Annotated in this window: 51 protein-coding genes, 1 other RNA gene and 2 pseudogenes (1 of these 54 only partly in view); 29 read left to right on the top strand and 25 right to left on the bottom strand. The window is 71.9% G+C overall.

Translation table 11 applies throughout. The features are described from left to right. Together AC07AG_RS15995 and AC07AG_RS15990 are read left to right on the top strand one after the other, a co-directional pair. Positions 1–1,530 carry the 3' portion of an ABC transporter ATP-binding protein gene (locus AC07AG_RS15995; protein ID WP_478755689.1) on the top strand. Its footprint begins 204 nt before the window's first position, so 1,530 of the gene's 1,734 nt are visible here — the last part of the coding sequence; its start codon lies off the left edge, out of view; its stop codon occupies positions 1,528–1,530. Continuing rightward, the gene (locus AC07AG_RS15990; RefSeq protein WP_478755687.1) at positions 1,527–3,605 is read left to right on the top strand and encodes an ABC transporter ATP-binding protein; all 2,079 of its coding nucleotides are present in this window, start codon (positions 1,527–1,529) and stop codon (positions 3,603–3,605) included. Before AC07AG_RS15995 ends, AC07AG_RS15990 begins: the two co-directional genes overlap by 4 nt. Here AC07AG_RS15990 and AC07AG_RS15985 read toward each other — a convergent pair. Both AC07AG_RS15985 and AC07AG_RS15980 read right to left on the bottom strand, forming a co-directional pair. Further along, positions 3,531–3,773 (bottom strand): annotated as a pseudogene (locus AC07AG_RS15985) (LuxR C-terminal-related transcriptional regulator); the annotation flags it as partial. The gene AC07AG_RS15990 and the pseudogene AC07AG_RS15985 sit on opposite strands and share 75 nt — an antisense overlap. Positions 3,774–4,317: 544 nt before the next feature. Beyond that, positions 4,318–4,953 carry a TetR family transcriptional regulator gene (locus tag AC07AG_RS15980; protein ID WP_478755686.1) on the bottom strand — a complete coding sequence of 212 codons (636 nt, stop codon included), beginning with the start codon at positions 4,951–4,953 and terminating at the stop codon, positions 4,318–4,320. Between the two features lie 221 nt (positions 4,954–5,174). Between AC07AG_RS15980 and AC07AG_RS15975 the strand changes: the two genes are divergently transcribed. From AC07AG_RS15975 to AC07AG_RS15965, 3 genes are read left to right on the top strand one after another with little or no spacing between them, the layout of a single operon-like run. Continuing rightward, the gene (locus AC07AG_RS15975) at positions 5,175–6,539 is read left to right on the top strand and encodes a glycosyltransferase family 4 protein (protein ID WP_478755684.1); all 1,365 of its coding nucleotides are present in this window, start codon (positions 5,175–5,177) and stop codon (positions 6,537–6,539) included. Then, on the top strand, positions 6,539–7,282 hold the full coding sequence (locus AC07AG_RS15970) for a class I SAM-dependent methyltransferase (RefSeq protein WP_361046074.1): 744 nt from the start codon (positions 6,539–6,541) through the stop codon (positions 7,280–7,282). Before AC07AG_RS15975 ends, AC07AG_RS15970 begins: the two co-directional genes overlap by 1 nt. Then, positions 7,279–8,370 (top strand): prenyltransferase/squalene oxidase repeat-containing protein, encoded by a 1,092-nt coding sequence (locus AC07AG_RS15965; protein WP_478755682.1) that lies wholly within the window; start codon positions 7,279–7,281, stop codon positions 8,368–8,370. The genes AC07AG_RS15970 and AC07AG_RS15965 overlap by 4 nt, the downstream gene beginning before the upstream one ends. Here AC07AG_RS15965 and AC07AG_RS15960 read toward each other — a convergent pair. Further along, entirely contained in the window at positions 8,364–8,654 is a 291-nt protein-coding gene (locus AC07AG_RS15960; protein ID WP_478755680.1) for a hypothetical protein, read from the bottom strand. The genes AC07AG_RS15965 and AC07AG_RS15960 overlap by 7 nt on opposite strands. Before the next feature lie 118 nt (positions 8,655–8,772). Between AC07AG_RS15960 and AC07AG_RS15955 the strand changes: the two genes are divergently transcribed. Continuing rightward, on the top strand, positions 8,773–9,318 hold the full coding sequence (locus tag AC07AG_RS15955) for a hypothetical protein (protein ID WP_478756285.1): 546 nt from the start codon (positions 8,773–8,775) through the stop codon (positions 9,316–9,318). A gap of 99 nt (positions 9,319–9,417) precedes the next feature. Here AC07AG_RS15955 and AC07AG_RS15950 read toward each other — a convergent pair whose 3' ends face one another. The 5 genes from AC07AG_RS15950 to AC07AG_RS15930 form a co-directional block, all read right to left on the bottom strand. Further along, a complete protein-coding gene (locus AC07AG_RS15950; RefSeq protein WP_478755678.1) occupies positions 9,418–10,428 on the bottom strand; it encodes an LLM class F420-dependent oxidoreductase in 1,011 nt (336 codons plus the stop codon). Positions 10,429–10,545: 117 nt separating this feature from the next. Continuing rightward, positions 10,546–11,409 (bottom strand): hypothetical protein, encoded by an 864-nt coding sequence (locus AC07AG_RS15945; protein ID WP_478755676.1) that lies wholly within the window; start codon positions 11,407–11,409, stop codon positions 10,546–10,548. Between the two features lie 170 nt (positions 11,410–11,579). Beyond that, a complete protein-coding gene (locus AC07AG_RS15940) occupies positions 11,580–12,605 on the bottom strand; it encodes an N-acetylmuramoyl-L-alanine amidase (protein WP_478755674.1) in 1,026 nt (341 codons plus the stop codon). Between the two features lie 91 nt (positions 12,606–12,696). Next, positions 12,697–12,963 (bottom strand): hypothetical protein, encoded by a 267-nt coding sequence (locus AC07AG_RS15935; RefSeq protein WP_478755672.1) that lies wholly within the window; start codon positions 12,961–12,963, stop codon positions 12,697–12,699. Positions 12,964–13,007: 44 nt separating this feature from the next. Further along, on the bottom strand, positions 13,008–13,664 hold the full coding sequence (locus tag AC07AG_RS15930; protein WP_478755670.1) for a class I SAM-dependent methyltransferase: 657 nt from the start codon (positions 13,662–13,664) through the stop codon (positions 13,008–13,010). Between the two features lie 127 nt (positions 13,665–13,791). Here AC07AG_RS15930 and AC07AG_RS15925 point away from each other — a divergent pair, with 127 nt between their 5' ends. Then, entirely contained in the window at positions 13,792–14,436 is a 645-nt protein-coding gene (locus AC07AG_RS15925) for a CatB-related O-acetyltransferase (protein ID WP_478755668.1), read from the top strand. Positions 14,437–14,584: 148 nt separating this feature from the next. On the opposite strand, the gene AC07AG_RS15920 is transcribed toward AC07AG_RS15925, so the two are convergent. Then, entirely contained in the window at positions 14,585–16,318 is a 1,734-nt protein-coding gene (locus tag AC07AG_RS15920) for an MFS transporter (RefSeq protein ID WP_478755666.1), read from the bottom strand. 286 nt (positions 16,319–16,604) lie between these two features. On the opposite strand from AC07AG_RS15920, the gene AC07AG_RS15915 reads away from it, so the two are divergent. The 3 genes from AC07AG_RS15915 to AC07AG_RS15905 all read left to right on the top strand — a co-directional run bounded on the left by AC07AG_RS15915 (position 16,605) and on the right by AC07AG_RS15905 (position 21,549). Further along, positions 16,605–18,788 (top strand): acyl-CoA dehydrogenase, encoded by a 2,184-nt coding sequence (locus AC07AG_RS15915; RefSeq protein ID WP_478755664.1) that lies wholly within the window; start codon positions 16,605–16,607, stop codon positions 18,786–18,788. 41 nt (positions 18,789–18,829) lie between these two features. Further along, positions 18,830–20,020, top strand: a complete 1,191-nt coding sequence (locus AC07AG_RS15910) for a lipid-transfer protein (RefSeq protein WP_478755663.1) — start codon at positions 18,830–18,832, stop codon at positions 20,018–20,020. Between the two features lie 95 nt (positions 20,021–20,115). Next, positions 20,116–21,549 carry an MFS transporter gene (locus AC07AG_RS15905; protein WP_478755661.1) on the top strand — a complete coding sequence of 478 codons (1,434 nt, stop codon included), beginning with the start codon at positions 20,116–20,118 and terminating at the stop codon, positions 21,547–21,549. 52 nt (positions 21,550–21,601) lie between these two features. Here AC07AG_RS15905 and AC07AG_RS15900 read toward each other — a convergent pair whose 3' ends face one another. Genes AC07AG_RS15900 through AC07AG_RS15885 form a run of 4 tightly spaced genes read right to left on the bottom strand, consistent with a single transcriptional unit; the run spans position 21,602 to position 25,165 of the window. Continuing rightward, positions 21,602–22,207, bottom strand: a complete 606-nt coding sequence (locus AC07AG_RS15900; RefSeq protein WP_478755659.1) for a response regulator — start codon at positions 22,205–22,207, stop codon at positions 21,602–21,604. Beyond that, complete coding sequence (locus tag AC07AG_RS15895) at positions 22,204–23,433, bottom strand: sensor histidine kinase (RefSeq protein WP_478755657.1); 1,230 nt, start codon at positions 23,431–23,433, stop codon at positions 22,204–22,206. The genes AC07AG_RS15900 and AC07AG_RS15895 overlap by 4 nt, the downstream gene beginning before the upstream one ends. A 38-nt stretch (positions 23,434–23,471) precedes the next feature. After that, positions 23,472–24,194 carry an ABC transporter permease gene (locus AC07AG_RS15890; RefSeq protein ID WP_478755655.1) on the bottom strand — a complete coding sequence of 241 codons (723 nt, stop codon included), beginning with the start codon at positions 24,192–24,194 and terminating at the stop codon, positions 23,472–23,474. Further along, entirely contained in the window at positions 24,194–25,165 is a 972-nt protein-coding gene (locus AC07AG_RS15885; protein ID WP_478755653.1) for an ABC transporter ATP-binding protein, read from the bottom strand. Before AC07AG_RS15885 ends, AC07AG_RS15890 begins: the two co-directional genes overlap by 1 nt. A 267-nt stretch (positions 25,166–25,432) precedes the next feature. Here AC07AG_RS15885 and AC07AG_RS15880 point away from each other — a divergent pair, with 267 nt between their 5' ends. From AC07AG_RS15880 to AC07AG_RS15870, 3 genes are read left to right on the top strand one after another with little or no spacing between them, the layout of a single operon-like run. Beyond that, complete coding sequence (locus tag AC07AG_RS15880) at positions 25,433–26,296, top strand: MaoC/PaaZ C-terminal domain-containing protein (protein ID WP_478755651.1); 864 nt, start codon at positions 25,433–25,435, stop codon at positions 26,294–26,296. Positions 26,297–26,335: 39 nt separating this feature from the next. Beyond that, positions 26,336–27,412, top strand: a complete 1,077-nt coding sequence (locus AC07AG_RS15875) for a Zn-dependent alcohol dehydrogenase (protein ID WP_478755649.1) — start codon at positions 26,336–26,338, stop codon at positions 27,410–27,412. 17 nt (positions 27,413–27,429) lie between these two features. Continuing rightward, positions 27,430–28,383: a 3-oxoacyl-ACP reductase gene (locus AC07AG_RS15870; RefSeq protein ID WP_478755647.1), complete on the top strand. Its 954-nt coding sequence runs from the start codon at positions 27,430–27,432 to the stop codon at positions 28,381–28,383. Positions 28,384–28,685: 302 nt separating this feature from the next. Here the strand turns inward: AC07AG_RS15870 and AC07AG_RS15865 are convergent, their stop codons facing one another. Further along, entirely contained in the window at positions 28,686–29,786 is a 1,101-nt protein-coding gene (locus AC07AG_RS15865) for a hypothetical protein (RefSeq protein WP_478755645.1), read from the bottom strand. A gap of 221 nt (positions 29,787–30,007) precedes the next feature. Between AC07AG_RS15865 and AC07AG_RS15860 the strand changes: the two genes are divergently transcribed. From AC07AG_RS15860 to AC07AG_RS15845, 4 genes are all read left to right on the top strand, one after another. Continuing rightward, positions 30,008–31,066 carry an ABC transporter substrate-binding protein gene (locus tag AC07AG_RS15860; RefSeq protein ID WP_478755643.1) on the top strand — a complete coding sequence of 353 codons (1,059 nt, stop codon included), beginning with the start codon at positions 30,008–30,010 and terminating at the stop codon, positions 31,064–31,066. 203 nt (positions 31,067–31,269) lie between these two features. Then, entirely contained in the window at positions 31,270–32,121 is an 852-nt protein-coding gene (locus AC07AG_RS15855; protein ID WP_478755641.1) for a Nif3-like dinuclear metal center hexameric protein, read from the top strand. After that, positions 32,118–32,861: a zinc ribbon domain-containing protein gene (locus AC07AG_RS15850; RefSeq protein ID WP_478756284.1), complete on the top strand. Its 744-nt coding sequence runs from the start codon at positions 32,118–32,120 to the stop codon at positions 32,859–32,861. Before AC07AG_RS15855 ends, AC07AG_RS15850 begins: the two co-directional genes overlap by 4 nt. Before the next feature lie 12 nt (positions 32,862–32,873). Beyond that, the gene (locus AC07AG_RS15845) at positions 32,874–34,115 is read left to right on the top strand and encodes a bifunctional RNase H/acid phosphatase (protein ID WP_478755639.1); all 1,242 of its coding nucleotides are present in this window, start codon (positions 32,874–32,876) and stop codon (positions 34,113–34,115) included. 108 nt (positions 34,116–34,223) lie between these two features. Here AC07AG_RS15845 and eda read toward each other — a convergent pair whose 3' ends face one another. Next, a complete protein-coding gene (gene eda / locus AC07AG_RS15840) occupies positions 34,224–34,862 on the bottom strand; it encodes a bifunctional 4-hydroxy-2-oxoglutarate aldolase/2-dehydro-3-deoxy-phosphogluconate aldolase (protein ID WP_361046021.1) in 639 nt (212 codons plus the stop codon). 130 nt (positions 34,863–34,992) lie between these two features. Then, the gene (gene yaaA / locus AC07AG_RS15835; RefSeq protein ID WP_478755637.1) at positions 34,993–35,799 is read right to left on the bottom strand and encodes a peroxide stress protein YaaA; all 807 of its coding nucleotides are present in this window, start codon (positions 35,797–35,799) and stop codon (positions 34,993–34,995) included. A gap of 316 nt (positions 35,800–36,115) precedes the next feature. Here yaaA and AC07AG_RS15830 point away from each other — a divergent pair, with 316 nt between their 5' ends. Then, positions 36,116–37,558: an RNB domain-containing ribonuclease gene (locus AC07AG_RS15830; protein WP_478755635.1), complete on the top strand. Its 1,443-nt coding sequence runs from the start codon at positions 36,116–36,118 to the stop codon at positions 37,556–37,558. On the opposite strand, the gene AC07AG_RS15825 is transcribed toward AC07AG_RS15830, so the two are convergent. Then, positions 37,509–38,318, bottom strand: coding sequence for a hypothetical protein (locus tag AC07AG_RS15825; protein ID WP_478755633.1), 810 nt, complete (start codon positions 38,316–38,318; stop codon positions 37,509–37,511). The genes AC07AG_RS15830 and AC07AG_RS15825 overlap by 50 nt on opposite strands. After that, complete coding sequence (locus AC07AG_RS15820; protein WP_478756283.1) at positions 38,315–39,145, bottom strand: MerR family transcriptional regulator; 831 nt, start codon at positions 39,143–39,145, stop codon at positions 38,315–38,317. Before AC07AG_RS15820 ends, AC07AG_RS15825 begins: the two co-directional genes overlap by 4 nt. A gap of 238 nt (positions 39,146–39,383) precedes the next feature. Here AC07AG_RS15820 and AC07AG_RS15815 point away from each other — a divergent pair, with 238 nt between their 5' ends. The 4 genes and pseudogenes from AC07AG_RS15815 (at position 39,384) to rnpB (ending at position 42,279) form a co-directional block, all read left to right on the top strand. Further along, the gene (locus AC07AG_RS15815; RefSeq protein WP_478756282.1) at positions 39,384–39,953 is read left to right on the top strand and encodes a Uma2 family endonuclease; all 570 of its coding nucleotides are present in this window, start codon (positions 39,384–39,386) and stop codon (positions 39,951–39,953) included. Positions 39,954–40,052: 99 nt separating this feature from the next. Continuing rightward, positions 40,053–40,958, top strand: a complete 906-nt coding sequence (locus AC07AG_RS15810; protein WP_478755631.1) for an AraC family transcriptional regulator — start codon at positions 40,053–40,055, stop codon at positions 40,956–40,958. 10 nt (positions 40,959–40,968) lie between these two features. Beyond that, positions 40,969–41,748 (top strand): annotated as a pseudogene (locus tag AC07AG_RS15805) (DMT family transporter); the annotation flags it as partial. A 121-nt stretch (positions 41,749–41,869) separates the two neighbouring features. Beyond that, an RNA gene (rnpB, locus tag AC07AG_RS15800) (RNase P RNA component class A) lies at positions 41,870–42,279 on the top strand. A gap of 44 nt (positions 42,280–42,323) precedes the next feature. Here the strand turns inward: rnpB and AC07AG_RS15795 are convergent. Next, entirely contained in the window at positions 42,324–43,259 is a 936-nt protein-coding gene (locus tag AC07AG_RS15795; protein WP_478755629.1) for a glutaminase, read from the bottom strand. A gap of 287 nt (positions 43,260–43,546) precedes the next feature. Here AC07AG_RS15795 and AC07AG_RS15790 point away from each other — a divergent pair, with 287 nt between their 5' ends. Beyond that, a complete protein-coding gene (locus tag AC07AG_RS15790; protein ID WP_478755627.1) occupies positions 43,547–44,053 on the top strand; it encodes a hypothetical protein in 507 nt (168 codons plus the stop codon). A 52-nt stretch (positions 44,054–44,105) separates the two neighbouring features. Here the strand turns inward: AC07AG_RS15790 and AC07AG_RS15785 are convergent, their stop codons facing one another. Beyond that, the gene (locus AC07AG_RS15785) at positions 44,106–44,867 is read right to left on the bottom strand and encodes a YqeB family protein (RefSeq protein ID WP_478755625.1); all 762 of its coding nucleotides are present in this window, start codon (positions 44,865–44,867) and stop codon (positions 44,106–44,108) included. Positions 44,868–45,006: 139 nt separating this feature from the next. Here AC07AG_RS15785 and AC07AG_RS15780 point away from each other — a divergent pair, with 139 nt between their 5' ends. Beyond that, positions 45,007–45,945 carry a phosphotransferase family protein gene (locus AC07AG_RS15780; protein WP_478755623.1) on the top strand — a complete coding sequence of 313 codons (939 nt, stop codon included), beginning with the start codon at positions 45,007–45,009 and terminating at the stop codon, positions 45,943–45,945. A 7-nt stretch (positions 45,946–45,952) separates the two neighbouring features. Here the strand turns inward: AC07AG_RS15780 and AC07AG_RS15775 are convergent, their stop codons facing one another. Next, positions 45,953–46,231 (bottom strand): hypothetical protein, encoded by a 279-nt coding sequence (locus AC07AG_RS15775; RefSeq protein WP_478755621.1) that lies wholly within the window; start codon positions 46,229–46,231, stop codon positions 45,953–45,955. 96 nt (positions 46,232–46,327) lie between these two features. Continuing rightward, a complete protein-coding gene (locus tag AC07AG_RS15770) occupies positions 46,328–46,879 on the bottom strand; it encodes a DoxX family protein (protein WP_478755619.1) in 552 nt (183 codons plus the stop codon). A 155-nt stretch (positions 46,880–47,034) separates the two neighbouring features. Here AC07AG_RS15770 and AC07AG_RS15765 point away from each other — a divergent pair, with 155 nt between their 5' ends. Both AC07AG_RS15765 and AC07AG_RS15760 read left to right on the top strand, forming a co-directional pair. Next, entirely contained in the window at positions 47,035–47,358 is a 324-nt protein-coding gene (locus tag AC07AG_RS15765) for a nuclear transport factor 2-like protein (RefSeq protein ID WP_478755617.1), read from the top strand. 171 nt (positions 47,359–47,529) lie between these two features. Beyond that, positions 47,530–48,555, top strand: a complete 1,026-nt coding sequence (locus AC07AG_RS15760) for an aldo/keto reductase (RefSeq protein ID WP_478756281.1) — start codon at positions 47,530–47,532, stop codon at positions 48,553–48,555. 190 nt (positions 48,556–48,745) lie between these two features. On the opposite strand, the gene AC07AG_RS15755 is transcribed toward AC07AG_RS15760, so the two are convergent. Beyond that, a complete protein-coding gene (locus AC07AG_RS15755) occupies positions 48,746–49,210 on the bottom strand; it encodes a lamin tail domain-containing protein (RefSeq protein WP_478755615.1) in 465 nt (154 codons plus the stop codon). Between the two features lie 172 nt (positions 49,211–49,382). Continuing rightward, positions 49,383–50,234: an SDR family oxidoreductase gene (locus AC07AG_RS15750; protein WP_478755613.1), complete on the bottom strand. Its 852-nt coding sequence runs from the start codon at positions 50,232–50,234 to the stop codon at positions 49,383–49,385. Positions 50,235–50,367: 133 nt separating this feature from the next. On the opposite strand from AC07AG_RS15750, the gene AC07AG_RS15745 reads away from it, so the two are divergent. Then, positions 50,368–52,002, top strand: a complete 1,635-nt coding sequence (locus AC07AG_RS15745) for an alkaline phosphatase D family protein (RefSeq protein WP_478755611.1) — start codon at positions 50,368–50,370, stop codon at positions 52,000–52,002. 23 nt (positions 52,003–52,025) lie between these two features. On the opposite strand, the gene AC07AG_RS15740 is transcribed toward AC07AG_RS15745, so the two are convergent. Continuing rightward, positions 52,026–53,006, bottom strand: coding sequence for a Gfo/Idh/MocA family protein (locus AC07AG_RS15740; RefSeq protein WP_478756280.1), 981 nt, complete (start codon positions 53,004–53,006; stop codon positions 52,026–52,028). 127 nt (positions 53,007–53,133) lie between these two features. Between AC07AG_RS15740 and AC07AG_RS15735 the strand changes: the two genes are divergently transcribed. Next, complete coding sequence (locus AC07AG_RS15735) at positions 53,134–54,474, top strand: multidrug effflux MFS transporter (protein ID WP_478755610.1); 1,341 nt, start codon at positions 53,134–53,136, stop codon at positions 54,472–54,474. A 59-nt stretch (positions 54,475–54,533) separates the two neighbouring features. Beyond that, entirely contained in the window at positions 54,534–55,598 is a 1,065-nt protein-coding gene (locus AC07AG_RS15730; protein WP_478756279.1) for a serine hydrolase domain-containing protein, read from the top strand. The last annotated feature ends 133 nt before the right edge of the window (positions 55,599–55,731 follow it).

The raw sequence follows: 55,731 nt of genomic DNA, 5'->3' as shown, positions 1-55,731 counted from the left end.
GGGGGCGGCGCCACCCGCTGGATCCTCGCCTGCGCGGGGCTCATCGGTGCGATGGCCCTGCTCGACGCCCTCGACGGCGTCCTCACCGGGACCACCAACGCCCGCACCACGGCCTGGCTGCGCGGTCACCTGGTGCGCCATGTGCTCGCCGTCGGCCCGCGCACCACCGCGCGCTTCGCCCACGGCGACCTGGTGGCACGCCTCATCGACAACGCGGCACACGCGGGCATCGCGCCCGCCACGTTCGCCGCGCTCCTCTCCGCCCTGGCCGTGCCCGTCGGTGCCGTGGCGGCCCTCGCCCTGATCAACGGCTGGCTCGCCGTGGCGTTCATCGCCGGGGTCCCCGTACTCGTCCTGCTCCTGTGGGCGTTCACCCGTGCCACCTCCGACTGCGTGGCGAGCTACCAGCGGGTCCAGGGCGACATCGCGGGCCGCCTTTCCGAGGCGATCGGAGGCGTCCGCACCATCGCGGCCGCGCACACCGAGGACAAGGAAGCGGCACGCGTCCTCGCGGAGCTGCCCGAACTCTCCCGGCACGGCCACCGGATGTGGCGGGTCCAGGGCCGCTCCCAGGCCCAGGCCGTCGCGGTCGCGCCGCTCCTGCAGCTCGCGGTCATCGCGGTGGCCGGACACCAGCTGCTCCGACACCACATCACCGTGGGGGACTTGCTGGCCGCCTCGCGGTACGCGGTGCTCGCCACCGGCATCGGCATGCTCGTCGGACAACTGGGGGGCATCGCGCGGGCGAGGACGGCGGCACACCGTCTCGGCGAGATCCTCGCGGAACCGGCGACCTCGTACGGGACGAACGAACTTCCCACAGGCGATGGCCTGTTGGAGCTGCGCGGCATCAAGGTGGCCCGCGGCGGGCGCACCGTGCTCGACGGCGTCGATCTGACGGTGCCCGCGGGCGGCACGCTCGCCGTGGTCGGGCGCTCCGGCGCGGGCAAGTCGCTCCTCGCGTCCGTCGCGGGCCGGCTCGCCGACCCCGACGAAGGGGACGTACGCCTCGACGGCGTCCCCCTGCGTTCGCTCAGCCGCGAGGAGCTGCGCCGGGAGGTCGGCTACGCCTTCGAACGGCCCGCGCTGCTCGGCGCCACCCTGGAGGACACGATCGGCTTCGGGGCCCCGCGCCCGGCACCGCCCCGCATCCGCGAGGCCGCCCGCGCCGCCCATGCCGACCCCTTCATCACCCGCCTCCCCGACGGCTACGCCACGCCCTGCGGGCAGGCGCCGCTGTCCGGAGGCGAGGCCCAACGCCTCGGCCTTGCACGGGCGTTCGCGCGGGGAGGGCGGATCCTGATCCTGGACGACGCGATGTCAAGCCTGGACACGGTGACGGAACACCACATAGCCGAGGCCGTGCTCCACCACACCCCGCACCGCAGCCGCCTGATCATCGCCCACCGCGCGGCGACGGCGGCCCGCGCCGACGTGGTGGCGTGGCTGCACGACGGCCGGATCCGGGCGGTGGGTACGCACGCGGAGCTGTGGGAGCGGCCGGAGTACCGGGAGGTGTTCGGCGCGTGAGGCGTGACAGGCGCGTGGCGCCGGTGAGGCGCGGGCAGCCGTCCCCGGCCCCGCAGGGCACCTACTACCGAGGCGTCCGCTTCCTGTGGCGCAGGTGGCCGGTGGTGCTGCGGCTCGCGCTCTGGTCCGTCCTGGAGACCGGGCAGACCTTCCTCACCGGGTACGCCCTCGCGCGCGCCCTGGACGACGGATTCCTCGCGGGGCGTGAGGCGGTCGGCCTCGGGTGGCTCGGCGCGGCCGGGCTCGGCGTGGTCGTGGCCGCGTACGGCACGGGCCGCGTGTACCGCGCCGTCGCCGACCTGGTGGAGCCGCTGCGGGACACCCTGGTGCGGCAGGTCGTCGGCCGGGGGCTGCGGGACGCGGACGGGGCCGCCGTGTCCCGGCTGACCCAACAGGTGGAGATCGCCAGGGACACGTTCGCGGGCCTGGTCCTCGTCTCCCGTTCCTTCGTCTTCACCGCGGCGGGCGCGCTGATCGGCCTGTTCTCGCTGGCGCCGCTCCTGCTCCTGGTGGTCGCGCCGCCGCTCCTGGCCGGTGTCGCCCTGTTCGTGGTGAGCCTGCGCCCGCTGGCCCGGAGGCAGGACAGGTTCCTCGTCGCCGACGAGGGCATCGCGGCTCAACTGGGCGCGGTATCCCCGGGGTTGCGGGACGTCGCGGCCGCGGGCGCGGAGCAGGACGTGGCCGAGGACCTGGACCGGGGTGTCGCCACGGAGTACGCGGCGGCCCGTGCCCTCGCCCGCTGGGGCGTCCTGCGTACGGCCGCCCTCGCGACCGGCGGCCAGCTCCCGCTCGTCCTGCTCCTGGTCACGGCCCCCTGGCTCCTGAACCGCGGGGTGACGCCGGGCGCCCTGGTGGGGGCGATCGCCTACGTCACCCAGGCGCTGCTCCCGGCCCTGCACAACCTGATCCACGGCCTGGGCGCGAGCGGCTCCCGCCTGGCGATCGTCCTGCGCCGCCTGACGTGGACCCCGGGGGCGGCGGAGCCCGAGCCGGGCGACGAGGCCGCGGACGAGCCGGGCGGGCAGGCGACGAACGAGCCGGGCGAGCAGGCGGCGGAAGAAGCGCCCGTTCCCGACGGGGAACCCGCCCTCCAGCTCTCCTCCGTCACCTTCGCCTACGGCCCCCTCGCCGAGCCCGTCGTACGGGATCTGTCGCTCACCGTCCCCCGGGGCGGCCACCTGGCGGTGGTCGGACCCAGCGGGATCGGGAAGTCGACGCTCGCCGGGCTCGTGGCGGGGCTCTTCGAGCCCGGGGATGGTGCCGTCCGCGTGGGCGGGCGGTCCGTGCGGGGGCAAGAGGCCGTCGGGCGGCGGGTGTTGATCCCGCAGGAGGCCTACGTCTTCAGCGGGACCGTGCGGGAGAACCTGGAGTATCTGCGGGCGGACGCCGTCGGGGACGCGGAGTTGCTGGCCGCCGCGCGGGCGGTCGGGCTCGGTGGCGTGATCGAGCGGCTCGGCGGGCTCGGCGCCAGGGTCGACCCCGCCGCGCTCTCCGCGGGCGAGCGTCAGCTCATCGCGCTGACCCGCGCCTACGTCTCGTACGCGCCCCTCGCCCTGCTCGACGAGGCCACCTGCCACCTCGACCCGGTGGCGGAGGCCCGCGCCGAGCGGGCGTTCGCGGCGCGGCCCGGGGGCACCCTCGTGGTGATCGCCCACCGCATCAGCTCGGCCCGCCGCGCCGACCGGATCCTGGTGATGGACGGGACGCACACCCTGTGCGGCAGCCACGAGGAGCTGCTCGAGAGCTCCCCGCTCTACCGTGAGCTCTCCGGCAACTGGGGCCCGGTGAACGAGACGTCTCCCAACGAGACGTCTCCCAACGGGACGTCTCCCAACGGGACTTCACCCAACGGGGCGTCTCCCAAGGGGGCTTCACCCAACGGGACTTCGTCCGACGGAGGGCCACGCAACGGGACGTCACACCCAGCCCTCCCCGCGCGAGATCCGTATGGCGTCGATCCTGTTGCGGGCCCCGGTCTTGCGGGTGATGGCGGCCATGTAGTTGCGCACCGTCCCGTTGGTCAGATGCAGACGGTGCGCGATCTCGGCGACGGGCGCACCGCCGGCGGCGAGTGAGAGCACCAGTAACTCCCGGTGGGTCAGCGGCATCTGAGCCGCCTTCAGGAAGCCGAACCCCAGCGACTCGTCCACGAACCGCTGTCCGCCCGCCACCTGCCTGATGCCGGTGAGCAGCCGGTCCGGCGGGCTCGCCTTGTCCACATAGCCCAGGGCGCCCGCCTCCATGCAGCGCCGGAGCAGCCCTGGCCGGTGCCCGGAGACCAGGACCAGGAGCGGGCTGCCGAGCCCGCCGGTCACCGGATGGGACTGCTCCCCGAACTCGGCGGCCGGATAGGTCGTGTCGCCGTCGGGGTCGACCACGCAGACGTCGGGACGCACCGCGCCGGTGCTGTCGCGGGCGCTGTGCCATGGTGCATGGAACACCTCCAGGTCCGGCTCACGGGCGAGGCGTTCCGCCAGAGCCGACCGCAGCAGACAGGCGTCGTGCACGAGAAGTACCCGGATCACGTTTCGCTCCTCCAGGTCCCCGTATTTTTCGGGCCCAGTCGCTTCATTCAGCACGTAGACCATTCATACGGCGCCGACCGCTGATTCGGACGCGGAGAACTGGCCAAGCGGGACCAGGAGAGGCTCAGGGGCGCAATTGCCAGGCGGGTGTGCGCCCCCTGTGCACCGATTGAGGGGTTGCGAGCGGCGAGATCCCCGGCAATCTGCGACGGGCTGTGAGTGACGTACGGCGAGTGACGGGCCGCGAGCGACGGACGACGCGCTACGAGGGCTCGGGAGTCGTCAGGTCGATCAGGCGGCACACCATCTCGATGTCGATCTTGACCTGTGCGATCGAGGCCCGGCCCGAGAGCCAGGTGATCAGCGCGGAGTGCCAGGTGTGCTCGATGACCCGGACCGCGGAGAGCTGCTCGGGGGTCGGCGCGTCCTCCAGGCCCATCGCGTCCAGGATGATCGCCGTGGTCAGCCGCGAGACCGTGTCCACCTCGGGGCTCACGGAGCGGTCGGCGAAGGTCAGGGCCCTGACCATGGCGTCCGCCAGATGCGGCTCGCGCTGCAGGGCACGGAAGGCCCGCATCAGCGTCTCGGCGCACCGCTCGGCGGGCGTCTCACCGGCGGGCGGACGCTTACGGATCGTCGTGTGCATGTGCTGCAGCTGGTCCTGCATGGTGGCGACCAGGAGATGCACCTTGGAGGGGAAGTAGCGGTACAGCGTGCCGAGGGCGACGCTGGAGGACTCGGCGACCTCGCGCATCTGCACCGCGTCGAACCCGCCCCTGCTCGCGAGTTGGGCGCTTGCGTGCAGGATGCGGCGCCGGCGCGCCTCCTGCCGTTCGGTCAGGGGCGGCGACGCCGGGTCAGCTGCCGCGACTTCCGCTGCCTTGGCTTCCGCTGTCATATGTCCCGTTGTTCCGTCGTGCGGGTCCGGTCATGTGGTGGGCCAGCATGGCAGGGCACCCGTCGTGGCGCGAATCACCTGATCCGGGCCTTACAGCGCGGCTACCTGCCGGTAGATTCAAAGCTCGTTCAGCGATCATTCAGCGATCAAGTCTGAAACTTGTTCTAGATTACCGTCCCGGCGTAACCTCGCGGACAACCGCAGGGAGAAGGGGGCCGAGAGTGACCGCTGAGGCCATGGAGGCGGGCCCCCGGACGGGGTCGGACGCCGATGGTGACCGTCCGTTGCGCATCGCTCTCCTCACGTACAAGGGAAACCCGTTCTGCGGGGGACAGGGCGTCTACGTACGTCATCTCTCACGCGAGCTGGCCCGCCTGGGCCACAGCGTCGAAGTGATCGGCGCACAGCCCTACCCCGTCCTGGACGAGGGTCTCGAAGGCCTCAAGCTCACCGAGCTCCCGAGCCTCGACCTCTACCGCTCGCCCGACCCCTTCCGTACGCCCCGGCGTGACGAGTACCGCGACTGGGTCGACGCGCTCGAAGTGGCGACGATGTGGACCGGCGGCTTCCCCGAGCCCGCGACGTTCAGCCTGCGCGCCCGGCGCCATCTGCGGGCCAGGCGGGGCGAGTTCGACGTCGTGCACGACAACCAGACCCTTGGCTACGGCCTGTTGGGCGACCTCGGCGCGCCGCTGGTCTCGACGATCCACCACCCCATCACCGTGGACCGCCGGTTGGACCTGGAGGCGGCCCCCAGCTGGCGCCGCCGCATGTCCGTGCGCCGCTGGTACGCGTTCACCCGCATGCAAAAGCGCGTGGCCCGCCGTCTGCCCTCCGTGCTCACCGTCTCCGGCACGTCGCGCCAGGAGATCATCGACCACCTCGGCGTACGCGACGACCGCATCAACGTCGTGCACATCGGCGCCGACACCGACCTCTTCTCGCCGGATCCCGCGATCCCCGAGGTGCCGGGCCGGATCGTCACGACGTCCAGCGCCGACGTCCCGCTCAAGGGCCTCATCCACCTCGTCGAGGCGCTGGCCAAGGTCCGCGCCGAGAACCCCGCTGCTCATCTCGTCGTCGTCGGCAAGCGTGCCGAGGACGGGCCGGTGGCGCAGGCGATCGAGAAGTACGGCCTCGCCGACGCCATCGAGTTCGTCAAGGGCATCACCGACGCGGAGCTCGTGGACCTCGTCCGCTCCGCCGAGGTCGCCTGCGTCCCTTCGCTCTACGAGGGCTTCTCGCTCCCCGCGGCCGAGGCGATGGCGACGGGTACGCCGCTGCTCGCGACGACCGGCGGCGCGATCCCGGAGGTCGCGGGCCCGGACGGCGAGACCTGCCTCGCCGTGCCGCCTGCCGACCCCGGCGCGCTCGCCGCGGGCCTGAGCAGGCTGCTCGGCGACCGCGAGCTGCGGGCCCGCCTCGGCGCGGCGGGACGCGAGCGCGTGCTCGCCAAATTCACCTGGGCCCGCGCCGCCCAGGGCACCGCAGAGCTGTACCGCGCGGCGATCGCCGGAAAAAACGCGGCCCCGCAATCCGGCCGCCCCCCGGCCACCACCCCGACGTACTCCGGGAGCCATCGCTGATGCTGACCGTCGACTTCACCCGCTTCCCGCTCGCCGCGGGCGACCGCGTCCTGGACCTGGGCTGCGGCGCGGGCCGGCACGCCTTCGAGTGTTACCGGCGGGGGGCCCAGGTGGTGGCCCTCGACCAGAACGCCGAGGAGATCCGCGAGGTCGCCAAGTGGTTCGCCGCGATGAAGGAGGCGGGCGAGGCACCGGCGGGCGCGACCGCCACCGCGATGGAGGGCGACGCGCTCAACCTGCCGTTCCCCGACGCCTCGTTCGACGTCGTGATCATCTCCGAGGTGATGGAGCACATCCCCGACGACAAGGGTGTGCTCGCCGAGATGGTCCGCGTCCTGAAGCCGGGCGGCCGCATCGCGGTCACCGTCCCGCGCTACGGCCCGGAGAAGATCTGCTGGGCCCTTTCGGACGCCTATCACGAGGTCGAGGGCGGCCACATCCGCATCTACAAGGCGGACGAACTCCTCGGCAGGATGCGGGAAGCGGGCCTGAAGCCGTACGGCACGCACCACGCGCACGCCCTGCACGCGCCGTACTGGTGGCTGAAGTGCGCGTTCGGCGTGGACAACGACAAGGCGCTGCCGGTCAGGGCGTACCACAAGCTCCTGGTCTGGGACATCATGAAGAAACCGCTGGCCACGAAGGTGGCGGAACAGCTGCTCAACCCGGTCGTGGGCAAGAGTTTCGTGGCGTACGCGACGAAGCCGCATCTGCCGAAGACCGACGCGAAGACCGAAGCGTGACGAGCCCGGAGCGGACGGAACACCTGGTCCTGCCGGGCGTTCTGACGGCCGATCAGGCGAATCGCACGGTCCGCGGAATCCTGGCCGTCCAGCGCGAGGACGGCGCGATCCCGTGGTTCCGCGGCCACCATCTCGACCCCTGGGACCACACCGAGGCCGCCATGGCCCTGGACGCGGCGGGCGAGCACGCGGCGGCGGCCCGCGCCTACGACTGGCTGGCACGGCACCAGAACCCGGACGGATCCTGGTACGCGGCGTACGCCGACGGGGATCCGCACGACGTGACGGACCGGGGCCGCGAGACCAACTTCTGCGCGTACATCGCCGTGGGCGTCTGGCACCACTACCTCTCGACCGGCGACGACACCTTCCTGGACCGCCTGTGGCCGACGGTGGTGGCGGCGGTGGAGTTCGTCCTGGCGCTGCAGCAGCCGGGCGGCCAGATCGGCTGGAAGCGCGAGCCGGACGGGACGCCGGTCAACGAGGCGCTCCTGACGGGCAGTTCATCGATCCACCAGGCGCTGCGCTGCGCCCTGGCGATCGCCGAGCAGCGCGAGGAACCGCAGCCGGACTGGGAGCTGTCGACGGGCGCGCTGGCCCATGCGATACGCAGCCATCCCGAGCGCTTCCTGGACAAGGACCGCTACTCGATGGACTGGTACTACCCGGTGCTCGGCGGCGCGCTGACGGGCGCGGAGGCCAAGTCCCGCATGGAGGACGGCTGGGACCGCTTCGTGGTGCCTGACCTCGGCGTGCGCTGCGTCATCCCCAACAACTGGGTGACGGGCGGCGAGAGCGCCGAACTGGCCCTGGCGCTCTGGGTCCTGGGGGAGTCCGACCGAGCCCTGGAGATCCTCCAGTCGATCCAGCACCTGCGCGACCCGGAGTCGGGCCTCTACTGGACGGGCTACGTCTTCGACGACGAGGCGGTCTGGCCCGAGGAACTGACGACGTGGACGGCGGGTTCGCTGCTGCTCGCGGTGGCGGCACTCGGCGGCGACGAGGCCACCTGCGCGGTGTTCTCGGGAGAACGCCTGCCGGTGGGCCTCGCGCCGGAGTGCTGCGGGACGGCTGCGGGGGGTCAGTAGCGCCGGAGGCGTCCGGCGATGGCGTGGCCCACGAAGACGTAGACCAGGGCCGCCAGGCCGTAGCCACAGACGACGCGTGCCCATGCCTCGTCGAACGTGAACAGGTCGTGGGACCAGCCGGCCAGCCAGCGGGCCACGTCGTGAATGAACTGGACGAGGTCGTTGGCGCGGTTCGCGTCCAACAGGTACATGAGGATCCACAGGCCGAGGATGATGGCCATCACGTCAGCGACGATGACTATGACCCTCGCTGCTGTACTGCCACGTGCGCTTCTGGTCGCCATGGCTTCCGTGTACCTGGTTGAGCCTGGCTGAAACCCGTACGGGCTCGTCCAGGTGGCGGGGCGCGCCGTGCGGGGTGAGGCTGCCGGGAGAGCTGTCCACCCCGGGAGGTCCCTCGTGTTGCTCTCCGCCGCGGCCGTACGCCGGTCCCTCGTCGCCCCTGTGCTGTGCGGGGCCCTGCTCGCGGGGCTGACGGGGTGCGGCGGTGACGACGCCGACGCGGCGTCCGCGCCGTCGTCCTCCAGCTCCGCGGAGAAGCAGAAGTTCGCCAAGACGCGGTTCGTGGCGAACGCGGGGATCGCGGCCGGGGCGACCTACCAGTGGATCGTGAAGCCCTTCCGCGCGGGGAAGTTCAAGAAGGGCGCCGACGGGCGGAAGTTCGCCCTGATCAAGGCCGGGCTCGCGGGAACGCTCGCCTACAACCGCCTGAAGGCGGCCACGAAGAACGCTCAGGGCGACCCGACGCTGGCCAAGGCGGTGGCTCCGCTGACCGCCGGGATCGACGCGCTGAAGGACCTCCCCTCGAAGCTCCGCAAGGGGGACTCGACGGACTCGGTCGTGAACTCCTTCGACGACGTCATCAACTCGGTGAAGGACGCGGGCAAGAGTGCGGGCGCGGAGGTCAAGGACAAGGTGCCGTCGGCGGGGGAGCTGGCGAAGGGCTGAGCCTGGCTCCGGAGCCTCGGGCACCGTCAATCACCGGCTCCGCCGAGTTCGTCCTCGAAGGCCGGGCGGGCTGGAACTAGCCAGCCCGGATCGCCCTCCCTATCCGTTCAACTCCGCCAGCACCCGCAACGTCTGGGCGTCCGGGGCCAACACGAGCAGATCCGTCACGGGACCCTTGCGCCACAACTCAAGCCGCTCCGCGATCCGTTCCCGAGGCCCCACCAGTGAGATCTCATCGGCGAACTGGTCCGGCACGGCCAGGACGGCCTCCTCCCGGCGCCCCGCCAGAAACAGCTCCTGGATCCGCCGCGCCTCCTCCTCGAACCCCATCCGCGCCATCAGATCCGCATGAAAGTTTCGCGCGGAGTGCCCCATTCCGCCGATATAGAACCCCAGCATCGCCTTGACCGGAAGCAAGCCCTCCGCCACGTCGTCGCAGATCTTCGCCCGCGCCATGGGTGCGACGATGAATCCGTCCGGCGCATCCGCCAGCGACGCCTCGTACACATCGGACCGCATCGGCGACCAGTACAGCGGCAGCCACCCGTCCGCGATCCGCGCTGTCTGCGCGATGTTCTTCGGCCCCTCCGCGCCCAGAAGCACCGGCAGGTCCGCCCGCAGCGGATGCGTGATCGGCTTCAGGGGCTTGCCCAGACCGCTCCCGTCGTCCCCCCGGTACGGGTGCGAGTGGAAGCGGCCGTCCAGGGCCACCGGCCCCTCGCGCCGCAGCACTTGGCGGATCACGTCGACGTACTCCCGCGTGGCGGTCAGCGGTGACTTGGGGAACGCCCGCCCGTACCACCCCTCCACCACCTGCGGCCCGGACAGCCCGAGCCCCAGCATCATCCGCCCGCCGGACAGGTGGTCCAGGGTCAGCGCGTGCATCGCGGTCGTCACCGGCGAGCGCGCCGCCATCTGCACGACCGCCGTGCCCAGCTTGATCCGTGAGGTCTGCGCCGCGATCCAGGTGAGCGGAGTGAAGGCGTCGGAGCCCCATGCCTCCGCCGTCCACACGGAGTCGTATCCGAGCCGCTCGGCCTCCTGGGCGAGTGCCACGTGCCCGGGGTCGGGGCCGCGCCCCCAGTAGCCGAGTGCGAGTCCCAGGCGCATGCGCAACCCCTCGATCCGTTCTGACGCCCCGTCAGTTCAGTGCAGGGTGGCGACTGTACGACAACGGCCCCCCGCCCGGAAGGGCGAGGGGCCGCGAGGTGCGTCATGCGTCGGAGATCAGCCTCGCTGGATCCCCGTGGTGTCCTGCAGCACGCCACGACGGCCGTCCTGCGTCTGGGCCACCAGGCCGGGGCCACGCTGCTCGACCGCCAAGTACCAGGTGCCGGGCGCCAGTTCGGCGATCGGCGTCGGCGAACCGTCCTCCGCGTACAGCGGACGCGGCACCGGCACGGCGAACCAGAACGGTGAGAAGTCACCGGTGGCCTGCGCCTGTCCGGGAGGCGGCGTCTGCTGCCCCGGCTGCGGCTGACCCGGCTGGGCGCCGTAGGGCTGACCCTGCTGGGGCTGACCGGGCTGGGCGCCGTACGGCTGCGGCTGGCCCTGCGCACCGGGGTACCCGTACCCACCCTGCGGCTGGCCGCCGTAGGGCTGGGGGGCGGCGGGGCGCGGGGCGCCCATGAGGGGCGCCTTCAGGGCCGGGACCAGCGCGGTCGCAACCGCCGCGGCGGCCAGAATCAGGGCGGCGATCAGGCCGAGGATGAGGCCGATACCGGCCTCGGGACCGCCGGAGCCGCCGCCCAGGCTGCTGTCGAAGAAGAAGCCGTAGGACTGGTCGGCGTCGAAGATCGCACCGAGCGAGCTCCAAGCGGCGGCAATGGTGAAGGCGACACCGAGCTGACCGAGGTCGAGGCCCGCGACCTTGCGCGGCTGCGGGAGCGAACGGCCCACGACGATGAGCGCGGCACCGATGATCCCGAGCAGGTACACGCTCAGCAGCAGGTTGCCGTTCTCCCAGGCGTTGGGAAGCTTGTCGCTGTCGCCGCCGTCGGCGTCAAGGGTGTCGAGGAACGATGCGATGAAGAGCAACACCGCTGCCCCGATCACCACGCCGTCGCCTCGAGTGAGAGAGCGGATATTCACTTCAGGTCCTTCGTAAGTCGTCTCGTCGGTGGAGGCGTCGCTCGCCCCAGGTCGCGGCGCAAAGCGCGGGGATGGCCCCCCATCGTACGGAGGACATTATCGTTCACACGGGTGGGGTGTCTGCTCGGGATAAAGACGTACCGACCCGTTATCCCCGGCCGACCAACCCGTTATCCGCGCAGAAAGCTCACGATTCCGTCAGAGATCCCCTGTGCCGCCTTCTGCCGCCAGGCGCCGCTGGTGACCAACGCCTCGTCCTTCGTGTCCCGCATGTTGCCGCACTCGATGAAGACCTTGGGGACGGTGGAGAGGTTGAGGCCGCCCAGATCCTTGCGTACGTCGAGTCCCGTGCCGTCACCGATGTAGTTGGACGGGGCGCTGCCCGTCGCGCTCAGGAACTTGCCCGCGATGCGCTCGCCCAAGTCGCGCGACGGGACGACGATCTTGGAGGTGTCCGCACTGCCTGACTTCACCGACGCGGGCAGGATCACGTGGAAGCCGCGGTTGCCCGCCGCCGAGCCGTCCGCGTGCACGGAGACGACGGCGTCCGCGTGGGCGTTGTTGCCGATGCGGGCGCGCTCGTCGACGCAGGGGCCCCAGGGGCGGTCGCCGTCCTGGGTGAACTTGACCGTGGCGCCCTGCTTCTCCAGCAGCGTGCGCAGGCGGCGCGAGACGTCGAGGGTGAACTGGGCCTCGCTGTAACCGTTGTTGGTGGAGGTGCCGGTGGTGTCGCACTCCTTGCGGTGCGTGCCGACGTTCACCAGGCGGTTGATCTCGGCCGTGTGCTTGCCGTTGCCCAGGTTGTGGCCGGGGTCGACGACGACGACCTTGCCCTTGAGGGGCCCGGAGGCGGCGGGGCGGCTCGACGACTTCGGCGGCTTCGTCGTGCTCGGCTTGCTGTCGGCTTCCTCTCCCTTGCCCTTGTCGTCCTTGTCGTCCTTGTCGTCCTTGCCGTCCTTGCCGTCCTTCTCGGGCCTCGAGGGGGACGGCGCGGCGGACGCCGAGCCCTGCGCGGACTGGCTCGTGGAGGGGAGCGTTCTCGGGGGCTCGCTCCCCCCGGGACCGCTCGTCGCCTCGTAAATGAGCCACCCCGCAAGGCACGTCGGCACCAACGCGGCGAGCGTCACGGTGAGGGGGCCGCCGCTGAAACGGCGGGGCGGGCGAGGGGGCTGGCTGTCCGGGCCTACGTACGACACGACAGCCACCTTACGGGCCGTTCATGTACGCCGCAGGGTCCCTGGGGGTGGATCGCGGACGCCGGGCGGCGCGAGACGGCCGCGCGAGACGTCAGCCGGGTGAGCCGATACGGCCGCGCACCACGTTCGTGCTGGTGATGGCACCCGCCATCCAGAAGCATGCCCCCGGGACGGCGACCTGGGCCGGTGCGCCGAGGAGCAGGGCAAGTGCGCAGACGACCGCGAAGGTGATGACGCCGCAGGCCATCGACGCCGTGTCACGCCAGGCAGGTGTCACCGGTCTGCCCATCAACATCATGAGGACCGCGGACAGGAGCACAACCAGGGCTCCGCTGTAGATGAGCCATGCGCTGCTCAACGCCGTTCTCCGCTCGTGTAGCCGTTGTCGTGGGTGATGCGAGGTCAGATACCCGGTCCCGTTCGCCGCAGGACGCGCAGCGAGTCGGTTGCCGAGATCTCGGTGAACGCGCCGGACTCCAGTGCCCTGAGGTAGACGCGGTACGGGGCCTGGCCCGTCATGATGTCGGCGGGGTCGGGGAAGACGTCGTGGATCAGGAGCAGGCCGCCTTCGGCGATGTGCGGCGCCCAGCCCTCGTAGTCGCCCGTGGCGTGCTCGTCCGTGTGGCCGCCGTCGATGAAGACGAGACCGAGCGGTCCGCCCCACGCCTTCGCGACCTGCGGCGAGCGCCCGACGATCGCGATCACGTGCTCCTCAAGGCCCGCGTGGTGCAGCGTGCGGCGGAAGGTCGGGAGGGTGTCCATCCGGCCGACCTCCGGGTCGACCGTCGCCGGGTCGTGGTACTCCCAGCCCGGCTGCTGCTCCTCGCTGCCGCGGTGGTGGTCCACGGTGATCGCGGTGACGCCTGCCTCGCGGGCGGCGTCGGCGAGCAGGATCGTGGAGCGGCCGCAGTACGTCCCGACCTCCAGGAGCGGGAGCCCCAGCGCCGCCGCGTCAGCCGCCGCCGCGTACAGGGCGAGGCCCTCACCGGCCGGCATGAAGCCCTTGGCCGCTTCGAAGGCGGCGAGAATTTCCGGCTTGGGCTGGGGGGCGGCCGTCATGGGTTTCTCCAGGTCGGAAAGGGGTGGGTTCGTTCTGCGGGCCGCCCTATGCTGCCGCATGGCCTGGCCGTTGACCGAGGCGGGGCCGTGAATGAGGACGTGAATGAGGAGTGGAAGGCGCTTGTCCATGCAACGTGTACCGGCCGATCCGACAGTGCTGCATCCCTTTCCGGACCAGCCTCGTGTCGTGCTTCTGAAGCCGCTGGTGAAGTCTCCGCTGATCGAGGTGGGGGAGTACTCGTACTACGACGATCCGGATGACGCGACGGCCTTCGAGACGCGGAATGTCCTCTACCACTACGGGCCCGAGAAGCTTCGTATCGGGAAGTTCTGTGCGTTCGGGACGGGGGTGCGGTTCATCATGAACGGTGCGAATCACCGGATGGACGGGCCCTCGACTTTCCCGTTCCCCATCATGGGCGGCTCATGGAGCGAGCACTTCGATCTGATCAGTGGGCTGCCGGGGCGGGGGGACACCGTTGTCGGCAACGATGTCTGGTTCGGGTACGGGGTGATGGTGATGCCCGGGGTGCGGATCGGGCACGGTGCCGTCATCGCTTCGGGGTCGGTCGTCGTGGACGACGTGCCCGACTACGGGGTGGTCGGGGGGAATCCGGCGAAGCTGATTCGTACGCGGTACAGCGAGGACGAGGTTGCGCGGCTGTTGGCCGTGGCCTGGTGGGACTGGCCCGCGGAGCATCTGACCGAGCATCTGCGGACGGTGATGTCCGGGACGATCGATGAGCTGGAGAAGGCCGCGCCGCGGGCCTAGCGGCAGCCTTGGCTGCCGTCATCACCGGCTCCGCCGAGTTCGTCCTCAAGCGCCGGACGGGCTGAAACACTCCGGCCGGGCTGGACAGTTCCAGCCCGGCCGGAGTTCGAGGCCATCTTGTTCGAGGCCCACTTGTAGGGGACCGCCCCTACGCCAGCACATCACTCCCACCCGGCAGCAGCAGATCCATCTCCACCGCCCGCTCGCCCCCGCGATACGCCGCCGCCGACGCGAGCGGCGCATGCCCGGAGGCCGTCGCGGCCAGGACGTACGAGCCGTCGCCGGGGACGGAGAGCGAGTAACGCCCGCCCTCGTCCGTGAGCGCCGCCCCCGCCTGCCGCCCCCGGCGGTCGATCAGCGTCACCTTCGCCCGTGCGACCGGCGCTCCGGAAGGGCTGAGGACCCGGCCGTGGAAACCGGCAAGGGCCTCCGTCGCGGCGCGCAGGTTCGCGTCCTCCTCGCTACTGGCCCGGAGCTGGGTCTTGACCGAGCGGCGGGCGGAGGGCAGGAACAGGGCGAAGACGAGGCCGAGGGCCACCGCGCCCGTGGCGATCAGGAACGACGTGCGGAAGCCCGTCATCGTGGGGATCGCGACACCGCCCACGTGGTCCGCCGTGTTGGCGAGGACCATGCCGATCACGGCGCTCGACACCGACGTACCGATCGAGCGCATCAACGTGTTGAGGCCGTTCGCCGCGCCCGTCTCCGAAGGGTCGACCGCGCCGATGATCAGCGCGGGGAGCGAGGAGTAGGCGAGGCCGATGCCCGCGCCGACGACGACCGCGATGATGATCGTCTGCCAGGCGGCGCTCATCAGGCCGAGGCCCGCGCCGTAGCCGATCGCGATGATCAGCATGCCGAGGATGAGGGTCACCTTCGGGCCGTACTTCGCCGACAGGCGGGCGTAGACCGGGGCCGTGAACATCATCGTCAGGCCCAGCGGCGCCACGCACAGGCCCGCGACGACCATGGACTGGCCCAGGCCGTAGCCGGTGGCGGTCGGCAGCTGGAGGAGCTGGGGCAGGACCAGGGAGATCGCGTAGAACGCGACGCCGACCATGATCGAGGCCAGGTTGGTGAAGAGGACCGCGGGGCGGGCCGTGGTGCGCAGGTCCACCAGCGGCGCCTTCAGGCGCAGCTCCATCACGCCCCACAGGACCAGGACGACCGCGGCGGCGGCGAACAGGCCAAGGGTCATGCCCGAGGTCCAGCCCCAGTCACTGCCCTTGGTGATGGGCAGGAGGAAGAGGACGAGGCCCGCGGAGAGACCGAGCGCGCCGGCCACGTCGAAGGTGCCCTGCGCCTTCACGGTGCTCTCGGGCACGAAGAGGACGGTCAGGAGCATCGATATGACGCCGAGGCCCGCCGCGCCGAAGAACAGGGCGTGCCAGTCGGCGTGCTGCGCGGTCAGTGCCGCGAGCGGCAGCGCGAGGCCGCCGCCGACGCCGATGGACGAGCTCATCAGGGCCATCGCGGAGCCGAGCTTCTCGCGGGGCAGCTCGTCGCGCATCAGGCCGATGCCGAGCGGGATGGCGCCCATCGCGAAGCCCTGGAGGGCGCGGCCGACGATCATCACGACGAGGTCGTCGGTGAAGCCGCAGATCAGGGATCCCACGACCATCACGGCCAGGCTCGTCAGGAGCATGCGGCGCTTGCCGTAGAGGTCGCCGAGGCGGCCCATGATCGGGGTCGACACGGCGCCCGCGAGCAGGGTCGCCGTCATGACCCAGGTGGCGTTCGACGGCGTGGTGCTCAGCAGCGTCGGCAGGTCCTTGATGACCGGCACCAGGAGCGTCTGCATCACCGCGACGACGATGCCGGCGAAGGCGAGTACGGGGACGACTCCGCGGGTGCCGCGTTGGTGGGTCGTCGACTGCGTCATTACGTGGGGCCTCCGGGGGCGGTGCAGGAGCTGGCAGGGGTACGTGGGATACGAACCTGTTTCCCGAGGCGACTATTCCGACGGATGTCGTACGAGGGGAAGTCTTGACCTGTTGTTAACCGGGCGCTTACGGGCGGCCGAGTGGGCGCCCGCGGTCGACGGTGAAGCCGGTGGTGCAGTCGACGGTGAAGCCGGTGGCGAAGCCGACCCGTATCTGACCTTCCGTCAGATTGGAACGTGTTCTAGTCTGTCGCCGTCCCGGAAGCTGCTACCGGCGAGGACGCGCATGGGCATCGGAATCACGCAGGAACAGCGGGAGTTGGCGTCGGCGGTGCGCGGCTGGATCGCCCGCGCCGTGCCGCCCGAGGAGATACGCAAACTGCTCGACGCCCCGCCCGGCGGTGGCGGCAGGCCCGCCCACTGGGACGGGCTCGCCGAGCAGGGCCTGCTCGCGGTGCACCTGCCCGAGGAGTGCGGCGGCGGTGGCGGCGACCTCGTGGACCTCGCCGTCGCCCTGGAGGAGGCCGGGCGGGCCGCGCTCCCGGGGCCCTACCTGGCGAGCTCCCTCGCCTCGGTCGTGCTGCACCGGGCCGGCGCCCGCGACCTCGCCGCCGAGCTGGCGTCCGGGGCGCGGATCGGCGCCGTCGCACTCGGCGCGGGCACGCTCACCGCGGTGTCCGTGGCGGACGGCTGCGTCCTCGACGGCACCGCGCCGCCCGTGCTCTCCGGGGCGGACGCCGACCTCCTGATCCTGGCCGCGGAGTCCGCGCGCGGAACCGTGTGGCTCGCCGTCGACGCGGCCGAGCTGACCGTGCGTACGCAGGAGGGCGCCGATCCGACGCGGCCCACCGCCGAGGTGACGGCGGACGGGGTCGAGGTCCCGGCCGGGCGCGTGCTCGACGTCGACGCGGCGCTCGTACGGGACCTGGCGTGCGCCGTGTTCGCCGCCGACGCGTGCGGCGTCGCGGCCTGGGCGCTCGGGACCGCCACCGAGTACGCCAAGGTGCGGGAGCAGTTCGGGCGGCCGATCGGGCAGTTCCAGGCGGTCAAGCACGGCTGCGCGGACATGCTGGTGCGCCTCGAACAGGCGCGGGCGCTCGCCTGGGACGCGGCGCGGGCGGCCGGTGAGCCCCCGGAGGTGCGGGGACTCGTCGCCGCGCTCGCCGCCGGTGGCGCGCTCGACGCCGCGTACTCCTGCGCCAAGGACGCCATCCAGTTCCTCGGCGGCATCGGTTTCACCTGGGAGCACGACGCGCATCTGTATCTGCGCAGGTCGCTGGTTGCCCGGCAGCTGCTCGGCGCCGGCGACGCGCACCGGCTGCGGGCGGTGCGGCTCGCGGAGGGAGGTGCGCGGCGCGAGCTGCGGATGGAGCTGCCCCGGGAGGCGGAGGCGTACCGGGAGCAGGCGCGCGAGGCCGTCGCGCAGGCCCGGGGGCTCGACCCGGCCGCCGCCCGCGAGGCGCTCGCGCCGACCGGATACGCGGCGCCACATCTGCCCGAGCCGTACGGGCTCGGCGCGGGCCCCGTCCAACAGCTCGCCGTACAGCAGGAGTTGGCGGCCGCCGGGGTGCGCGTCAGCGATCTCGGGATCGCCACCTGGGTGGTGCCCTCGCTCATCGCGTACGGGACGAGCGAGCAGCAGGAGCGGTTCCTGGCGCCGACGCTCAGGGGCGAGGTGCTGTGGTGCCAGCTGTTCAGCGAGCCCGGGGCGGGTTCGGACCTGGCGTCGCTGCGGACGAGGGCGGAACGGGTCGAGGGCGGCTGGCTGATCAACGGGCAGAAGGTGTGGACGAGCGCGGCGCAATGGGCCGACCACGGGATCCTGCTCGCCCGGACGGACCCCGAGGCCCCCAAGCACAAGGGTCTGACGTACTTCCTCATCGACATGAAGCGGGCCAAGGGCGTCGACATCCGCCCGCTGAAGGAGATCACCGGGGACTCCCTCTTCAACGAGGTCTACTTCGACGACGTTCTGCTGCCCGCCGACGCGGTCGTCGGCGAGGTGAACGACGGCTGGCGCGTCGCGCGCCACACGCTGGGCAACGAACGCGTCCACATGGCCGACCAGCTGACCTTCGACACCGGCCTTGAAGCGCTCATCGGGCGCGCCGGTGATCTCGACGGCGCGTACCGCGCGCGGATCGGCGCGCTCGCGGCCGAGGCGCACGCGCTCGCCTGCATCGGCCTGCGCACGACGATGCGGCAGGTCGCGGGCGCGGAGCCGGGGGCCGGAGCCTCCGTCCGCAAGCTCGTGCAGACCCCGCATCAGCAGAAGGTCGCCGAGCTCGCACTCGAACTGCTCGGCCCGGCGGGCGCGGTGCGCGAGGGCGCCGGGGAGCGCGCGCTGCACGGCTTCCTGATGTCGCGCTGCCTGACCATCGCGGGCGGGACCACGCAGGTGCAGCTGAACGTCGTCGCGGAGCGGCTCCTCGGCCTGCCGAGGGACCCGGAGCCCCGCCCCACCATCTGATTCATCCTGAGTCGTCCTGATTCGTCCGAAGGAGCTGGACAGTGAAGGCGTACATCGTCGGCGTCGGCATGACGAAGTTCGAGAAGCCCGAGACGCGGGACTGGCAGTACTGGGACATGGCGAAGGAGGCGGGCACCAAGGCCCTCGACGACGCCGGGATCTCGTACGAGCAGGTGGAGCAGGTCCCGGTCGGATTCTGCTTCCAGGCGTCCACGGCAGGACAGCGGGCCGTGTACGAACTGGGCCTGACCGGCGTCCCCGTCTACAACGTGAACAACAACTGCGCGACGGCGTCGACCGCCCTGATGATGGCGCGGCAGTTCGTCGAGGGCGGCATCAACGACTGCGTGCTCGCGCTGGGCTTCGAGAAGATGGCGCGCGGCGCGCTGGGCGGAGGGTCCGACGGCGGGGACTTCAAGACGTCTCCCGTCGCCCGGCACTACGGCGTGATGGCGGCACGCCACGGCTTCGAGATGACCCCGCCCACCGCCCAGATATTCGGCGACGCGGCGCGCGAGCACATGGAGCTGCACGGCACGACACCGGCGCAGCTCGCCGCGGTGGGCGCCAAGAACCACCGGCACTCGGTGAACAATCCGTACGCCCAGTTCCAGGACGAGTACACGGTCGACGAGATCCTCGCCGCCAAGACCATCCACAGCCCGCTCACCAAGCTGCAGTGCTCGCCGACGTCGGACGGTTCGGCGGCGGCGGTGGTGGTGTCGGAGCGCTTCGTGGAGCGGCACGGCCTCCAGGAGCGCGCCGTGGAGATCGCGGCGCAGGCGATGACGACGGACACCGGGGAGTCCTTCGACTCGGGCTCGTGCATCGACGTCGTGGGGCAGCCGATGTCGAGGGCGGCGGCGCGGCAGGTCTACGAGAAGTCGGGCCTGGGCATCGAGGACGTCGACGTCGTCGAGCTGCACGACTGCTTCTCCGTCAACGAACTCCTGACGTACGAGGCGCTCGGCATGTGCGCGGCGGGGGAGTCGGGAAAGCTCGTCGAGAGCGGGGCGACGACGTACGGCGGGCGCTGGGTGGTGAACCCGTCGGGCGGCCTGATCTCCAAGGGGCACCCGCTCGGCGCGACGGGAATCGCCCAAGTGGCGGAGATCACCTGGCAGTTGAGGGGCGAGGCGAAGGCGCGGCAGGTGGCGGGGGCGCGGGTGGGTCTCGCGCACAACATCGGTCTGGGAGGAGCTGCGGTGGTGACGCTGCTGCGGAAGGGATAGCCGGCGGAGGCCCGAAGTCCTAGGACCCGCGGCCGAGGACCTTTGCGTCGAAACCCCGATGCACAGGGAACGGAATCCCTGAGAACATTCCCGTCATGGTCCAAACGCCCCCTGACACTTACATAGCCGCGACCCCGCGGAAGACCGCACCCGTGTGGGCGGTGCTTCTTGCCGCCTGCGCCGGGCAGTTCCTGGTCGTCCTGGATGTGTCGGTGGTGAACACCGCCCTGCCGTCCATGCGGTCCGACCTGGGCATGAGCGCCGTCGGACTGCAGTGGGTGGTCAACGCGTACTCGATCGCCTTCGCCGGATTCATGCTGCTCGGCGGGCGGGCCGGTGACCTCTTCGGGCGCAAGCGGATGTTCCTGGTCGGGCTCGGGCTCTTCACGGTGGCCTCGCTCGCGGGCGGTCTCGCGCAGGCCGAGTGGCAGCTGCTCGTGGCGCGGGCGGTGCAGGGCCTCGGCGCGGCGGTCCTCGCCCCTTCGACCCTGACGATCCTCACGTCGGCGGTGCCCGAGGGGCCCGCGCGGATACGGGCCATCGGGACCTGGTCGGCGGTGGGCGCGGGCGGCGGCGCCGCGGGCGGCCTGGTCGGAGGGGTCCTCACCGACCTGCTCTCCTGGCGCTGGGTGCTCCTGATCAACGTGCCGATCGGCGCGCTCGTGGTCGTCGCGGGCGTGGCCTGGCTCACCGAGAGCCGGGCCGGCGAGGCACGCCGCCTCGACGTGCCGGGCGCGGTGCTGGTGACGGCGGGCCTCGCCACGCTCGCGTACGGGATCGTGCAGACGGAGGAGGAGGGCTGGACGGCCCCGGCGACCCTGGTGCCGCTGGCCGCGGGGCTGGCGCTGCTCGGCCTCTTCCTCCTGGTCGAGGCGCGGACGAAGGTCCCGCTGATGCCCCTGAAGCTGTTCCGGGTGCGGTCCGTCTCGGCGGCGAACGCGGCGATGTTCGTGTGCGGCGGCGGCATGTTCGCCATGTGGTTCTTCATGACGCTGTACGCGCAGAACGTCCTCGGCTACTCGGCGCTGAAGGCGGGCCTCGCGCTGATTCCCTCGTCGCTGACGATCGTCATCGGCTCGAAGCTGGCGCCGCGCGTGATGCGGGTCCTCGGCGCGAAGAACGTCTCCGTGCTCGGGATCCTGGTGGCGGCGGCGGGCTTCGGCTGGCAGTCCCTGATGACCGCCGACGGCGGCTACGTCACATCGATCATGCTGCCCGGCATCGTGATGATGTTCGGCGCGGGGCTCGCCACGACGCCGCTGGCGTCGCTCGGGACGTCCGGGGCGGACCCCGGGGACGCGGGGCTCGTCTCCGGCCTGATCAACACCTCGCGGACGATGGGCGGGGCGCTGGGACTCGCGGTGCTCTCCACGGTCTCCGCCTCGCGGATGGGGGGCTCGACCAGTCCGGAGGCGCTGACGGCCGGGTACGCGCTGGCGTTCCGGACCAGTGGGTTCATCCTGCTGGCGGGGGTCTTGGTGCTGCTGGTGTGGATGCCGAGGGAGACGAAGAGCCCGTCCGGCGATTGAGGACGAACTCGGCGAACCCGGTGATCGGCGGTGCTCAAGGCCAGGGGGCCCGCTAGAGCCAGCCCCGCTGCCGCGCCTCCCGTACCGCCTCCATCCGGTTGCGCGTCCCCGTCTTTCCGATCGCCGCCGAGAGATAGTTGCGCACCGTCGACTCCGACAGGTGCAGCTTCTGCGCGATGTCGGAGACCGTCGCCCCGTCCACCGAGGCCCGCAGGACGTCCGACTCGCGTGTCGTCAGCGGACTTGGACCCTCGCTCAGGGCCGCCGCCGCGAGGGCGGGGTCGATCACCGTCTCGCCCCGCAGCGCCTGGCGGATCGCCTCCGCCAGATCCTCCACCGGGCCGTCCTTGACCAGGAAGCCCACCGCGCCCGCCTCCATCGCCCGGCGTAGATAGCCGGGCCTGCCGAAGGTCGTGAGGATGAGGACCCGGCACTCGGGGCACTCGTCGCGCAGGTCCGCCGCCGCGTCGAGCCCGCTGCGGCCCGGCAGTTCGATGTCGAGGAGCGCCACGTCGGGGCGTGCGTTCAGCGCCGCGTTCACGATCTCGTCGCCCGCGCCGACCTGCGCGACGACCTCGATGTCCTGCTCCATGCCGAGCAGCAGCGCCAGCGCGCTCCGCATCATGCCCTGATCCTCGGCGAGCAGGACTCTGATCATGGGGTGCGCTCCTCCACAACGGGGCCGGTGCTGAACTCGGTGACCGGCAGCTCCGCGGCGACCCGGAAGCCGCCGCGTGGTGCGGGGCCCGACTCCAGGGAGCCGCCCGCCGCCGCGAGGCGTTCGGCCAGGCCTTTCAGCCCGCTGCCGGGCGCTGTCGAGCCTACGCCGCGGCCGTCGTCGGTGATCAGGAGTCGGGTCCGTTCGGCGGTGCCCGTCACCTCGATCTCGCAGCGGGTCGCCTTGGAGTGGCGTACGACGTTCGTGGCGGACTCCCGGACGACCCAGCCGAGCAGCGCCGCCGTCTGCGGGGCGAGAGGCGGTCCCGACTGGCGTACGACCGCCTCGATGCCCGCCGCGTCCAGGAGATCGCGGGCCCGGTCGAGCTCCGTGGCGAGGCTGCCCTCGCGGTAGCCGGTGACCGCCTCGCGGATCTCGGTCAGGGCCTGGCGGCCGACGGACTCGATGTCGGCGACCTGGCCGAGCGCCGCGTCCAGGTCACGGGGGGCGAGGCGGCGCGTGGCCTCCGCCTTGACCACGATCACCGAGAGCGTGTGGCCGAGCAGGTCGTGCAGGTCACGCGAGAAGCGCAGCCGTTCCTTCTCGACGGCGGCGCGGGCCAACTCCTCGCGGGTGGTGCGCAGTTCCTTGACCGTCTCGGCCAGGGCCAGGATCGCGGCCGTCACCATGACGGAGAGGAACGTGCCGTACGCGATGCCCGCCGCGTCCCAGCCCTCCTGCAGCCCGCCGACCACCGCGGCGGAGATGCTCAGGGCGAACCCCGCGGGAACGAGCTGCTTGCCCCGCAGGACCGATCCCGTGGCCAGGCCGAGGAGCGGGAAGAACATCAGCCAGCTGCCGCCGTACCCGATGGCGAGGGCGAAGGTGACCGCGGTCAGCGCGAGCAGCGAGCGCTTGGTGACGCGCGCCTCCCGCGCCTGCTTGTTGAAGGCGCGGAACACCACGTTGATGTAGAGGGAGTTGAAGACGAGGAGGCCGAGGCCGGCCAGCCAGGGGTTGCCCGTCTTGCCCTGGAGGAGGTTGGAGAAGGAGCCCATGCCCATCAGGAGCCAGGGCAGCATCGCGAAGCCGTTGGGCGGACCCAGGTCCTCGGGCCTGCTCCGCCCGGACTTCTCCTTCGCCCGCATCTCGGCGAGCTGCTCCCTGCTGCTCTGTTTCCAGGCCGCGAGACGCGTGTGCCGCTGCCAGAAGTCCTTCACCGACATCGCTTCTCCTGTCGTGCCGTGACGCGTCGCCGGACTCGTCATACGGTCCGCGCCGCCCGGCGGTACGAGGTCACAGCGTACGAACCGAACGCCAGCAGCCAGGCGATCAGCACCGCGACCGTGCCGAAACCGATGCCGCCGCCGTCCGTCACGGACGTGCCGAGCTCCGCGAAGCGGTGCGTGGGTGTGTAGTCGGACAGGGTGCGCAGCCAGCCGGGGAACAGGTCGACGGGGAACCAGAGGCCGCCGAGCACCGCGAGCCCCAGGTTGCAGGCCGTGTTGACCACGCCCGTGGTCTGCGCGGTCAGGCGGTAGCCGTTGCCGAGCCCCAGCATCGTGAAGGGCAGCGAGCCGAGCCAGAGCAGCACCGCGGCGGCCGCCCACTGCCAGGCCTCCAGGCGTACGCCGTTGACCAGACCGCCCGCGGCGAACACCGCCACGATCGCCGGGAGCACGGTCACCGCACCGGTCAGGGCCCGGCCCGTCACGACCTCGCGCGGTGTCATCGGCGTGACCCGCAGCTGCCGCAGCCAGCCGATCGTCTTGTCCTCGGCGACGCCGGTGCCGGTGTTCAGGGCGGCGATCACGGCCCCGTACGCGGCCATGCCGATCATCGACGTCGTCTTCCACTCCTCGTAGTCGGATCCGCCGCCGATGTTGGTGAACAGCAGGTACATCAGCACCGGGAGTGCGATGCCGCCGATGACGAAGCCGGTGTCGCGGAGCGTTCTGCGTACTTCGAGCCCGAGGTAGGCGAACATCACACGGCCTCCGGGGTGAGAACGGACTCCGAGGCGAGGACGGTCTCCGGGGTGGGAGCGGTCTCCGAGGCGGGAGGGGCGGCGGTCAGGGCCAGGAACGCCTCGTCGAGCGAGGCCGCCGCGACTTCGAGGCCGCGGATCGCACCGCGCTCCGCGAGCGCGACCACCGTCGCGTCCGAGTCCTCCGAACGCAGCCGGGCCCTGTCCCCGCGCACCTCGACGGCGACCACACCGGGCAGCAGCGTCAGACCCTCCGTGCCGCTCCCGGCCAGGTCGAAGGAGACGGTGCTGCCGCCCGCGGACCGCTTGACCTGCTCGCCCGTGCCGTCGGCGACGATCCGGCCGTGGTCCATGACGACGATGCGGTCCGCGTGCCGGTCCGCCTCCTCCAGGTAGTGGGTGGAGAACAGGACGGTGTGGCCGCGCCGCGCGTAGGCACGCATCGACGTCCAGAACGCCTGCCGTGCCTCCACGTCGAGGGCGGCGGTCGGCTCGTCGAGGACGATCAGCGAGGGGTTCCCGGCCAGGGCGAGGGCGAACCGCACCCGCTGCGTCTGGCCCCCGGACAGCTTGTCGACGCGCCGCCCCGCCAGCTCCTCGATCCCGGCGAGCGCGAGCGCCTCGCCGACGGGCAGCGGCGCCGGATGGCGCCCGGCCACGAAGGAGACGAGCTCGCGCACGGTGACGCGCGGGACGAGGCGGCCCTCCTGGAGCATGGCGCCCACGTGCCCGGCGCGCACGGCGTCCTGGGGCGGGCCGCCGAAGAGCTCGACGCGGCCCGCGTCGGGGGCGTCGAGGCCGAGCAGTAGGGAGATCGTCGTGGACTTGCCCGCGCCGTTGCGGCCGAGCAGGGCGACGGTCTCGCCGCGCCGGATCTCCAGGTCGACGCCGTCGACGGCGCGCAGCGGCCCGAAGGCCTTGACCACGCCGGAGAACGCCACGGCCCGCTCGGCGGGCACTGAATTCGTCATGGCTGTGACACTACGAATCCGCGGGGTGGCCGCGGCAGATGTGGTTGTACGGACTCGGCCGGTACAAATGTCACACGCCTCGCCGACGGCGTATCTGACGTGACGTCAGGAGTCTTCACAACTACCGGACGCTCGGCTATACATGGGATCGCCGGACTGGAACGCGTTCTAGAACGGGCTCCTTCCGGCCCTGTTGCGACCTCGGTGCGACCGACGGTGCGGACGGCCGCACCGAGGTCTTCAGACCGGCCAAGGAGCTGCCACCACATGCCCATCGACGCCGCGAAAGCACTGGCCGCGGAGCCCAGGTCGGCCGAGATCACCTGGGATCACAAGGACATCCAGCTCTACCACCTGGGCCTGGGCGCGGGCGTCCCCGCCACCGACCCGGACGAACTGCGCTACACCCTGGAGTCCACACTGCACGTCCTGCCCAGCTTCGCCACCGTCGCGGGCGCGGGCATGGGCGTCGTCGGCGGGCTCTCCTCACCGGGCATCGAGGTGAACCTGGCCGCGGTCCTGCACGGCGGCCAGAGCATCACGCTGCACCGCCCGATCCCGGTCGAGGGCAAGGCCGTCACCACGTCCAAGGTGGCCGCCGTGTACGACAAGGGCAAGGCCGCGATCCTCGTCCTGCGCACCGAAGTGGCCGACGGCGACGGGCCGTTGTGGACCAGCGACGCCCAGATCTTCGTACGCGGTGAAGGCGGGTTCGGCGGCGAACGCGGCCCCTCCACCCGCGTCCCGGCCCCGGAGGGCGAGCCCGACAGGACCGTCGAGCGCCCGGTCCGCGAGGAGCAGGCGCTGCTCTACCGCCTCTCCGGGGACTGGAACCCGCTGCACGCCGACCCCGAGTTCGCCAAGCTCGCGGGCTTCGACCGGCCGATCCTGCACGGCCTGTGCACCTATGGGATGACCCTCAAGGCCGTCGTCGACACGGTGCTCGGCGGCGACGTGTCGCGGGTGCGCGGCTACAGCACGCGCTTCACCGGGATCGTCTTCCCCGGGGAGACCCTGCGGATCAGGATGTGGCGCCCCCAGGGGACGGAGGGCCGCATCCAGGTCGCGGTGACGGCGGTCGAGCGGGACGACGCGCCGGTCCTCGCCGACACGATCGTCGAACACGCCTGAAGTCCGTACGACCTGATTCCGTACGAGAGGAGCCGCACCATGCGCGCAGCCGTACTGCACGAGGTAGGCCAGGACAAGCTCGAGGTGCTCGACGACGTCGAGACGGTGGGCTTCGGCCCCGGCAAGGTGAAGATCCGGGTGCGGGCCACCGGCCTGTGCCACTCCGACGTCTCCGCGATGAACGGCGTACTGCCGCAGCCCGCGCCGTTCATCCCCGGCCACGAGGGCGCGGGCGAGATCATCGATGTCGGCGACGGCGTGAGCGGACTCGGCCAGGGAGACAGGGTCCTGGTCTGCTGGCTGCCCGCCTGCGGCACCTGTCCGGCGTGCAAGCGCGGCCAGAGCCAGCTGTGCCTGGCCGGTTTCATGAACGCGGGCACCCCCAACTTCAAGCGTCCGGGCGGCGACGTCTTCGGCTTCGCCGGCACGGGGACCTTCGCCGAGGAGGTCGTGGTCGACGCGGGCTGCGCCGTGCCGATCCCGGACGACGTGCCCTTCGACATCGCGGCCCTGATCGGCTGCGGAGTGACGACGGGGCTCGGCGCGGCCATCAACACCGCTGATGTGCAGGCCGGTTCGTCGGTCGTCGTCATAGGCTGCGGAGGCGTCGGCATCTCCGCGATCCAGGGTGCGCGACTCAAGGGCGCGGCGCAGATCATCGCCGTCGACCCGGTGGCGTCCCGGCGCGAGGCCGCGCTGCGGTTCGGCGCGACGGAGGCGGTCGCACCGGACGAACTCGCCGACGCCAAGCAGCGGGTGACCGCGGGCGAGGGCTTCGACTACGTCTTCGAGGTCGTCGGCAAGTCCGCCACCGCCCGCACCGCGTACGAGACGACGCGCCGCGGCGGCACGCTGTGCATCGTCGGAGCGGGCGCCATGGACGACAACCTCCAGCTGAACATGTTCGAGCTGTTCTTCGACGAGAAGAAGATCCTGCCGTCCATGTACGGCGGCGGCGACGTCCTGCGGTCCTACGAGCGTGCCATCGCGCTGTGGCGCGCGGGCCGGATCGACCTGGAGAGCCTGATCACCCACCGGGTGCCGCTCTCCGAGATCAACGAAGCGCTTGACCAGATGCGTACGGGCGTCGCGCTGCGTACGTGCATCGAGATCTGAGAGGACTTCGATCCCTGATGGCACAGCCATTGCCACGGCCACTCGATGGGTTGGCCGCGATCGTGACAGGAGCGGGCCGGGGCCTGGGGCGTGCGGAAGCCCTGGAACTCGCCCGGCTCGGCGCGAGCGTCGTCGTCAACGACTTCGGAAAGACGGGCCGCGACGGTTCCGGCGAGGCCTCGGCGACACCGGCCGAGGAGGTCGCGGCGGAGATCCGGGCCGCGGGCGGGCAGGCCGTCGCGCACCTGGGCGATGTCGCGGACCACGAACAGGCGCGCGGGCTCGTCCAGTTGGCGGTCGACACGTACGGCAAGCTCGACATCCTGGTCAACAACGCGGGCATCCTGCGGGACCGGATGATCTTCTCGATGAGCGAGGGCGAGTGGGACTCGGTCATCCACGTCCACCTCAAGGGCCACTTCAACACGACGCACTTCGCGTCCGTGCACTGGCGTGAGCGCTCCAAGGCGGCGGGGGAGCCGGTGTACGGCCGGATCGTCAACACGTCGTCGGAGGCGTTCCTCGCGGGCTCGGCGGGCCAGCCGAACTACGCGGCGGCCAAGGGCGGCATCGTCGGCCTGACGACGTCGAGCGCGCTGGCGCTCGGCAAGTACGGCGTGACGGCGAACGTCATCTGCCCCCGGGCGCGGACGCGGATGACGGAGGACGTCTTCGCGGGGTTCCAGGAACCGGGCGCGGGCGAACTCGACGCGCTCGCCCCCGAGCATGTGGCGCCGCTGGTGGGCTACTTGGCCTCGCCTGCCGCGGCCGGGGTCAACGGCCAGTTGCTGGTGGTCCACGGCGGCATGGTCGCGGTGGTCGAACGCCCCAAGGTGGCGGCGAAGTTCGACACGGCGAAGGACGTCTTCACGTACGAGGAGCTGGACGGGGTCCTGTCGCCGTACTACGAGGGGCGTCCGGCGAACGAGACGTTCGCGGCGTCCGAGGTCCTTGGGCTGAAGCGAGGGTAAGTCCCCTCCCTCGACACAAACGCCGGACGGGCTGGAATTCTCCAGCCCGTCCGGCGTTCGAGGACGAACTCGGCGGAGCCGGTCAGCTCTTGTCGCCCTGGCGACGGTGCCGCCCCCGCGGTGCCCCGCCCTCGTCATGCTCGGCCACAGGCCCCCGATGCCTACCGGCACCGGAAGTACCCGCCGCCTCCCGCGGCTCGGGATTCCGCTCGGACTCCGTACTGATCTCGGTTCTCATCAACACACTCACCCCGTAAACCGGTAACTCTGTAAAGAAGATCGTTCGATGTGGCCGGGCGAGTCTAACCAACGCCCGTACGCCCCGTGAGGGGTGCCTGCTGCAACGGAACAGGCCGCGCGGCAACCGCCGCGGGCGGCGCCTCCGGAGCCGGCAATTCCGCCTCCGCGACCCCGCACGGCACCGCCCCCGTCGCATACGGAAGCCGCAGCGCCCCCTCCCGCGTCCACCACCCCGAGCCCGCCAACCACCCCTCCGGCGCGGCCAGTTGATGGACCCGCCGGTCGGTGGGGCGCCACAGGCCGAGCCAGCTGCCCGCGGCCCCGTCGATCCGCAGCGCCACCGCACAGCTCTCCGGCATCAGCGTCTGCTCGGGCTGGATGGCGAACGGCGTCACCGCGAGGTCGGGCAGGCGCAGGCACTCGGGGAAGCGCACCGGGCGCGTACCGCCGAGGACGCCCCAGCCGAGCCGGTCGTGGCCCGGCGCGTCCGAGCGGATCAGGAGCAGTCCGCTGTCGGCGTCCGCGAGCAGCAGCCGGTCGTTGCTCTCCTCGGCGATCTGGAGGAGGGGCGACACCTCGCCGCCCCGCTCCAGGTCCACGGCCACCGCCTTGACCCGGCCTGCCAACTCCCGGTCCAGGGCCAGCATCCGGCCGTCCCCGTCCAGCCAGACCCCGCCCGAGCACTTCCCGGGGATCTCGGCGACGTGCTCGGGCCCGAAGGCCCCGCCCGCCACCATCCACAGGGCCGTCGACCCCGCGCCCACCGCGAGGGCGTACGCGTGGCTGCCGACCGGTGACGGCGGAAGGAGCGTCAGCCGGGACTCCCCGCACTCCACGGCGCCGAGCGGCACCTCGCCGGTCTCCGGACCTGTCGGGTAGAGGAGCGCGAACGTGTGCCGTCCGTCGACGACGCGGTGGATCAGGACCCGCCCGTCGGCCATCGGGAGCACCTCCGTGCCGGGCTCCTCGGGCTGGTTGCCGGGCAGTGGCACCGCGTACGGCTCCGGGGAGTCGAGGGTCCAGCGCTCGGGGAACCAGGAACCGCCGTCGTGGGCGAGCCGAGCCGCGTACGCACCGTTGGCGGTGATCACTGGGGGCGTCGCGGGCGCCGGGCGGGACGTCGGCGCGGTCATGGGCTCGGGCTCAAGCGTGGGCGCTGTCATGTGGGGGTACCTCCGGGCCCCGAAGCTAGTTTTCGCACGCGCTGCCGTGGCATCCGTGGCCGTCCGCTTCACACAGAAGGGTGGCGAAGTACCGATTCGCCTGAGGGGTCGGGGGTGGTTGTGCTGGGTGGGGAGAGCGCGCTTAAAGTAAGGCGAACCTAAGTGGCGGCGGACCTGCGGAAGCGGCAGGCGCGGCACACCCCCTGGAGCATGGAGCACCGATGTCCGTCTCTGTACGGTCCGTACGACCCCGCCGCCACCGCGCCACCGCGGCCCTCGCCCTCGCCGTGGCCGGCGCGCTCTCCCTCGCGGCCTGCGGGTCCGGCGGCAGCGACAGCTCCGGCACGTCCGACGACGGCAGCGGAAGCAAGGCCGTCGCCCAGGGTGGCGACGACTTCTCCAAGGCCGCCGAGCAGACCGCGAAGATGGGCACCACGGCCAAGGCGGGCGCGTTCCCGCGCACCATCACGCACGCCCGCGGCAAGACCGAGCTCAAGGCGCGGCCCAAGCGGGTCGTGGTCCTGGACGTCGGCGAGCTCGACAACGTCGTCTCGCTCGGCATCAAGCCCGTCGGCTACGCCCCCACCGAGGGCGACGACGGCATCCCCGGCTACCTGAAGAAGGACGCGGGCAGCCCCAAGGACGTCGGCACGATCAACGCCCTCAACCTGGAAGCGATCGCGAACCTCGAGCCGGACCTGATCCTCGGCAGCGAACTGCGCGCCGCCAAGCTCTACCCGCAGCTCTCCAAGATCGCCCCGACCGTCTTCTCCATCCGCCCCGGCTTCACGTGGAAGGAGAACTACCTCCTGAACGCGGCCGCGCTCGACAAGACCGCCACGGCGAAGAAGGAACTCGCCGCGTACGAGGAGAAGGCGAGGTCCCTGGGCCGGGACATCGGCGACGACAAGCCGACGATCACGATGCTCCGCTACATGCCCGACCGCGTCCGCCTCTACGCCAAGGCATCCTTCATCGGCACGATCCTCGACGACACCGGCCTGCCCCGCCCCAAGAACCAGCAGGTCAACGACCTCGCCACGGAGATCAGCACCGAGAAGATCGACGACGCCGACGCGGACTGGATCTTCACGGGCGTCTATGGCGACCCGGAGAAGACCGGTCGCTCCGCCGCCGAGAAGAACCCGCTCTGGAAGAAGCTGGACGCGGTGAAGAAGGGCCAGGCCAAGGACGTCCCGGACGAGACGTGGTACCTGGGTCTCGGCGTGACGGCGGCGAATTCGGTGCTGGACGACCTCAGGTCCGACCTGGCCCCGTAAGGGGCGCGGGGAACTGCGCGCTCAGCCACCAAAGAGCCGCGGACGCGTCTGCCGAGCACCGAGCAGACGCGTCCGCGGCTTTTCCGTGCTTGCTCGCGGCTTGCTCGCGCAGTTCCCCGCGCCCTTGCGGGGCGCTCAGTAGCAGGCCGTAGCGGTGCGTAACGTACGACATGCCGAGCGCACCGGGAAGGTAGCCTTTCCCCGTGCCCCGTCTGTCTGAAGTCATCGCCGCCCTCGACGCCCTGTGGCCCGCCGAACTGGCCGAGAGCTGGGACGCGGTCGGCACGGTCTGCGGCGACCCCGAAGCGGAGATCTCCCGGGTCCTCTTCGCCGTCGACCCCGTCCAGGACATCGTCGACGAAGCGGTGAAGCTCGGCGCCCAGCTCCTGGTCACCCACCACCCGCTCTACCTGCGCGGCACGACGACGGTCTCGGCCGGCACCTTCAAGGGCCGCGTCGTCCACGACCTCATCAAGAACGACGTCGCGCTGCACGTCGCGCACACGAACGCCGACCGCGCCGACCCGGGCGTCTCCGACGCCCTCGCGGGCGCGCTCGACCTGCGGACCGTCCGTCCCCTCGTACCGGACCCGGCCGACACGCACGGCCGCCGCGGCCTCGGCCGGATCTGCGAGCTCGAACACCCCCTGACGCTCCGCGAACTCGCGGCCCGCGCGGCCGAGCGGCTGCCCGCCACCGCGCAGGGCATCCGGGTCGCCGGCGACCCGGACCAGCTGATCCGCACGCTCGCCGTCAGCGGCGGCTCCGGAGACAGCCTCTTCGACGACGTACGCGCGAGCGGCGTGGACGCCTTCCTCACCGCGGACCTGCGCCACCACCCGGTGTCGGAGGCCCGCGCGCAGACTCCGCTCGCGCTCCTGGACGCCGCGCACTGGGCCACCGAGTGGCCGTGGTGCGAGCTGGCAGCGGCGCAGCTCGATCAGATCTCCGACCGTCACGGATGGGGACTTCGCGTCCACGTCTCCAAGACGGTCACCGACCCCTGGACCGCCCACGCGGCCTCGAATACCGACTCAACAGGAGCCCCCAACTGAACGCCGCGCCCGCCGACCAGATCCGACTCCTCGACGTCCAGGCACTCGACGTACGCCTCCAGCAGCTGGCGCACCGGAAGAAGTCCCTGCCCGAGCACGCCGAGATCGAGTCGCTGAACAAGGACCTCACGCAGCTGCGTGACCTGCACGTCGCCTCGACGACCGAGGAGAGCGACTGCTCCCGCGAGCAGACCAAGGCGGAGCAGGACGTCGACCAGGTGCGCCAGCGCGCCAACCGCGACCAGCAGCGCCTGGACTCCGGCGCCGTGACGTCCCCCAAGGACCTGGAGAACCTCCAGCGCGAGATCGCCTCCCTCGCCAAGCGCCAGGGCGACCTGGAGGACGTGGTCCTGGAGGTCATGGAGCGCCGCGAGTCCGCCCAGGAGCGCGTCTCCGAGCTGGCGGAACGTGTCTCCTCGGTCCAGTCGAAGATCGACGACGCCACGGCCCGCCGTGACGCGGCCTTCGAGGAGATCGACGGCGAGGCCGCCACGATCACCAAGGAGCGCGAGGTCGTGGCGGGTTCGGTCCCGGCCGACCTGCTCAAGCTCTACGACAAGCTCCGCGTCAAGGAGGGCGGCGTCGGCGCCGCCAGGCTCTACCAGCGGCGCTGCGAGGGCTGCCGCATCGAGCTGGACATCACCGGGGTCAACGAGGTGAAGGCTGCGTCCCCCGACACGGTCGTGCGGTGCGAGAACTGCAGCCGCATCCTGGTCCGCACGTCCGAGTCCGGCCTGTAAGGGACCGTGGCCGTGCGGGAGTTCATCGTCGAGGCCGACGGCGGGTCGCGGGGCAACCCGGGGCCCGCGGGCTACGGCTCGGTCGTCATCGACGCGGCCACGGGGGAGACCCTGCGGGAGGTCGCGCAGTACATCGGCGTCGCGACGAACAACGTCGCCGAGTACAAGGGGCTCGTGGCCGGTCTGAAGGCCGCGCACGACCTCGATCCGACCGCGTCGGTCCATGTCCGCATGGACTCCAAGCTCGTCGTCGAGCAGATGTCGGGCCGCTGGAAGATCAAGCACCCGGACATGAAGCCGCTCGCCGCCGAGGCCGCGCGGGTCTTCCCGTCGTCCCAGGTGACGTACGAGTGGATCCCGCGCGAGAAGAACAAGCACGCGGACCGTCTCGCCAACGAGGCGATGGACGCGGGCAAGCGCGGGGAGCAGTGGTCGGCGGCGGACTCGACGGCCGAGCTGGACACGATGGCCGCGCGGTCGGCGGCGCAGGCTCCCGCCGGGCCTCCGGGTGACGCGGGTGCCGGTGCGGCGAAGGCGCGGGCCGCCCTCGCGGGCACGGCGGGGGCGGATGCGCGGGCCGCGGGCAACGTGGCCGAGCAGGCGCCGCCCGTCGGCTGGGCCGCCGCCGATCTGGGCGCCCCCGCGACCTTCGTGCTGCTGCGCCACGGCGAGACCGCGCTGACCCCCCAGAAGCGGTTCTCCGGCAGCGGAGGCTCCGACCCCTCCCTCTCCGACGTGGGCCGGGAGCAGGCGGAGCGCGCGGCGGCGGCGTTCGCCGCGCGGGGCACGATCCAGGCGATCGTCTCCTCGCCGCTGAAGCGCTGCCAGGAGACCGCGCAGGCCGTCGCCGCCCGCCTCGGCCTCGACGTACGCATCGAGGACGGGCTGCGTGAGACGGACTTCGGGGCCTGGGAGGGCCTGACCTTCGGCGAGGTGCGGGAGCGCCGGCCCGAGGAGCTGAACGCGTGGCTGGCCTCGCCCGAGACCGCGCCGCCGGGCGGAGAGTCCTTCGCCGTGGTGGCCGAGCGGGTGGCGGCGGCGCGGGATCGCCTGGCAGCCGAGTACGCGGGCCGCACGGTCCTGTTGGTCACCCACGTCACGCCGATCAAGACGCTGGTGCGCCTCGCGCTGGGCGCGCCGCCGGAGTCCCTGTTCCGCATGGAGCTCTCGGCGGCGTCCGTCTCGGCGGTGGCGTATTACGGGGACGGGAACGCGTCGGTGCGGTTGCTGAACGACACGTCACACCTGCGGTAGGGCTTGGCGGGGTCGGCCGCGCTTCTGCCGCGGGTGCTCTGTGGCTGGTCGCGCGGTTCCCCGCGCCCCTTGCGGGGCGCGCGGTTCCCCGCGCCCCTTGCGGGGCGCCTAACGCAGCGCCGCCGCCTCGCGGGCCAGGGTCTCGATCCTGCCCCAGTCCTTCGCCGCGACCGCGTCAGCCGGAAGCATCCAACTGCCGCCCACGCAGCCGACGTTCTTCAGCGCGAGGTACGAAGGCGCCGACGCGAGGCCGATGCCGCCCGTCGGGCAGAAGCGGGCCTGCGGCAGCGGGCCGCCGAGCGACTTGAGGTAGGCGGTGCCTCCCGCGGCCTCCGCCGGGAAGAACTTCATCTCGTGCACGCCGCGCTCGATGAGCGCCACGACCTCGGACGTCGTCGAGACACCCGGCAGGAACGGCACCCCTGACGCCTTCATGGCCGCCAGCAGCGTGTCGGTCCACCCCGGGCTGACCAAGAAGCGGGCCCCCGCGTCCACGGAGTCCGCGACGTTCGTGGCCGAGATGACGGTGCCCGCGCCGACCACGGCGTCCGGCACCTCCGCGGCGATCGCCCGGATCGCGTCGAGCGCGGCGGGCGTCCGCAGCGTCACCTCGATCGCGGGCAGCCCGCCCGCGACCAGCGCGCGCGCCAGCGGCACGGCGTCGGCGACGTCCTCCACCACGACTACGGGGACGACGGGGGCGAGATCGAGCACGGAGGCGGAGGCCGCGGCGGAGGGGGAAGTCATGGGAGCATCCTGCCCCGGCGTACGCAGCATGCGCAAAGGGTGTTGCACATGCTGCAACACCCTGTGGTGGCCGCCTCTGCTGACCACCTCTGCTGACCGCCTCTGCTGACCGTCAGGTCCGCGGGGGAGATCAGTGGATCTCGCGCACCACCACGTCGAGCGCCCACGCCCTGCCCGCCTTGGCCGGAGCCTGCGCCTCCACCACGTGCCCGAGGTCCCGCAGCGCCTCGACCAGCTCCGCCGGTCCCTTCGGCTGCGTGCCGGTCTCCAGGAGGGAGCGGACGATCCTGCCCTTCGTCGCCTTGTTGAAGTGCGAGACGACGGAGCGCTTCTCGACCCCGGTCGCCGGATCGGTCTGCGCGTGCAGCACCCGCACCGTCGCCGTCCGGTCCGCGACCTCGCCCTTCGGCTTCCACGCGGCCGTGTACGCGGACGACCGCAGGTCGAGGACGAGTCCATCCCCCGCGGCCTCGGGCATCGCGGAGGCCATCGGCGTACGCCAGTGGGCGCCGAGCGCGCCGAGGCCCGGCAGCTTCACGCCCATCGAGCAGCGGTAGGAGGGGATGCGGTCCGTGACGCCGACGGCGCCCCACAGCCCGGAGAAGACCAGGAGCGAGCGGGTCGCGCGGCGCTTGGCGGCGGCGTCCAGGGAGGCGAGGTCAAGGGCGTCGTACAGGACGCCGGTGTAGATCTCCCCTGCGGGGCGCGCGCCCGCAGTCCGCAGCTCGGTGTTCTTGGCGACCTCACCGCGTAGACCTTCACTCAGTCCGAGTACGTCACGGGCCTTGTCCTCGTCCGCCACGCAGAGCTCGACCAGCTCGTCGAGCACGGCCTGCCGCGCTTCCGCGAGCGCCGGCAGGGAGAGCGACTCCGGCTTCAGGGGGGCGCCGCGGCCGGAGGGTGCCTTGCCTTCGGAGGGCGGCAGCAGGACGAGCATGGGTCTCCTTCGGAGGGTTACGTGAGGGGATGCGGCCCCGCGCCAGGGTAATCGCCCCCGGGGTCGGGGGCCGCCCACGCCGCCCCGCCTGCCCTCCCCGCAGCCTTCCCCGCCAGCGAACCTGCCCTTCCCACCCACCCGCCCGTTTGCCCCGCATCCTCACCTGAACGAACAAGCTTTCCCACCCACCCACCCGATTGCCCCGCAGCGCCATGGGTGGGTGGGGTCGGAACGGGCCGGGGTGGGTGGGCAGAGGGGGGGTGCCCAGCCGGAGGGCCACCGCGCCGCCCCGCCCCCCGCGGCCTACGCTCGGTCCATGCCCCGTCGCCATCTCCGCGTGACCGGCGCAGCCGAAGCCCCGTTGCGGGGCGCGCTGCGTGAGCTGCGTACGAAGCTGGACGTTCCCGAGGCCTTCCCCGGGGACGTCGTCGCCGATGCGGAGCGAGCCGCAGCCGCCCCGCGGCTCCCCGCGCACGACGCGACCGACATCCCCTTCTTCACCATCGACCCGCCCACCTCCGTCGACCTCGACCAGGCGATGCACCTGTCCCGGCGGGAGACCGGCGGCTTCCGGGTGCGGTACGCCATCGCCGACGTCGCCGCGTACGTCACGCCGGGCGCCCCGCTCGACACGGAGGCCCACCGGCGCGTCACCACCCTCTACTTCCCGGACGAGAAGGTGCCGCTGCACCCCACCTCGCTGAGCGAGGGCGCGGCCAGCCTCCTCCCCGGACAGGACTGCCCAGCCGTCCTGTGGACCATCGACCTCGACGGCGATGGACGCAGGGTCTCCACCGAGGTGCGCCGTGCCCTCGTACGCAGCCGCGCCAAGCTCGACTACGACGGCGTGCAGCGGGCCATCGACGGCGGCACCGCCGAAGAGGCCCTCGCGCTGCTCGGCGACATCGGGCGGCTGCGCGAGCAGCTGGAGGTCGAGCGGGGAGGCATCTCCCTCAACGTGCCCGAGCAGGAGATCGTCGAGCGGAACGGCACGTACGCACTCGACTTCCGCGCCCCGCTCCCCGCCGACGGCTGGAACGCCCAGATCTCCCTCCTCACCGGCATGGCCGCCGCGGAGCTGATGATCCAGTCCGGCGCGGGCATCCTGCGCACCCTGCCCACCGCCCCCGACGGAGCCGTCGGCCGGCTCCGGCGCACCGCGCAGGCCCTGGGGGTCGACTGGCCGCACCACGTCCCGTACGCCGAGCTCGTCCGCTCCCTCGACCCGCACAAGCCCCGGCACGCCGCGTTCCTGCAGGAGTGCACCACGCTCCTGCGCGGCGCCGGTTACACCGCGTTCAGCGGCGGCGACGTCCCCGACCTCACCACGCACGCCGCCGTCGCCGCGCCCTACGCGCACTGCACGGCCCCGCTGCGCCGCCTCGTCGACCGCTATGCCGCCGAGCTGTGCCTCGCGGCGGTCGCCGGGGACGAGCCGCCGCAGTGGGTGCTCGCCGCGCTGCCCGAGCTGCCCAAGGAGATGGCGGACGGGACGCGGCGCGCCAACACCGTGGAGCGCGAGTGCGTGGACATCGTCGAGGCGGCGCTGCTCAAGGATCGGGTCGGTGAGCTCTTCGACGCGGTGGTGGTGGACGTCCAGGAGCGTGAACCGGACGTAGGCACCGTCCAGTTGACCGATCCCGCGATCGTCGCCCGCATCGAGGGCGGCACGGGCGGACTTCCGCTGGGGGAGCGGCTGCGGGTGCGGCTCACGCAGGCGGAGCCGGGGACGGCGAAGGTGCGGTTCGCGCCTGCCTGAGGGCGCTCAGGAGCCGCTCCGGCTCGTCCGCGTGCAGCCGCACCGTCGTCACCGGGCGCCGCTTGCCGAGGAACCCGACCGCCGTGACGGGCTCCGTCAGCTCCAGGGTGAGGGAGGTCTGCGAGCCGACGGGCAGGTCGATGACCCCGTCGGCGGCCTCGTGCGTGAAGCGCCGCTCACCGCGCACGGCGGCGATCCGCTCCAGCGGTATCAGCAGATCACGGTGGGCGCCCTGACGTACGCGGAGCGATCCTTCGGTCAGTACGTGCGGCCGGGTCACGGAGGCGGCGTGGATGCCCAGCATCAGGACCACGGTGTAGACGTCGACGACGAGCATCACCGCGTGGACCGCGGGCCAGTTCCGCAGCAGCACGGCCATGCCGATGGTCTCCACCACGCAGACGAAGACGAAGCCGTAGAGCATCGCGGCCTGGTCGCGGGCGTGCCCGAACGCCAGATCTCCCTCGCGCACGCCGTGCCGTCGCCGGGTCACCCACAGCGCGAGACTGCCGAGCACCCGCAGCTCATGCCCGACGATCCGCCGCACCGGCTCCGGCACGACGTCCCTGACCGCCGCGCGCCCGCCCCGCCGGTACAGGACCGCGAGCCCCGCGCCCTCGACGACGAACAGCGCCACGGCGACGGCCTCCACACCGACGAGTACGTTCATGGGCAGCGAGGCCCCGGCCAACAGGCAGACGACAAGGGTGAGTTCGACGGGTACGACCACCCAGGCGAGGCCGCGCAGAAGGCGCTTCACCGTGCGCCCCGCTCCATGAGCAGCCGCATCCCGCGGCGCACGGCCTCCGCCTGCGCGGGCGCGAAGTCGGCGAAGAAGGCTCCGAGGAAGCGGTCCTGGCCACGGCCGAGCCCGTCGGCCACGGCTCGCACGCCCTCAGTGCCCAGCTCCTCCAGGAGGGAGTCGGGCAGGGCGCCGGCGAGCGCGCGAGCCGCCTCGTCCACGGCGGCTTCCGTACGCGGGTCGGCGAGGTCGAGGTCGCTGTCGGCGAGCGCGTCGAGCAGCGCGTACACCTCGTGCGCGCGCTCCACCGCTCCCGGCGTGGTCAGCGCGGGGCGCATGGCGGCCATAAGCCTGTCCCGGTCCTCCCGGGGCGCGGTCGTGTCGATCAGGGCGAGCAGCTCCCGGTCCTTCGCGGCCATCGCGGACTCGGGTCCTTCGCGACCGGCGGTGGTGCGAGCCAACTCGGCGAAGAACGCGCCGAGTTCAGGGGACACGGGCCCCTCGGCGGACAGCACCCCGCGCTCGGCGTCGTCCAGCAGGACCCGCAGCCGCTCCCGCCGCTCCCGGATCGCGCCCTCCTGCCGGGCGAGGTCGGCGTCCAGCTCGGCGAGCACCTCGGCGAGCTCGCGCCCCGCGTCGTCCGCGAGCACGTCCCGCACCTCGGCGAGCCCGAGCCCCAGCTCGGTGAGCCGCCGGATCCGTGCGAGCACGACGGCGTGCCGCAGCCCGTACTCCCGATAGCCGTTGGACCGCCGCTCGGGCTCGGGCAGCAGCCCGAGGTGGTGATAGTGCCTGATGGCCCGCGTGGTGACGCCGACGATGCCGGCGAGCTCCCCGATCCGCATCCCGCCCTGCCCGCCCTGCCCGTTCATCCCGCTCATCCCGCTCATGAGGCCAGTAGAAACGTTGACGCTGCGGCAAGGTCAAGCGACGGTCCGGCGGGACCCGCCGAGCGGGCGAAGCCTGACGCCCACCGGTGAGCCTGTGCCACGATCGAGGGAGCAACTCCCGATCTCTTGGACGGCGGATCAAGCGATGTCCCAGTCTGGCGAGCGACCGAGGAAGGGGCGTGACATGACTGCCATGGCACACGAGCCGCTCACGCAGGCAGAGGTCCTCCTGGAGGGCTTCCTCGCGCTGGACACTCCGGAGGGTTTCCGGGCGGAGCTGATCGAGGGGGAGATCGTCGTGACGCCGCCGCCGGACGGGGACCACGAGGACTACATCGGCCTGGTCGTGAACCAGGTGGTCAGGCGTTCCAAGACCGAGATGCAGTTCTCCGGGAACAAGGGCCTGAAGCTGAAGAGCGGGGGTGCCTGCCCGAAGAACCACGCCATCCCGGACGGCACGTTCGCCCCCATGGAGCGGCGCCTCTTCCGGGGTGCTGACCCCTGGATGCCCTGTGACGGCGTAGCCCTGGTCGTCGAGGTCACCTCCACCAAGCCGCAGGCGGACCGCGAGGCCAAACGGCGCTGCTACGCCCGCGGCGGCATCCCGCTCTACCTCCTCATCGACCGCGAGGGCTCCTCGGTGACGCTGTTCCGCGACCCGGAGGGGGACGACTACCGCCAGCACTGCACGCTCCCCTTCGGCAAGGCGGTGGCCCTGCCCGAACCGTTCGGCTTCGAGCTGGAGACCGCGGAGTTCGACTGAGGGCTGCCGGCCGGGCCGTTCGACCACACTCTCCTCCGTGGCATCGATGACGGCCGCACGGGCGTTGCACCCCTGAGAGCGGCGACGAGGGGGAGCGGCATGAATGGCGGGACAGTGCCCGGCGGCCATGAGCACACGGCACCATACGGCGGCCATGAGCACGCGGCACCGCACGGCGGCCGTGAGCACGCGGTCTGGACGCGCGCCCGCCTCGAACCCTGCGCGCCGCCCCTGGACCTCCTCACCGCCCGCTTCGACCGGCACCGCTACGCCCCGCACTACCACGAGGAATTCACCGTCGGCGTCTGCGTCGGCGGCTCCGAGATCATCGACTACCGGGGCGGACGGCTCGACGTGGGGCCGGGAACCATCGTCGTGCTCGCCCCGGGCGAGGTGCACACCGGCGGCCCGGGGCGCCAGGGCGGCTACGCGTACCGGGCGATGTACCCGGCGCCGCACCTCCTGGCCGAGGGCACCGTGACCGCACCGTACTTCGGCGACCCGGTCCTGCACGACCCCGAACTGGCCGCGGCCCTGCGCACGGCGCACACCGAACTCAGCGGAAGCCACGACCCGTTGGAGGCCGAGTCCCGGCTGCCCTGGCTGCTCACCGCCCTCGCCCGCAGACACGGCACCGCCCGGCTCCTGTGCGACACGGTGCCCGGCGCCGACCGCATCGCCCGCGCCGTGCGCGACCGGCTCGCCGACGAACTCCTGGCCCCACCGTCCCTCGCCGAACTGGCCGCGCCCCTCGGCCTCTCCCGCTACCAGCTCCTGCGCGCCTTCCGTACGTCGACGGGGATGCCGCCCTACGCCTGGCTCGCCCAGCACCGCGTGACCCGGGCCCGCGCACTCCTCGAAGCGGGGCTGCGGCCCGCGGAGGCGGCGTCCCTGGTGGGCTTCGCCGACCAGGCGCACCTGACCCGCTGGTCCCGCCGGGTCCTCGGGGTGACCCCGGCCGCGTACCGCAACAGCGTTCAAGACGGCGGACGCCGGACGGCCTGAAACTGCCCGCATGACTGCACGCGGCTGGTTCCTCTTCTCCCTGATGGGCGTCCTCTGGGGCATCCCGTACCTGATGATCAAGGTGGCGGTCGAAGACCTCTCACCGTCCATGGTGGTCTTCACCCGCTGTGCGCTCGGCGCCGCGCTGCTGCTGCCGTTCGCCCTGCGGCAAGGGGGCCTCACCCGCGTCCTGCGCACACACTGGAAGCCGATGCTCGCCTTCGCGTGCATCGAGATCCTCGGCCCCTGGTGGACCCTGACGGACGCCGAGCGCCGCCTCTCCAGCTCCACGGCCGGCCTGCTGATCGCGGCCGTACCGATCATCGGCGCCGTCCTGGCCCGCTTCTTCGGCGACACGGAGCGGCTTGGCGCGCGCCGCCTCACGGGCCTCGGCCTCGGCCTCGCCGGAGTGGCCGTCCTCACCGTCCCGCATCTCACCGGCGGCGACGCCTGGTCGCTGACGGAGGTCCTGCTCACGGCGCTCGGCTATGCGATCGCGCCCCTGATCGTGGCCCGCCACCTCAGAACGGTCCCCACACTCCAACTCATCGCCCCCTGCCTGACCCTGGCGGCGGTCGTCTACGCCCTCCCGGCGGCGGCGACCTGGCCGACGACGATGCCGGGCCCCGCCACTCTCGCTTCCCTCGCGGGCCTGGGCGTCATCTGCACGGCCCTGGCCTTCGTCGTCTTCCTCGAACTCATCCGGGAGGCGGGCCCGACCCGCGCGGTCGTCTTCACCTACGTGAACCCGGCGGTGGCGGTGGCGGCAGGCGTCGCGTTCCTCTCCGAGCCCCTCACGGCGGGCATCGCGGCGGCGTTCGCACTCATCCTCGCGGGCTCGTTCCTGGCGACGGGGGCGTCCGCGGGGCGGAGCCACGGCACACGCCGGGTAGCATGGTCGGCACGGCAGACGAGCCGGGCGGACGGCCGCGTGAAGCTCCCCTCACCAGGGGCTCTTCCCGAGGAACGTCCGGGCTCCACAGGGCAAGGTGGTGGCTAACGGCCACCCGGGGTGACCCGCGGGACAGTGCCACAGAAAACAGACCGCCGGAGACTTCGGTCTCCGGTAAGGGTGAAACGGTGGTGTAAGAGACCACCAGCGCCTGAGGTGACTCAGGCGGCTAGGTAAACCCCACCTGGAGCAAGGTCAAGAGGGGCCCTGGAGACAGGGCCCTGCGCGGATGACCGAGGGCTGCCCGCCCGAGTCCGCGGGTAGACCGCATGAGGCCCGCAGCAATGCGGGCCCTAGATGGATGGCCGTCTCCCCGGCCGCCGCGAGGCGACCGGGCGACAGAACCCGGCGTACAGCCCGACTCGTCTGCCCCTTGTACCCCGGAACCCGCTCATGCCCCGGACCGGCGCCCCTCAGAACACCGAGAGCCCCGTCAGCGTCGTGAACCGGTCAAGCGCCGCCACCCCCGACACCGAGTTGCCCCGCTCGTCCAGCCCCGGGCTCCAGACGCACAGCGTGCAGTGGCCGGGCACGACGGCGATGATGCCGCCGCCGACGCCGCTCTTGCCGGGCAGGCCCACGCGGTAGGCGAAGTCGCCCGCGGCGTCGTACGTCCCGCAGGTCAGCATGATCGCGTTGACCTGCTTGGACTGGCTGTTGCTCAGCAGGCGGGTGCCGTCGGCGCGGATGCCGTGGCGGGCCAGGAAGCCCGTGGCCAGGGCCAGGTCGGCGCAGGACGCCTCGACCGAGCACTGGCGGAAGTACTGGTTCAGGAGGACGGGGACCGGGTTGTCGATGTTTCCGTACGACGCCATGAAGTGGCCGAGCGCGGCGTTGCGGTCGCCGTGGGCGGATTCGGATGCGGCGACGCTCTCGTTGATGGTGAGCTCGTCGTTGCCGCTCTCCGCGCGCAGGAAGTCGAGGAGGGCGGCCGCCGCGTCCCCGGTCTGGGTCTGGAGGCGGTCGGTGACGACGAGCGCACCCGCGTTGATGAAGGGATTGCGCGGGATGCCGTTCTCGTACTCCAGCTGCACGAGCGAGTTGAAGGGGTTGCCGGACGGCTCGCGGCCCACGTGCTCCCACAGGGCGTCGCCTTCGCGCGCCAGGTCGAGCGCGAGGGTGAAGACCTTGGTGATGGACTGCGCGGAGAACGGCTGCCGCCAGTCACCCACCCCGTACACGGTGCCGTCCGGCTCCGCGACGGCCATGCCGAACCGGCGCGGGTCGCACGCGGCGAGCGCCGGAATGTAGTCGGCGGGCCTGCCGCGCCCCGGCGTCTTCTCGATCTCGGCCGCGATGCGGTCGAGGACCGGCTGGAAGGTCAGGGGCGACGTCGTCATGATCGCCATTCTGGACTGTCGTGGGCCGGGAGGGCGGTCGGGGTGCGGGCATTCGGCCGCTCCGAGGGTGCGGGCATTCGGCCGCCCTGACGGCCTGAGACGGGGCGGCTGAAATTGGCCGTAGCATGTCAAGAATCATGGAGGTGTGTCTTGCCACCTCATGGGTCCCATGCCTCAATGAGCAGCGGTCCGGAGTGCTGACTGACCGTCAGGTTCCGTGCTCAATTCCCCCCGCATTCCCCCGTATTCCCCCCGCATTCCCCCCACAATCCCCCACTTGAAGGCAGGACACCCCCATGAGGCATGGCAATCGTGCAATCGGCGGGCAGGGCAGATTCGGCGTCCGTGGGCTCGGTGCCGGGTCGGCCCTTGGCGTCGGTCTGGTCGCCCTGGGCGCGATGGTGATGGCGCCCGCCGCCACCGCGGTGACCCCGGACACCGCGACCATCTCGTTCGACTGCGGCTCGTACGGCTCGGGCTCGGCGACGCTCAAGGCCACCCAGGACGGCACCGCCGCGACCATCAGCGTCTCCACGTCGGCGATCACCGCCCCCATCGACATCGCCGCGGGCTCGGTCGACTCGACGCTCACGCTCACCAAGAACGGCTCCGGCACCACCACCTTCACCGGCAGCTCCAACCCGGCCATACCCGCCGGCGGCGAGGTCTCCACCGGCCCGCTCGACGGGACCGTCGCCACCGGTGACAGCCTGGAGGGCAAGTCGCTGCAGGTCGTGGTCCTCGGGATCAGCGTGACCTGCAACGCCACGTCGGCGCAGGCACCCGGGCCGTTCGTCTTCTGACGGCCACGGCCACGGCCACGGTCACGGTCACGGGCTCCCAGGGGCGGTGCGCTCAGTCCTCCTGAGTGGCGCCGCCCCTTTCGCCTGCCGCCCCTGCCTCTCCTGCCAGCGGGCGCCAGTACTGGTCCTTGCCCTCGTCCCGTACGACATAGCCCAGACCCTGCATCGTCTCGGCGAGGTCCCTGACGTCCTCCCCGGACTTGTTCTTCAGCGCCGCCTTCCGCGCCGCGAGCACCGCGTGACCCTCGGCGGGCAGGCCGGGAGCGCCGGGGATCCAGCGGTGGAACAGGGATGCGTGCGGGTCGGTGTCGCGCCACGGGTAGCCGTGCGAGCCGAGCGCCCTGGCCAGGGCCGGTGCCGCCGTCTTGTGGGTGCCGCGCGTGAACTGGCGCGAGGTCTCGTCGAGCACCACCAGTTCCTTACCGTCCAGGAACACCGCCGAGACGCGCTCGCGTCCGATCGTCCGCGTGTGGTTGTGCTGCTCGGCCGTGAGCTCCTGATCGGTCAGCTTCAGCTTCAGGGTCTCCTCGACCTCCGTGACGGCGATGAGCAGCCCGGCCACCAGGCCGACGCCCGCCGCGATCCCCGCCTGCCACGGCTTGTCCAGTGTGCCGACGAACGTGATGCCGTCCCGCCAGGGCAGCACCGGCGACCGGCTCAGCCACCGGGCCAGGGGCGGCAGGCCGATGCCGAGCAGGAGGCCGAGGATCGGCATGCCGATGAGTACGGTCAGCAGGTCACCGCGCGGGTAACCGAGCACCGTCGTCCGGTCCTTGTGGAGCGAGACGGGGCCGAGGCTCTCTTCGCTGGTCATGTCCTCGACGCTAGGCGGGCTGGGGGTCGCGGGGGAGCGGCCGAAAGTCGATGGGCGGCAGACTTCGGTCGGTGTCGCGAGGCCGCACGACCGCCAAATCACGTTGCCGCCGCCCCACCCGCCCTCTACGGTCCCGATCATGCTGCCCACCGTGGACACCGACGAGCAATGGGACACCGTCGTCCCTGACGAGGCCGTCATGCGGCCCGGAGCAGAGGACCTGTGCGAACGGCTCGGCCTCGCCGGGGCGTCGCTCGTCCGGTTCACGGAGGGGACACAGCCCGTCTATGCCGTCGGCGACGACCTCGTACTGAAGCTCTTTCCCGGTGCCGCGGCCGACGACGGGCTCGTCGAGGCGCGGGTGTTGAGCCATCTTCAGGGGCGGCTGCCCGTCACCACGCCGCGGGTGCACGCGGCCGGGGCGTACGAGAACGGCTGGCGCTACGTGCTGATGTCCCGGCTGCCCGGCGAAGACCTCGCCGCCGCCTGGCCGCGCATCCCGCGCGCCGACCGGGAGCGCCTGGTCACCGAGGCCGGTGAGGCGCTCGCCGCGCTGCACGCCCTTGACCCAGGGCCGCTCGCCGACGTGCTCGGGCCCGGTGACTGGGGCGCCTTCCTCGGCGCGCAGCGCGCCGGGGCCGTCCGGCGGCAGCGGGAGCGGGGGCTGCCGGAGAGCTGGCTGGAGCAGATCCCCGGATTCCTGGACGCGGTGCCGCTGCGTGCCGATGCGCCGCGGGTCCTCCTGCACACCGAGTTCATGCGGCAGCATCTGCTGGCCGGTTCCGCCGACGACGAGCGGCTCACGCTCACCGGGCTCTTCGACTTCGAGCCCGCCATGATCGGGGACAGGGCGTACGACTTCGTGGGCGTCGGCCTCTTCGTCACGCGTGCGGAGCCGGGGCTGCTCGGCCGCTTCATGCGGGCCTACGGGCACACCTTCGAGCCGCGCGAACTCCTCGCCCACACCCTGCTCCACGTCTACAGCAACCGGCCCTGGTACCTGCGGGAACTGCCCGCCCCGCCCGAGCCGACGCTCGACGCGCTGGCCGAGGCCTGGTTCGGCACGAGCAGTAGCTGAGGGTTCGTCAACCCTCCTCTGACGCAGCGATTTTCGCCTTGATGTGCCGCGTGAGAGTCTGCGCGTCGGCGTGCAGCACGAAATGCCGTACGGGAACGCCGAGTTGACCGAGGCCCTCGCGCAACTCCGACCAGTACTCCTCGACCAGGACCGTCTGCGGGACGACCAGCGTGTCGCCCGTGTACGCGAGCAACTCCCGCGCCGTCTCGACGACGAGGCGCCGCCACGGCGGCCAGTGCCGGAAGTCGGCCTTCTCCTTGAGGGGGTCGAGGACGTGGTGCAGCATGTAGCCGACCTCTTCGGCGTCGAAGAGGCCGGACGCGGGGATCAGCTCGACCAGTCTCTCGGCCGTGAGAGCGGTTTATGACTTAAGGCTCAAGGCTCAAGTGACCGGGTCCCCCGGCGCCGCCGGGCTCTGCTGCTCGCGTACGTTCTTGGTCCGCGAGCCCACCGACACCAGCGCCCCGACGGCCGTGCCCGCCAGGGCCGCCGGCACCATCCAGTTGCGGTTGAAGGAGTGGCCGAGCGCGCTGTCGGCCGAGTAGGCGCCGGGGCCTGTGATGGCGAGGGCGGCGGAGACCAGGCCGAGGAACGCCGGGTACTCGTAGCCGCCGCCCTGGCTGAAGAAGCCGTTGGGGGCGTGCACCGCGGTCGCCCCGGCCATGGCGCCCGCCGCCGCCGAACCGGCCGCGGGGGTCGCGAGGCCGAGTGCGAGGAGGGTGCCGCCGCCCGCCTCGGCGAGCCCGGCGATGACCGCGTTCGCCTTGCCGGGCTGGAAGCCGATGGACTCCATGAAGGCGCCGGTGCCTTCGATGCCGTGCCCGCCGAACCAGCCGAAGAGCTTCTGGGCGCCGTGGGCGGCGAGGACCCCGCCGGTCGTGACGCGGAGCAGGAGCAGGCCGAAGTCGCGGCGGTCGAAGCAGGAACTGGTCATGGCGCTCTCTCCTGAGGTGGGCCTGAGGTGGGCCTGAGGCGGGCGGGCGTGTCCCCCCACCGTCCGTCAGAGCCGCGCCGCGCACCCGGCCCGATCGGCCGTACGGGTGACCCCGTCCGGTGGCGGGGCCGGGCGGCCGATGTGACCGTGGGTGCATGAGCATTCAGGTAAACAGGCTCGCCGACCCGACGGTCCGGGCCTTCGTCACCGCCGTGAACTCCCACGACCGGGCCGCCTTCCAGGACGTCCTCACCCCCGACGCGACCATGTCCGACGACGGTTCCGACCGGGACATCGCCGACTGGACGGAGCGCGAGGTCTTCTCCTCGCACGGCCACATGGACGTGGAGAACGAGTCGGACGGCGGGCGCGTGCTGATCGTCACGTACCGCAACGACACGTGGGGGGAGATGCGGACGAAGTGGCGGTTCACCATCGACGGCGGGAAGGTCTCCCGGTTCGAGACGGGCCAGGCCTGAAGCGGGGACGGGTCAGGCCTGAAGCGGGGACGGGCCAGGCCTGAAGCAGCGTCGGGCCAGGCCTGAATCGGCACCGAGTGACGCGTTCCGCGTGAGGGCTTGCCTTCGCATGCACTTCAACTCCTAGCGTCCGTGGGCATGGAGACGACACGTACGGCCCGTACGACAGGTATGACACGTCCGGCACACACGGCACACACGGCACGCAGGACATTGGGGCGCAGCGGTATCGAGGTCAGCGCGCTCGGCCTCGGCTGCTGGGCCATCGGCGGCGAGTGGTCGGGGCCCGACGGGCAGCCGTACGGCTGGGGTGCGGTCGACGACGAGGAGTCGGTGCGGGCGATCCGGCGTGCCGTGGACCTCGGCGTGAACTTCTTCGACACCGCGGACAACTACGGGACCGGGCACAGCGAGCGCATCCTCGGGCGTGCTCTCGGCGCGCGCCGTGACGACGTCGTCATCGCCACGAAGTGGGGAAACCTCTTCGACGAGGAGACGCGGACCGCGGTGGGTCGCGCCGACGACTCGGTGGCGTACGCGCGCCGTGCGCTGACCGCCTCGCTGAAGCGGCTCGGCACGGACCGCGTTGACCTCTACCAGCTGCACATCGGCGACGCGGACCCGGAGCGTGCCGCGCAACTCCGCGACGCCTGCGAGGAGTTCGTTCGGGAGGGGCTCATCAGGGCGTACGGGTGGAGTACGGACGATCCGGCCCGCGCGGCGCTCTTCGCCGAAGGGCCGCACTGCGCGGCGGTCCAGCACCGCTGCAATGTGCTGCAGGACGTGCCGGAGATGCTGGCGCTCTGCACGGAGCTCGGACTCGCGAGTGTGCTGCGCAGTCCGCTGGCGATGGGGCTGCTGACCGGGAAGTTCGGCGGCGGGCGTGTGCCGCGGGCCGGTGACATCCGCAGCGCGCCGCCCGCCTGGCTGCCGGGCTTCGGCACGGGCGGGGGCGCGGACCCCGAGTGGCTGGGGCGGGTGGACGCGGTGCGGTCCGTGCTGACCGGCGGCGGGCGGAGCCTCGCTCAGGGTGCGCTCGCCTGGCTCTGGGCACGGAGCCCGCTGGCGGTTCCTGTTCCGGGCTTCCGGACCGTGGCGCAGGTCGAGGAGAACGTGGGGGCGCTGGAGCACGGGGCGCTGACCGAGGGGGAGTTGGGGGAGGTCGAGCGGATCCTGGGCCAGACGCGCGAGGCGTAGGAGAACCTGACTCCCCTGCCCCCCGTACCCCTGATCCGCATCCACCGCCTGATGCAGGCAACGCCCACCGCCTGTTGCAGGGCAACCGTTCCGCGGCCCCGGCCTCCCCGCGGCTCCCCTCCGCGGCCCCCACCGGCCGTCACGGAGCGGCTGCCCTGCCCCCCTCCCCTTCAGAGTGGCAAGTGGGCCCTCAGTGGCAGCTCTTGTACCCGGGGTTGCTGTTCGTCCAGGAGCAGGAGTCCTTGAGCGAGCCGCTCGGCTTGATCAGGCGGGCCTTGTCGCTGGTGTTGTTCCAGACGTACGAACCGCGGCCCCAGTAGCGGACGCCGGAGGCGTTCGTGCCCTTGCCCGTGCGGACCTTGACGGTCTTGCCGGAGCCGATCTTGTAGCTGCCGAAGGTGTACGTGTAGCCGGTGTTGTCCTTCAGCTTGTAGCCCTTGAGCTGGATCGCCGAGCCGGAGTTGTTGTGGATGTTCACCCACTCCGCGTTCAGCGAGGAGTTGGACCGGGTGTCGCTGCCCGGGCTGTCGAACTGGATGTACCCGAGGTGCAGTCCGCCCTGGTGCGCGGCCGCGTTCGCGGGGGACGCGGCGAGCAGCGAGACCGAAAGGGCGGAGGCCGCGAGGACGGCCGGGACCGCGGAACGTATGCGCAAGGTGTGCTCCATGTGTGCTGTGCATGTGGAGTTCTCGTGGAGGGTGCGTTGAGCATACGGGGCGCGATGCGCGTAATTGACGCGGTACTTCCTATTCCGTTTGTGAGGATGTTGGCCGACCGTGAGGACTGGGTCACGGTCGGCCACGAAGGGGCGCCTGCGGGGTGACCGGCTAACCCCGCCCGACGAACGGCATGTTCGTCGCGAGCACCGTCGCGAACTGCACGTTCGCCTCCAGCGGCAGCTCCGCCATGTGGCGCACGGTCCGCGCGACGTCGGAGACGTCCATCACCGGCTCGGGCGCCAACTCCCCGTTCGCCTGCAGGATTCCGGCCTGCATCCGCTCGGTCATGTCGGTCGCCGCGTTGCCGATGTCGATCTGGCCGCAGGCGATCCGGTAGGGACGGCCGTCCAGCGAGAGGGACTTCGTCAGGCCGGTCAGCGCGTGCTTCGTCGCCGTGTACGCGACGGAGTGCGGGCGCGGTACGTGCGCGGAGATGGAGCCGTTGTTGATGATCCGGCCGCCCTGCGGGTCCTGCTCCTTCATCTGACGGAAGGCCGCCTGCGCGCACAGGAAGGCGCCGTTGAGGTTCGTGTCGACGACGTGCCGCCACGCGTCGTACTCCAGCTCCTCGACGGGCACCCCGCCGGGGCCGAACGTACCGGCGTTGTTGAAGAGGAGGTCGAGACGGCCGAAGCGCTCGCGCACGGCCGCGAAGAGCGCGGCCACGTCCTCGGGCCGCGAGACGTCGGTGGGCAGACAGAAGGCGTCCGTCTCGGCCGGGGCGTTCACCTCGGCGGACCCCTCGGCGTGCGGGACGGGCCGCACCGCGGCGCCCTCCGACACGCCCGCGGCGATCGCCGCGGTCTCCTCCAGCGTCTTGATCCGGCGCCCCGCGAGCGCCACGGACCATCCGGCCCGCAGCAGTTCCACCGCCACGGACCTGCCGATTCCGGATCCCGCTCCGGTCACCACGGCGATCCTCGTCTGTCCGGTCGGATGCCCAGTTAGCTCTGCGTTCATGGCCCCGCAGCGTACGGGAGGCCCGTCCATGCGGACATCATCCGCCCGCCATGCGGCTGTTGTGTACGCGACAGTCGGGCGTCGTCCCTCGCCACTTGCATGCCCGTGACACCAATCGTCAGGGGAGGGCCACATGACATCCGCAGGCCAGCAGGACTCAGCCGAACTCCGCGCCGCAGCGGGCCACTTGGGCCGCCGTCGTTTCCTCACCGTCGCGGGTGCCGCAGCCGCGCTCGCCTTCGCCACCAACCTGCCGACGGCGGGTGCGGCGAGCGCCGCGGAGCTGGACGCGCGGAAGATCGCCGATGATCCGTTCACGCTCGGTGTGGCGTCCGGCGACCCGCAGCCCGCCTCGGTCCTGCTCTGGACCCGCCTCGCCCCGGCCCCGTACGAACCGGGCAACGGTCTGCCGAACGAGCGCGTCACCGTCCAGTGGGAGCTCGCCCACGACGCCCGCTTCCGCCGCGTCGCCAGACGCGGTTCCGTCACCGCCCACCCCGAGTTCAACCACTCCGTGCACGTCGAGGTGGGGCACCTCGACGCCGCGCGGACCTACTACTTCCGATTCAAGACGGGGAAGTGGATCAGCGAGACGGGCCGGACCCGCACCGCTCCCGCGGCCGGCAGCAAGGTGAGCTCCCTGACGCTCGCCGCGGTGTCCTGCCAGGCGTACCACGACGGTTACTTCACCGCGTACAAACACCTGGCCGACGACGACGTCGACGTGGTCTTCCACCTTGGCGACTACCTCTACGAGTACGCGGTCAACGCGGTCGGCGGCAACCGCAACTACACCGACCGCACCCTGCCCGCCCTCTTCAACCGCGAGACGCAGACGCTGGAGGACTACCGCCTGCGGTACGCCCTCTACAAGTCGGACCCCGATCTGCGCGCCGCCCACGCCGCGCACCCCTTCGTCGTCACCTGGGACGACCACGAGGCCGAGAACAACTACGCGGGCGACCTCGACGAGAACGGCAACCCGCCCGCCGAGTTCCTCATCCGCCGCGCCGCCGCCTACCGCGCGTACTGGGAGAACCAGCCGCTGCGCAGCCCCCAGCGCCCCCAGGGCCCGGACCTGCAGCTCTACCGCCGCCTGCAGTGGGGCAGGCTCGCGCAGTTCGACATCCTGGACACCCGGCAGTACCGCTCCGACCAGGCCTACGGCGACGGCTCCCACGTCCCGGGCCCTGAGTCCACCGACCCCAAGCGCACCCTCACCGGGGCCACCCAGGAGCGCTGGCTCACCGACGGCTGGCGCCGCTCGCGGGCGCTGTGGAACGTCGTGCCGCAGCAAGTCACCTTCTCCCAGCGCAAGCTGGACCTCAACGCGGTGGCGAAGGTCAGCATGGACGCGTGGGACGGCTACACCGCGTCGCGTGAGCGCGTCCTCGCGGGCGCCAAGTCGGCCGGGATCGAGAACCTGATGGTGCTCACGGGCGACGTGCACGTCGGGTACGCCTTCGACATCAAGGACGACTTCGACGACCAGGCGTCCAGGACGGTGGGCACCGAGATCGTCGCCACGTCCGTCGCGAGCGGCAAGGACGGCGCCGACAAGCCCGCGAACTGGGACACCTACACCAAGGCCAACCCGCACATGAAGTTCTACAACGGGCGCCGCGGATACGTGACCGTGGACCTGGGCCAGGATTCCGCGCGCGCCGACTTCAAGACGGTGTCGGCGGTGTCGAAGCCGGGGGCGCCGATCACCACGGCGGCGTCGTTCGTGACGGAGGCCGGGAACCCGGGGCTGGAGCCCGCGTAGTCCTGCGGGGGAGCGGGGTGCGCTCACTCGCCCGGGTAGCGCACCCCGATCCGCTCGCGCACCGCGTCCAGGGTCCGCATCACCGCGAGGGTGCCGTCGAGGGGGACGAGGGGGGACTCGGTGTCGCCCGCGCGCAGCCGGTGCATGACCTCGGCGGCCTCGTGCTTGAGGCTGTCGCGGGGGCCGTGCTCGGGCAGGGCGGTGAACTCCTCGGGGTCGCGGCCGTCGCGGTGCAGGACGAAGCGGTCCGGGAAGAAGAAACCGTTCGGGACGTCGATGCGGCCCTTCGAACCGGTCACGGAGGCGGTGACGGGGGTGCCCGCGTTGATGGAGCAGTGCAGCAGAGCGTGAGCACCGCTCTCCCACGAGAGCAGCATGCCCGTCTGGAGATCGACGCCCTCTTCCGAGAGCATCGCTCTCGCGGTCACCTCCGAAGGCTCCCCGAGCAGCAGCTGCGCGAACGACACCGGGTACACGCCGAGATCGAGCAGCGAGCCACCGCCCTGCGCCGGGTCCCGGAGGCGGTGCGCGGGAGGGAAGGGCCCGGCGAGCCCGAAGTCGGCCTGCACCGTGCGCACCTCACCGATCGCCCCGTCGTCGACCAGCGCCTTCAGCCGCCTGACGAGCGGATGGCAGTACATCCACATGGCCTCCATCAGGAAGAGGCCCCGCTGCCGGGCGAGCGTCACCAGCTCCCGTGCCTCGCGCGCGTTCAGCGCGAACGCCTTCTCGCAGAGCACCGCGCGGCCCGCGTCCAGGCACAGCCCCGCGGCGGCCCGGTGCGAGGCGTGCGGCGTCGCCACGTACACGACGTCGACGTCCTTGTCCTCGGCGAGCGCGGTCCACTCCCCGTACGCGCGCGGTATCCCGAACCGCTCGGCGAACGCCTTCGCCGACGCGTCGGTCCGCGACGCCACCGCGACGACCTCCGCGTCCGGCATGTCGAGGAGGTTCGCCGTGAACGACGCGGCGATCCCGCCCGTGGCGAGGATGCCCCAACGCACGGGCTCACGGTTGTCTTCCACCACTGGGGCCCCTGTCCGTACCGCGGAGTACCGCGGAAATGGTCTCAACCAGCACAGCTGAGCTGAGAGCATAGGTAATCGCACGCCTAATCGGGAGGGAATCCGTATGCCGGAGCACGGCAGCCGCACCACGAGGGGGTCCGAAGCCCCCCTCATACGGCAGTCCCGGGAGCCGGAACCCGGCCCCGCCACCGCCCCAGCCGCTCCGGCCCGCACCGCCCAGCGCCGCACGGGCCTGCTCGTCACCCTCGTCCTCGGCGGACTCACCGCGGTCCCGCCGCTCTCCATGGACATGTACCTGCCGGCGCTCCCGGAGGTCACCCGCTCCCTGCACACGTCCGCCGCGACCGCGCAGCTGACCCTCACCGCCTGCCTCACCGGCATGGCGCTCGGGCAGCTCGTCGTGGGGCCGATGAGCGACAAGTGGGGGCGGCGCAGACCGCTGCTCATCGGGCTCGTCGTCTACATCCTCGCCACCGCGATCTGCGCGTTCGCACCCACCGTCGAACTCCTCGTCGGCTTCCGCCTGTTGCAGGGCCTCGCGGGCGCCGCGGGCATCGTCATCGCCCGCGCCGTCGTACGCGATCTCTACGACGGCGTGGAGATGGCCCGCTTCTTCTCCACGCTCATGCTGATCTCCGGAGTCGCCCCGGTCGTCGCGCCCCTCATCGGCGGCCAGGTCCTGCGCCTCACCGACTGGCACGGCATCTTCGTCGTGCTCACGGCGATCGGCATCGTCCTGACGGTGGTGGTCTGGCGGAGCCTGCCCGAGACGCTCGCCCCGCAGCAGTGGCACAGCGGCGGCACCGTCGAGGCGCTGCGCACCATGAAGTCGCTCCTCGCCGACCGCGTCTTCACCGGATACATGATCGCGGGCGGCTTCGCCTTCGCCGCGCTGTTCGCGTACATCTCCGCGTCGCCGTTCGTCATCCAGGAGATCTACGGGGCGTCCCCGCAGACCTTCAGCCTGCTGTTCGGTGTGAACTCCGTCGGCCTGATCATCGTCGGCCAGATCAACGGCAAGCTCCTCGTCGGCCGGGTCAGCCTCGACAAGGCGCTCGCCTTCGGCCTGACGGTCATCGTGCTCGCCGCCACCGCGCTGCTCCTGATGACCTCGGGCGTCTTCGGTGACGTCGGCCTGTTCCCCGTCGCTGCCGGGCTCTTCGTCCTGATGTCGGCGATGGGCCTCGCGATGCCCAACACCAACGCCCTCGCCCTGATGCGCACCCCGCACGCCGCGGGCTCCGCTTCGGCGCTGCTCGGCACGTCCTCCTTCCTCGTCGGCGCCATCGCCTCGCCGCTCGTGGGCATCGCGGGAGAGGCCACGGCCGTCCCGATGGCCGTCGTCCAGCTCGTCTGCGGGCTTGCGGCCATAGGCTGCTTCCTGGGGCTGTGCCGCCCCTGGCAGCACTCGGCAAGACCGACTCAGGAGGGGACGGACCACTGACCGCGCCACGCCTGCTGCGCGCCGGGACGCCGGACCGTGCGGGGCTCGACACGGACGAGATGGCCCACCTCGTACGCGAGGTGCGCGCGCTGACGCGCGGCGAGCGGCCCTGGTGCTCCGGTGCCGTCGTGATCGCCGGACGCGGGCCGGTGATCGCCGTGGAGGAGGCGGTGGGCCGTGCGGTGCGCTATGCCGCGTACGACCCCGAGACGGACGCGGGCATCGAACTGCCGCCCGCGGAGCAGGTGTTGACCCGCACCGGCACGCCCTTCGACCTGGCCTCGCTGACGAAGCTGTTCACGACGGTCGCCGCGATGCAGCAGCTGGAGCGCGGCACGCTCGGTATCGACGCGCTGGTCTCGGCGTACGTCCCCGAGTTCAGGGCGGCGGCCGAGCACGGCATCACGGTGCGCCAGCTGCTCACGCACACCTCGGGCCTGCGCCCCGAACTCCCGCTGTACGACTGCCCGGACGACGCGGCGCGCCTCGCCGCCCTGCGCGCCGAGGCCCCCTCAGGGCCGCCGGGCGACCATCTCTACTCCGACCTGAACATGCTGCTGCTCCAGCACGTCCTGGAGCGCCTCACGCGCCGCCCCCTGGACGTCCTGATCCGCGAGGGCATCACCCGGCCGCTCGGCATGGCGGCCACCGCCTTCGGGCCGCGCCCCGACGCCGCGGCCACCGAGGACCAGCGCAGGCCCTGGGCCAAGGCCGACCGGGGGATGCTGCGGGGCGAGGTGCACGACGAGAACGCCTGGGCCCTCGGCGGCGTCGCGGGCCACGCCGGGCTCTTCTCCACCGCACGCGACCTCGCGGTCTTCTGCCGCGCGCTGCTGTGCGGCGGCTCGTACGGCACGGCGCGCATCCTCGGCCCGGACTTCGTGGAGCTGATGCTGACGCCGCCGGGGCTCGGCTTCGCCCTCGACCAGGCGTGGTTCATGGGGGAACTCGCGGGCCGGGGCGCGGCGGGCCACACGGGGTTCACCGGGACGTCGCTGGTCATGGACCCCGCCACGGACACGTTCCTGATCCTCCTGGCGAACACGGTGCATCCGCGCCGGGGGAGCGCCGACAGCGGGCCTCGGGCTCGGGCGGCCACGCGGCTGGCCCGCGCGGCGCGCTGAGCGGGGCTCCGCGGGGGGGGGGGGGGGGGGGGGGGGGGGAGGGGGGGTGGGGGGGGGGGGGGGCCCCCCAGCCAACGGTAGTCCGAGTGTCCGAATCTCCCAGCCCCCCAAAGTACCCACAAAACCACCGAAA

The organism is Streptomyces sp. NPDC044044, assembly GCF_056434405.1.
The sequence above is the reverse complement of the archived record's forward strand: the minus strand, read 5'-3'. Positions and strand labels throughout refer to the sequence as shown.

Coding starts and splice junctions, on each gene's coding strand:
- AC07AG_RS15980 (WP_478755686.1), bottom strand. CDS start 4,953: ATGACAGCGGAAGCCAAGGCAGCGGAAGTCGCGGCAGCTGACCCGGCG.
- AC07AG_RS15970 (WP_361046074.1), top strand. CDS start 6,539: ATGCTGACCGTCGACTTCACCCGCTTCCCGCTCGCCGCGGGCGACCGC.
- AC07AG_RS15960 (WP_478755680.1), bottom strand. CDS start 8,654: ATGGCGACCAGAAGCGCACGTGGCAGTACAGCAGCGAGGGTCATAGTC.
- AC07AG_RS15950 (WP_478755678.1), bottom strand. CDS start 10,428: ATGCGCCTGGGACTCGCACTCGGCTACTGGGGGCGCGGCCCCGACCCC.
- AC07AG_RS15930 (WP_478755670.1), bottom strand. CDS start 13,664: ATGACGGCCGCCCCCCAGCCCAAGCCGGAAATTCTCGCCGCCTTCGAA.
- AC07AG_RS15925 (WP_478755668.1), top strand. CDS start 13,792: ATGCAACGTGTACCGGCCGATCCGACAGTGCTGCATCCCTTTCCGGAC.
- AC07AG_RS15920 (WP_478755666.1), bottom strand. CDS start 16,318: ATGACGCAGTCGACGACCCACCAACGCGGCACCCGCGGAGTCGTCCCC.
- AC07AG_RS15915 (WP_478755664.1), top strand. CDS start 16,605: ATGGGCATCGGAATCACGCAGGAACAGCGGGAGTTGGCGTCGGCGGTG.
- AC07AG_RS15905 (WP_478755661.1), top strand. CDS start 20,116: ATGGTCCAAACGCCCCCTGACACTTACATAGCCGCGACCCCGCGGAAG.
- AC07AG_RS15900 (WP_478755659.1), bottom strand. CDS start 22,207: ATGATCAGAGTCCTGCTCGCCGAGGATCAGGGCATGATGCGGAGCGCG.
- AC07AG_RS15895 (WP_478755657.1), bottom strand. CDS start 23,433: ATGTCGGTGAAGGACTTCTGGCAGCGGCACACGCGTCTCGCGGCCTGG.
- AC07AG_RS15890 (WP_478755655.1), bottom strand. CDS start 24,194: ATGTTCGCCTACCTCGGGCTCGAAGTACGCAGAACGCTCCGCGACACC.
- AC07AG_RS15885 (WP_478755653.1), bottom strand. CDS start 25,165: ATGACGAATTCAGTGCCCGCCGAGCGGGCCGTGGCGTTCTCCGGCGTG.
- AC07AG_RS15880 (WP_478755651.1), top strand. CDS start 25,433: ATGCCCATCGACGCCGCGAAAGCACTGGCCGCGGAGCCCAGGTCGGCC.
- AC07AG_RS15875 (WP_478755649.1), top strand. CDS start 26,336: ATGCGCGCAGCCGTACTGCACGAGGTAGGCCAGGACAAGCTCGAGGTG.
- AC07AG_RS15870 (WP_478755647.1), top strand. CDS start 27,430: ATGGCACAGCCATTGCCACGGCCACTCGATGGGTTGGCCGCGATCGTG.
- AC07AG_RS15865 (WP_478755645.1), bottom strand. CDS start 29,786: ATGACAGCGCCCACGCTTGAGCCCGAGCCCATGACCGCGCCGACGTCC.
- AC07AG_RS15860 (WP_478755643.1), top strand. CDS start 30,008: ATGTCCGTCTCTGTACGGTCCGTACGACCCCGCCGCCACCGCGCCACC.
- eda (WP_361046021.1), bottom strand. CDS start 34,862: ATGACTTCCCCCTCCGCCGCGGCCTCCGCCTCCGTGCTCGATCTCGCC.
- yaaA (WP_478755637.1), bottom strand. CDS start 35,799: ATGCTCGTCCTGCTGCCGCCCTCCGAAGGCAAGGCACCCTCCGGCCGC.
- AC07AG_RS15830 (WP_478755635.1), top strand. CDS start 36,116: ATGCCCCGTCGCCATCTCCGCGTGACCGGCGCAGCCGAAGCCCCGTTG.
- AC07AG_RS15820 (WP_478756283.1), bottom strand. CDS start 39,145: ATGCGGATCGGGGAGCTCGCCGGCATCGTCGGCGTCACCACGCGGGCC.
- AC07AG_RS15815 (WP_478756282.1), top strand. CDS start 39,384: ATGGCACACGAGCCGCTCACGCAGGCAGAGGTCCTCCTGGAGGGCTTC.
- AC07AG_RS15810 (WP_478755631.1), top strand. CDS start 40,053: ATGAATGGCGGGACAGTGCCCGGCGGCCATGAGCACACGGCACCATAC.
- AC07AG_RS15795 (WP_478755629.1), bottom strand. CDS start 43,259: ATGGCGATCATGACGACGTCGCCCCTGACCTTCCAGCCGGTCCTCGAC.
- AC07AG_RS15790 (WP_478755627.1), top strand. CDS start 43,547: ATGAGGCATGGCAATCGTGCAATCGGCGGGCAGGGCAGATTCGGCGTC.
- AC07AG_RS15785 (WP_478755625.1), bottom strand. CDS start 44,867: ATGACCAGCGAAGAGAGCCTCGGCCCCGTCTCGCTCCACAAGGACCGG.
- AC07AG_RS15780 (WP_478755623.1), top strand. CDS start 45,007: ATGCTGCCCACCGTGGACACCGACGAGCAATGGGACACCGTCGTCCCT.
- AC07AG_RS15775 (WP_478755621.1), bottom strand. CDS start 46,231: ATGCTGCACCACGTCCTCGACCCCCTCAAGGAGAAGGCCGACTTCCGG.
- AC07AG_RS15770 (WP_478755619.1), bottom strand. CDS start 46,879: ATGACCAGTTCCTGCTTCGACCGCCGCGACTTCGGCCTGCTCCTGCTC.
- AC07AG_RS15765 (WP_478755617.1), top strand. CDS start 47,035: ATGAGCATTCAGGTAAACAGGCTCGCCGACCCGACGGTCCGGGCCTTC.
- AC07AG_RS15760 (WP_478756281.1), top strand. CDS start 47,530: ATGACACGTCCGGCACACACGGCACACACGGCACGCAGGACATTGGGG.
- AC07AG_RS15750 (WP_478755613.1), bottom strand. CDS start 50,234: ATGAACGCAGAGCTAACTGGGCATCCGACCGGACAGACGAGGATCGCC.
- AC07AG_RS15745 (WP_478755611.1), top strand. CDS start 50,368: ATGACATCCGCAGGCCAGCAGGACTCAGCCGAACTCCGCGCCGCAGCG.
- AC07AG_RS15735 (WP_478755610.1), top strand. CDS start 53,134: ATGCCGGAGCACGGCAGCCGCACCACGAGGGGGTCCGAAGCCCCCCTC.
- AC07AG_RS15730 (WP_478756279.1), top strand. CDS start 54,534: ATGGCCCACCTCGTACGCGAGGTGCGCGCGCTGACGCGCGGCGAGCGG.